The organism is Alkalihalobacterium sp. TH-98 (assembly GCF_057473385.1).
Genome location: NZ_JBYCKM010000017.1, coordinates 1 through 57,671, shown reverse-complemented (window position 1 = coordinate 57,671; position 57,671 = coordinate 1). Strand labels below are relative to the sequence as shown.

The 57,671-nt window shown below is 38.9% G+C and carries 55 protein-coding genes, 1 other RNA gene and 1 riboswitch (1 of these 57 running past the window's edge); of the genes, 7 read left to right on the top strand and 49 right to left on the bottom strand.

Going from position 1 to position 57,671, the window contains the following annotated elements; genetic code table 11:
* The 4 genes from AC2VNP_RS07475 to AC2VNP_RS07460 form a co-directional block, all read right to left on the bottom strand.
* Positions 1 to 45, bottom strand: the start of a protein-coding gene (locus tag AC2VNP_RS07475; RefSeq protein ID WP_486916718.1) for a head maturation protease, ClpP-related. The gene continues 624 nt to the left of window position 1, outside the view; the window shows 45 of its 669 coding nt (coding positions 1-45); it begins with the start codon at positions 43 to 45; its stop codon lies beyond the left edge, outside the window.
* A gap of 16 nt (positions 46 to 61) precedes the next feature.
* On the bottom strand, positions 62 to 346 hold the full coding sequence (locus AC2VNP_RS07470) for a hypothetical protein (RefSeq protein WP_486916717.1): 285 nt from the start codon (positions 344 to 346) through the stop codon (positions 62 to 64).
* A 771-nt stretch (positions 347 to 1,117) separates the two neighbouring features.
* On the bottom strand, positions 1,118 to 3,100 hold the full coding sequence (locus AC2VNP_RS07465) for a VapE domain-containing protein (RefSeq protein WP_486916716.1): 1,983 nt from the start codon (positions 3,098 to 3,100) through the stop codon (positions 1,118 to 1,120).
* Positions 3,091 to 3,381 carry a helix-turn-helix domain-containing protein gene (locus tag AC2VNP_RS07460; protein ID WP_486916715.1) on the bottom strand — a complete coding sequence of 97 codons (291 nt, stop codon included), beginning with the start codon at positions 3,379 to 3,381 and terminating at the stop codon, positions 3,091 to 3,093. Before AC2VNP_RS07460 ends, AC2VNP_RS07465 begins: the two co-directional genes overlap by 10 nt.
* Positions 3,382 to 3,542: 161 nt before the next feature.
* On the opposite strand from AC2VNP_RS07460, the gene AC2VNP_RS07455 reads away from it, so the two are divergent.
* Both AC2VNP_RS07455 and AC2VNP_RS07450 read left to right on the top strand, forming a co-directional pair.
* Positions 3,543 to 3,953: a helix-turn-helix domain-containing protein gene (locus AC2VNP_RS07455; protein ID WP_486916714.1), complete on the top strand. Its 411-nt coding sequence runs from the start codon at positions 3,543 to 3,545 to the stop codon at positions 3,951 to 3,953.
* A gap of 16 nt (positions 3,954 to 3,969) precedes the next feature.
* Positions 3,970 to 5,127, top strand: coding sequence for a tyrosine-type recombinase/integrase (locus AC2VNP_RS07450; protein ID WP_486916713.1), 1,158 nt, complete (start codon positions 3,970 to 3,972; stop codon positions 5,125 to 5,127).
* A gap of 81 nt (positions 5,128 to 5,208) precedes the next feature.
* On the opposite strand, the gene sufB is transcribed toward AC2VNP_RS07450, so the two are convergent.
* The 18 genes from sufB to AC2VNP_RS07360 form a co-directional block, all read right to left on the bottom strand.
* The gene (gene sufB, locus AC2VNP_RS07445; protein WP_486916712.1) at positions 5,209 to 6,606 is read right to left on the bottom strand and encodes a Fe-S cluster assembly protein SufB; all 1,398 of its coding nucleotides are present in this window, start codon (positions 6,604 to 6,606) and stop codon (positions 5,209 to 5,211) included.
* Between the two features lie 12 nt (positions 6,607 to 6,618).
* Entirely contained in the window at positions 6,619 to 7,062 is a 444-nt protein-coding gene (sufU, locus tag AC2VNP_RS07440) for a Fe-S cluster assembly sulfur transfer protein SufU (RefSeq protein WP_486916711.1), read from the bottom strand.
* Positions 7,049 to 8,272: a cysteine desulfurase gene (locus tag AC2VNP_RS07435; protein WP_486916710.1), complete on the bottom strand. Its 1,224-nt coding sequence runs from the start codon at positions 8,270 to 8,272 to the stop codon at positions 7,049 to 7,051. Before AC2VNP_RS07435 ends, sufU begins: the two co-directional genes overlap by 14 nt.
* Positions 8,272 to 9,567, bottom strand: a complete 1,296-nt coding sequence (sufD, locus tag AC2VNP_RS07430; protein WP_486916709.1) for a Fe-S cluster assembly protein SufD — start codon at positions 9,565 to 9,567, stop codon at positions 8,272 to 8,274. The genes AC2VNP_RS07435 and sufD overlap by 1 nt, the downstream gene beginning before the upstream one ends.
* Positions 9,568 to 9,586: 19 nt before the next feature.
* Complete coding sequence (gene sufC, locus AC2VNP_RS07425) at positions 9,587 to 10,366, bottom strand: Fe-S cluster assembly ATPase SufC (protein ID WP_275120834.1); 780 nt, start codon at positions 10,364 to 10,366, stop codon at positions 9,587 to 9,589.
* Between the two features lie 638 nt (positions 10,367 to 11,004).
* Positions 11,005 to 11,148 (bottom strand): YuzK family famiily protein, encoded by a 144-nt coding sequence (locus tag AC2VNP_RS07420; RefSeq protein WP_486916708.1) that lies wholly within the window; start codon positions 11,146 to 11,148, stop codon positions 11,005 to 11,007.
* Positions 11,149 to 11,622: 474 nt separating this feature from the next.
* On the bottom strand, positions 11,623 to 12,018 hold the full coding sequence (locus AC2VNP_RS07415; RefSeq protein WP_275120833.1) for a carboxymuconolactone decarboxylase family protein: 396 nt from the start codon (positions 12,016 to 12,018) through the stop codon (positions 11,623 to 11,625).
* A 240-nt stretch (positions 12,019 to 12,258) separates the two neighbouring features.
* On the bottom strand, positions 12,259 to 13,113 hold the full coding sequence (locus tag AC2VNP_RS07410) for a MetQ/NlpA family ABC transporter substrate-binding protein (RefSeq protein WP_486916707.1): 855 nt from the start codon (positions 13,111 to 13,113) through the stop codon (positions 12,259 to 12,261).
* Positions 13,114 to 13,129: 16 nt separating this feature from the next.
* Positions 13,130 to 13,798, bottom strand: coding sequence for a methionine ABC transporter permease (locus AC2VNP_RS07405; protein ID WP_486916706.1), 669 nt, complete (start codon positions 13,796 to 13,798; stop codon positions 13,130 to 13,132).
* Entirely contained in the window at positions 13,791 to 14,813 is a 1,023-nt protein-coding gene (locus tag AC2VNP_RS07400; protein WP_486916705.1) for a methionine ABC transporter ATP-binding protein, read from the bottom strand. The genes AC2VNP_RS07405 and AC2VNP_RS07400 overlap by 8 nt, the downstream gene beginning before the upstream one ends.
* 194 nt (positions 14,814 to 15,007) lie before the next feature.
* A riboswitch (SAM riboswitch) is annotated at positions 15,008 to 15,125 on the bottom strand.
* Between the two features lie 83 nt (positions 15,126 to 15,208).
* On the bottom strand, positions 15,209 to 16,450 hold the full coding sequence (locus tag AC2VNP_RS07395) for an MFS transporter (protein ID WP_486916704.1): 1,242 nt from the start codon (positions 16,448 to 16,450) through the stop codon (positions 15,209 to 15,211).
* A 366-nt stretch (positions 16,451 to 16,816) separates the two neighbouring features.
* Positions 16,817 to 17,230, bottom strand: coding sequence for a DUF4395 domain-containing protein (locus AC2VNP_RS07390; protein ID WP_486916703.1), 414 nt, complete (start codon positions 17,228 to 17,230; stop codon positions 16,817 to 16,819).
* Between the two features lie 124 nt (positions 17,231 to 17,354).
* Entirely contained in the window at positions 17,355 to 17,600 is a 246-nt protein-coding gene (locus AC2VNP_RS07385) for a YusG family protein (protein ID WP_486916702.1), read from the bottom strand.
* Between the two features lie 258 nt (positions 17,601 to 17,858).
* A complete protein-coding gene (gcvH, locus tag AC2VNP_RS07380; protein ID WP_486916701.1) occupies positions 17,859 to 18,242 on the bottom strand; it encodes a glycine cleavage system protein GcvH in 384 nt (127 codons plus the stop codon).
* 70 nt (positions 18,243 to 18,312) lie between these two features.
* The gene (locus tag AC2VNP_RS07375) at positions 18,313 to 18,672 is read right to left on the bottom strand and encodes an arsenate reductase family protein (RefSeq protein ID WP_486916700.1); all 360 of its coding nucleotides are present in this window, start codon (positions 18,670 to 18,672) and stop codon (positions 18,313 to 18,315) included.
* 309 nt (positions 18,673 to 18,981) lie between these two features.
* Positions 18,982 to 20,766: an acyl-CoA dehydrogenase family protein gene (locus AC2VNP_RS07370; RefSeq protein WP_486916730.1), complete on the bottom strand. Its 1,785-nt coding sequence runs from the start codon at positions 20,764 to 20,766 to the stop codon at positions 18,982 to 18,984.
* Positions 20,767 to 21,053: 287 nt separating this feature from the next.
* A complete protein-coding gene (locus AC2VNP_RS07365; protein ID WP_486916699.1) occupies positions 21,054 to 22,235 on the bottom strand; it encodes an acetyl-CoA C-acetyltransferase in 1,182 nt (393 codons plus the stop codon).
* A 20-nt stretch (positions 22,236 to 22,255) separates the two neighbouring features.
* Entirely contained in the window at positions 22,256 to 24,634 is a 2,379-nt protein-coding gene (locus tag AC2VNP_RS07360) for a 3-hydroxyacyl-CoA dehydrogenase NAD-binding domain-containing protein (protein ID WP_486916698.1), read from the bottom strand.
* A 264-nt stretch (positions 24,635 to 24,898) separates the two neighbouring features.
* Between AC2VNP_RS07360 and AC2VNP_RS07355 the strand changes: the two genes are divergently transcribed.
* From AC2VNP_RS07355 to AC2VNP_RS07345, 3 genes are read left to right on the top strand one after another with little or no spacing between them, the layout of a single operon-like run.
* Positions 24,899 to 25,192, top strand: a complete 294-nt coding sequence (locus AC2VNP_RS07355) for a hypothetical protein (RefSeq protein WP_486916729.1) — start codon at positions 24,899 to 24,901, stop codon at positions 25,190 to 25,192.
* 15 nt (positions 25,193 to 25,207) lie between these two features.
* A complete protein-coding gene (locus AC2VNP_RS07350; RefSeq protein ID WP_486916697.1) occupies positions 25,208 to 25,531 on the top strand; it encodes a spore coat protein in 324 nt (107 codons plus the stop codon).
* Positions 25,532 to 25,585: 54 nt separating this feature from the next.
* Positions 25,586 to 25,801 carry a hypothetical protein gene (locus AC2VNP_RS07345; RefSeq protein ID WP_486916696.1) on the top strand — a complete coding sequence of 72 codons (216 nt, stop codon included), beginning with the start codon at positions 25,586 to 25,588 and terminating at the stop codon, positions 25,799 to 25,801.
* A 181-nt stretch (positions 25,802 to 25,982) separates the two neighbouring features.
* Here the strand turns inward: AC2VNP_RS07345 and AC2VNP_RS07340 are convergent, their stop codons facing one another.
* The 5 genes from AC2VNP_RS07340 to AC2VNP_RS07320 form a co-directional block, all read right to left on the bottom strand.
* The gene (locus AC2VNP_RS07340; protein ID WP_486916695.1) at positions 25,983 to 26,240 is read right to left on the bottom strand and encodes a YusU family protein; all 258 of its coding nucleotides are present in this window, start codon (positions 26,238 to 26,240) and stop codon (positions 25,983 to 25,985) included.
* An 838-nt stretch (positions 26,241 to 27,078) separates the two neighbouring features.
* A complete protein-coding gene (locus AC2VNP_RS07335) occupies positions 27,079 to 29,205 on the bottom strand; it encodes a heavy metal translocating P-type ATPase (protein WP_486916694.1) in 2,127 nt (708 codons plus the stop codon).
* Positions 29,177 to 29,545 carry an ArsR/SmtB family transcription factor gene (locus AC2VNP_RS07330; RefSeq protein ID WP_486916693.1) on the bottom strand — a complete coding sequence of 123 codons (369 nt, stop codon included), beginning with the start codon at positions 29,543 to 29,545 and terminating at the stop codon, positions 29,177 to 29,179. Before AC2VNP_RS07330 ends, AC2VNP_RS07335 begins: the two co-directional genes overlap by 29 nt.
* A 135-nt stretch (positions 29,546 to 29,680) precedes the next feature.
* A complete protein-coding gene (locus AC2VNP_RS07325; RefSeq protein WP_486916692.1) occupies positions 29,681 to 30,736 on the bottom strand; it encodes an HD-GYP domain-containing protein in 1,056 nt (351 codons plus the stop codon).
* 117 nt (positions 30,737 to 30,853) lie between these two features.
* Entirely contained in the window at positions 30,854 to 31,741 is an 888-nt protein-coding gene (locus tag AC2VNP_RS07320) for a LysR family transcriptional regulator (protein WP_486916691.1), read from the bottom strand.
* Positions 31,742 to 31,945: 204 nt separating this feature from the next.
* On the opposite strand from AC2VNP_RS07320, the gene AC2VNP_RS07315 reads away from it, so the two are divergent.
* Positions 31,946 to 33,169: an MFS transporter gene (locus AC2VNP_RS07315; protein ID WP_486916690.1), complete on the top strand. Its 1,224-nt coding sequence runs from the start codon at positions 31,946 to 31,948 to the stop codon at positions 33,167 to 33,169.
* Between the two features lie 4 nt (positions 33,170 to 33,173).
* On the opposite strand, the gene AC2VNP_RS07310 is transcribed toward AC2VNP_RS07315, so the two are convergent.
* The 14 genes from AC2VNP_RS07310 to rpoN all read right to left on the bottom strand — a co-directional run bounded on the left by AC2VNP_RS07310 (position 33,174) and on the right by rpoN (position 48,788).
* Complete coding sequence (locus AC2VNP_RS07310; protein ID WP_486916689.1) at positions 33,174 to 33,962, bottom strand: nuclease-related domain-containing protein; 789 nt, start codon at positions 33,960 to 33,962, stop codon at positions 33,174 to 33,176.
* A gap of 292 nt (positions 33,963 to 34,254) precedes the next feature.
* Positions 34,255 to 34,614, bottom strand: a transfer-messenger RNA (tmRNA) gene (gene ssrA / locus AC2VNP_RS07305).
* Positions 34,615 to 34,866: 252 nt separating this feature from the next.
* Positions 34,867 to 35,334, bottom strand: coding sequence for an SsrA-binding protein SmpB (gene smpB / locus AC2VNP_RS07300; protein WP_486916688.1), 468 nt, complete (start codon positions 35,332 to 35,334; stop codon positions 34,867 to 34,869).
* A 502-nt stretch (positions 35,335 to 35,836) separates the two neighbouring features.
* Complete coding sequence (gene rnr / locus AC2VNP_RS07295) at positions 35,837 to 38,182, bottom strand: ribonuclease R (protein WP_486916687.1); 2,346 nt, start codon at positions 38,180 to 38,182, stop codon at positions 35,837 to 35,839.
* Between the two features lie 25 nt (positions 38,183 to 38,207).
* Positions 38,208 to 38,957 (bottom strand): alpha/beta hydrolase, encoded by a 750-nt coding sequence (locus tag AC2VNP_RS07290; protein WP_486916686.1) that lies wholly within the window; start codon positions 38,955 to 38,957, stop codon positions 38,208 to 38,210.
* Positions 38,958 to 39,304: 347 nt separating this feature from the next.
* The gene (gene secG / locus AC2VNP_RS07285) at positions 39,305 to 39,535 is read right to left on the bottom strand and encodes a preprotein translocase subunit SecG (protein ID WP_418198163.1); all 231 of its coding nucleotides are present in this window, start codon (positions 39,533 to 39,535) and stop codon (positions 39,305 to 39,307) included.
* A gap of 201 nt (positions 39,536 to 39,736) precedes the next feature.
* Positions 39,737 to 41,020, bottom strand: coding sequence for a phosphopyruvate hydratase (eno, locus tag AC2VNP_RS07280; protein WP_486916685.1), 1,284 nt, complete (start codon positions 41,018 to 41,020; stop codon positions 39,737 to 39,739).
* Positions 41,021 to 41,155: 135 nt separating this feature from the next.
* Positions 41,156 to 42,688: a 2,3-bisphosphoglycerate-independent phosphoglycerate mutase gene (gene gpmI / locus AC2VNP_RS07275; protein WP_486916684.1), complete on the bottom strand. Its 1,533-nt coding sequence runs from the start codon at positions 42,686 to 42,688 to the stop codon at positions 41,156 to 41,158.
* Between the two features lies 1 nt (position 42,689).
* Entirely contained in the window at positions 42,690 to 43,442 is a 753-nt protein-coding gene (gene tpiA / locus AC2VNP_RS07270) for a triose-phosphate isomerase (RefSeq protein WP_486916683.1), read from the bottom strand.
* Between the two features lie 20 nt (positions 43,443 to 43,462).
* Positions 43,463 to 44,647 carry a phosphoglycerate kinase gene (locus AC2VNP_RS07265; RefSeq protein ID WP_486916682.1) on the bottom strand — a complete coding sequence of 395 codons (1,185 nt, stop codon included), beginning with the start codon at positions 44,645 to 44,647 and terminating at the stop codon, positions 43,463 to 43,465.
* A 108-nt stretch (positions 44,648 to 44,755) separates the two neighbouring features.
* Positions 44,756 to 45,763, bottom strand: a complete 1,008-nt coding sequence (gene gap / locus AC2VNP_RS07260) for a type I glyceraldehyde-3-phosphate dehydrogenase (RefSeq protein WP_486916681.1) — start codon at positions 45,761 to 45,763, stop codon at positions 44,756 to 44,758.
* Between the two features lie 249 nt (positions 45,764 to 46,012).
* Positions 46,013 to 47,029, bottom strand: coding sequence for a sugar-binding transcriptional regulator (locus AC2VNP_RS07255; protein WP_486916680.1), 1,017 nt, complete (start codon positions 47,027 to 47,029; stop codon positions 46,013 to 46,015).
* 152 nt (positions 47,030 to 47,181) lie between these two features.
* Positions 47,182 to 47,433 (bottom strand): glutaredoxin family protein, encoded by a 252-nt coding sequence (locus AC2VNP_RS07250; protein ID WP_486916679.1) that lies wholly within the window; start codon positions 47,431 to 47,433, stop codon positions 47,182 to 47,184.
* 11 nt (positions 47,434 to 47,444) lie between these two features.
* Complete coding sequence (rpoN, locus tag AC2VNP_RS07245) at positions 47,445 to 48,788, bottom strand: RNA polymerase factor sigma-54 (RefSeq protein ID WP_486916678.1); 1,344 nt, start codon at positions 48,786 to 48,788, stop codon at positions 47,445 to 47,447.
* A gap of 440 nt (positions 48,789 to 49,228) precedes the next feature.
* On the opposite strand from rpoN, the gene clpP reads away from it, so the two are divergent.
* A complete protein-coding gene (gene clpP, locus AC2VNP_RS07240) occupies positions 49,229 to 49,846 on the top strand; it encodes an ATP-dependent Clp endopeptidase proteolytic subunit ClpP (RefSeq protein WP_275118725.1) in 618 nt (205 codons plus the stop codon).
* 611 nt (positions 49,847 to 50,457) lie between these two features.
* Here the strand turns inward: clpP and AC2VNP_RS07235 are convergent.
* The 8 genes from AC2VNP_RS07235 to AC2VNP_RS07200 all read right to left on the bottom strand — a co-directional run.
* Positions 50,458 to 50,715 (bottom strand): HPr family phosphocarrier protein, encoded by a 258-nt coding sequence (locus tag AC2VNP_RS07235; protein WP_275118724.1) that lies wholly within the window; start codon positions 50,713 to 50,715, stop codon positions 50,458 to 50,460.
* 92 nt (positions 50,716 to 50,807) lie between these two features.
* A complete protein-coding gene (gene whiA, locus AC2VNP_RS07230) occupies positions 50,808 to 51,761 on the bottom strand; it encodes a DNA-binding protein WhiA (RefSeq protein ID WP_486916677.1) in 954 nt (317 codons plus the stop codon).
* A 32-nt stretch (positions 51,762 to 51,793) separates the two neighbouring features.
* Positions 51,794 to 52,741 carry a gluconeogenesis factor YvcK family protein gene (locus AC2VNP_RS07225; protein WP_486916676.1) on the bottom strand — a complete coding sequence of 316 codons (948 nt, stop codon included), beginning with the start codon at positions 52,739 to 52,741 and terminating at the stop codon, positions 51,794 to 51,796.
* Positions 52,741 to 53,634: an RNase adapter RapZ gene (gene rapZ / locus AC2VNP_RS07220; RefSeq protein WP_275118721.1), complete on the bottom strand. Its 894-nt coding sequence runs from the start codon at positions 53,632 to 53,634 to the stop codon at positions 52,741 to 52,743. The genes AC2VNP_RS07225 and rapZ overlap by 1 nt, the downstream gene beginning before the upstream one ends.
* 177 nt (positions 53,635 to 53,811) lie before the next feature.
* The gene (locus tag AC2VNP_RS07215) at positions 53,812 to 54,291 is read right to left on the bottom strand and encodes an NUDIX domain-containing protein (protein ID WP_486916675.1); all 480 of its coding nucleotides are present in this window, start codon (positions 54,289 to 54,291) and stop codon (positions 53,812 to 53,814) included.
* Between the two features lie 658 nt (positions 54,292 to 54,949).
* A complete protein-coding gene (gene trxB / locus AC2VNP_RS07210; RefSeq protein ID WP_486916674.1) occupies positions 54,950 to 55,897 on the bottom strand; it encodes a thioredoxin-disulfide reductase in 948 nt (315 codons plus the stop codon).
* A gap of 247 nt (positions 55,898 to 56,144) precedes the next feature.
* Positions 56,145 to 57,185, bottom strand: a complete 1,041-nt coding sequence (locus tag AC2VNP_RS07205) for a tetratricopeptide repeat protein (RefSeq protein ID WP_486916673.1) — start codon at positions 57,183 to 57,185, stop codon at positions 56,145 to 56,147.
* A gap of 67 nt (positions 57,186 to 57,252) precedes the next feature.
* Positions 57,253 to 57,671 (bottom strand): hypothetical protein (locus tag AC2VNP_RS07200; protein WP_486916672.1); only part of this gene is annotated, 419 nt, incomplete at its 5' end.

Here is a 57,671-nt window from a genome sequence, read left to right as displayed (position 1 = left end):
TGAATTGTTAACAATAACACCTTTAACCTCTATTCTCTTTGCCATATCCTCGTCCTCTTTCTTAATAAAATGTGGGAGCGGTTAGCTGTTGTTGTTTCATTACGTCTTTAGCCTCTATTTCCAGTTGACGGTTCTTCAATTGTTCTAATTCAAATAAGGCTTGTTCTTTAGGTGTCATCGATTTGTGTAGTTTATCCGCTTTTTCATCCTTTTCTGCTAAAGCTCTTTTCAAAAACCAATTATCACGATGCGCTTGTACTTTTTCTGGTTTCAACCTCCTATAATCTCTCATGTATTTACGGTAATAAGCTCGTTTAGCTTCTTTGATTAATTCACGTTCATTCATTATAAACACCTCGTTTACCCTTTTATTGTTTATCTTTAATCTTATTATTCCAATATGTTTAATTCATTATTCTTTTAGATATCCTATTAACAAGTGCCTTTGATGTGGGTTTTACTCAATCTTCTATTACTTCCAAACAACAAAGAACCAGTCCCGATTTAAGGACTGGGTTTTAATTAGACTTGCCAATTGTAATAGATATGAAAGCGAAGAACCACAAGCTTTATCAATTTGTACAAAGTCTCCTTTTTTACATGTGTCTACTTGAACGAGCCGTCTACAAATCAAGTTTTATGGGCATAATAATAATGTCGTTTATCACAAGTTCCTTATACACAATCCACCTGAACCCACACGGATATGTGGGTTCTTTTTTTAAGAAAATCTAGAGCTATCCTGATTATACTACTATATACCTAATAGGCACTGAAATAAAAAATGACTAGATATCGTCTTTACACACTTCATAAAATCTAATCACGGTCATCATGTCATGATAAGTGAGTAACATATATATATCCATTTTCTCTAATTATTTTTAAAGTAAATACCTCAATTTTTATGTTCACTTTATTTTTCTTTCTAATATGAACCTTATCTTGGTATCATGGCGAATAAAAAAGAAAAACCCTGATATATCAGAGGTTCAATTCTACGCCATGATGATAGATTTATCATGGTGTAATCATGGCGAAATATATTTCATGTCAGCCATGATACTAAGTTTCGCCATAATATCTACCATGTTAAATAATTTTTAGAGAGCAAAAACTAACCTTTGAATGAAGGATGTATCCCACTTGGTAATGATTTTGAGTAATCATTTATAAATGGTGGAACAGTCCATGCTCTTGGACGGCTTTTATCATGGTACTCACACCCTTTTTTTCTTAATGCCTGTGCTACATTTTTTGATTTAGCTGGCAGTCCTAATACATCACATATTTTCTCAGAGGATACTTTTCTCCATTCTTTTTTATCTACTTCCCAATCAAAATTAAGTTCTACTCTTATTTCAGCTTCGGTTAATGTTTCATAATTATTGTTCTCATCCTTTTGTTGCTCTTTTTCTTCATCAGATAAATGATGAGTTTCGCCGTTAGCTGCTAAATAAGCGATTTCTCCCCAAAATTGTTCCAAATCAATATGATCCAATCGGTCAATTTTTTTACCTGTTTTAATAACGGCATATCGTCTATTACCTGTCTTATCTTTCAAAAAAGTTTCATCATTTACGGTAGCACATAAAATAGTTTGCCTTGGTGCAATTTCTGATAGCCGTTCAAATGGTTTTCGTAGTTCATCCATGCTTTTCGTAATAAATGCTTTTATACGAGCTTGCTCATGCTTCATAGTAGCATCTAATTCTCCTAATTCTACTAGAAAATGACTAATACATTCTAAGACGATATCTTTATTTTCAGGATTTAATTCAAGTCCTTCTTTGAAGTATTCATTAAGGGGGAACAAAGATTTAAACCATGTTGTTTTTCCATTACCTTGTTCACCTTGCAAAACTAAAACAAATTCTTGATTCATTTTTCCATCCGAATTTCCAGCTAGTCGAACAGCTTGAATACACCATTTTACAAAATAAGCCAATGCCAATCTTCGGTCTGTTCTACTGTGCAAAGTATTAAAAACACTCTCAATTCGACTGATTCCATCCCATTTATTTTTTGCTTTCTCTAGAAAATGTGTTATTTTGTTAATAGAATTATTTCTAGCCAAAGTCATTAAATGGTCAATTAACATATTTTTATTGATTTTATAGCCGTGGTTAATAGCAAAATCCATTATTCTAATAGCATGGTAGTCCATGATATAACCACTAAAATCCTTATTGTCAGATGCCATAAAAGAACGTTTTTTTATTACATCATAATAAACTGTAACATTAAGCATATTTAAAATAACTTGAGTGTTTTGCAAACATACAATTTTTTTATTTTGCTCGTTTGTTAAGAAAGCTGGGTTAACTCTATTTGGTTCCCAATCAAATGCTGAATTTGTTAAAGTATCAACATCCTTCTCTGGAAAATCCGTTTTATCTAAAACAAAATATTCATAAATTAATTTCATGGATTTAAAGGCTTCTTCACGAGGAATACCCCAGACATTTAATCTACATGCGAATTTATGCAAAGTATCATTTCTGCTTCCTTTTTCTAATGGAAGCGGAAATTCATAATCATCTTTCTTTTTCATAACTGGATATAAGAAGAAAGGTAGTTCATCAAGTTCTTCATTTTGTGAAAGGATATAACGGTTTTCCGTTTTCTCTGTTGGAAAAACAATATATCCTTTTTCTGTTGTCCTTGTATCAATGACAACACCTAATTGGGTGTAATATTTCGAAATTTGTTTAACTAATTTTGTGGATTCCTCACTTGCTTTAAAAATAAACTGGAACCCCTTTGGAGTCTTTATACAATGATAACGATACCCCTCCTTCCCCAACAATTTATTTAATAACTCTCCTGTTGCTACTTCATCCACATCAACAACAATTCGATTTTTAGGAATGACAATACCAACCCATCCATTTGAAGCTAACCATCTTGAGATATCTAAATCACTTTCAAAATACTCCCACGTTTTTCCCGTTGGTTTTTTAGCGTCATCATATTTTTGACTAAAATTTTTACTTGAGTAACCCCTTAATTTCAAAATCTTAGCTTCTGGTAGAATTTCGTTTACTTTAATAAGAATAGATTTTTCCTGTTCCATCCCTTCTAAGCTTACTAATCCCATTCTATGGTGCCACCTTTTTTTCTAACATCTATTGACCAACGCTTAATATATGCCTCTACTTCTTTACGAGGAAACAACCACTTCTTTCCCACTCGCAAAGCTGGAAAATCAGGATTATATATAAATAATTTTTCTACGGTTGGTCTGCTTAACGAAAGCATTTTACAAAGTTCTTTCATATCCATAAGCAATGTTTGTTGTTCCCATTCTTCTAAGCGTTTTTGAACCTCTTCAAGATAAATTGTTTTTAATTCGTTTTCATTCAAGTTGATGTTCAACATTAGCGAACCCCTTTCTAATTTTATTTACTATTTGCGACCACAACCACACAATAACATTTTTTTAAATTGATTGCAAATGCATAACAAAATTAGTTTACTTTTGCGACCGTTTGGTTTAAAATGAAGTAGAAGTAAAAATACAAAAAGGGAGAGATAACATCGTGAACACTTTCGGGGAAAATTTAAGGAAATTAAGAAAAGAAAAAGGACTTACTGTTAGAAAACTAAGTGAATTATCAGGGGTTGCACACTCGTATCTATCACAAGTTGAAACAGGGAAAAGAGGAGTTCCAAAAGTAGAAACACTTGAAAAGATTGCAGTAGGACTTAATATTCCATCAATTGATTTACTAGTACAAGCAGGATATATTGACCCAGATGATTATATGAAAATGAAAAACGAAAGAGAAGATATTGAGTGGTCACTGGAAGAACAGAAACAAAATAAACAAAAGTCATCCATTGATTTATTACTTGATTCCAAAGACCCACTATTTTATAAAGATAAACTACTGACAAAAGAAGAAAAATCAAAAATTAAAAGCCTTATCGAAATCGTCCTAAAGGATTGAAAGGGGAAAAGGAAAGATGGCAAACATAAGACAATTACCTAGTGGCAAATGGCAAGCACGTGTCCACAAAGACGGAAAATTAGTAAGTGTCGGTACATTCAGAACTTCAAAAGAAGCAAAAATCGAAAGTGCAAAAGTTGAAGAACGTATTTATTACGGTCAAACCTTGAATGATAGAAATATGTTGTTTAAGGAGGTTCTAAACGATTGGTTGGAACACAAAAAAGCCAATGTTAAAGAGTCAACCTTTGTTCAACTTGAAGTGATTATCAGAAATCACATCTTACCCACATTTGGGGATAAAAAAATAATGACGATAAAAAGAACTGAAATAAAAAGGTGGATTGCTACATTTGGAGAAATAAACGAAAACGGCAAAGAAAAATATTCATTTGGTTCGAGGTTGAAATATCTTTCAGTTATGAAAAGTATCCTACATTATGCGGTTTATGAACTTGAGGTACTTGAAAAGAACCCTGCTGATAAATTAAAGGTTCCTGTTAAAGACTCTGTTGCATTAAAAAAGGAAAAAGTGAAATATTTCAGCCTTGAAGAATTAAATCAGTTATTGGATTTCATGAAAACCTATAAACATCAGCGCTTCCCTGATTATCAGCTTTATTATACGCTCATGCTCTTTTTAAGCAAAACTGGTTTGAGGATAAGTGAAGCATTAGCCTTAAGATGGGAAGATATTAATGGCGATAAAATAACGATAGACAAACAAACTAGTCGTGATGATAATAACAATGTCAAATTGACAACATTAAAAAATTCCTCTTCCTATCGCACAATCAAAATAGAACCTGATTTAGTCCGTGAATTAAAGAAGTTCAAAATGAAGCAAAATGAATTACTTTTAGGTAATCCAAGGTTCCGCAAAAATGAAGATAGCATTATCTTTCAAAATTTTAACGGGCATTATTTAACACCTTCTACTATACGAGAAACCATGCAAGATTACTGCAAAAAAGCCGGTGTTGATTATAAAGGCACTCATGGCTTTAGACATACTCATGCAGTTCTGGCACTTGAAGCAGGTGCAAGCCTTAAATATGTATCAAATCGCTTAGGGCATAAAACCATCAAAACAACAGCGGATACTTATCTTGATGTAACTGAAAAAATAGAAGAAGACGAACTTCAAAAGTTCGCCTCCTACACTAAAAGGTAATTTCAACTCAACTTGGCACAAAGTTGGCACGACACCAAATTAGTACCCTATAAAACCCCTAAACCCTTTGATATATAAAGGTTATCCAATACTACCTTCCATCTCGAACTTGATCAGACGGTTCATCTCTACTGCGTATTCCATCGGTAATTCTTTTGTGAATGGCTCGATGAAGCCCATAACAATCATCTCAGTCGCTTCTTCTTCAGAAATACCACGACTCATTAGATAGAACAGCTGATCTTCAGAAACTTTAGATACCGTCGCTTCGTGCTCTAATGTGATGTTGTTGTTTAAGATTTCATTGTAAGGAATTGTATCAGAAGTTGATTGGTTATCCATGATTAACGTGTCACACTCAATTTTCGCTTTTGAGCCTTCTGATTTACGTCCGAAGTGAGCAATCCCACGGTACGTTACTTTACCACCTTGTTTTGAGATCGATTTAGAAACGATAGTCGATGAACAATTTGGTGCTAAGTGATGAATTTTCGCTCCAGCATCTTGGTGCTGACCTTTACCAGCAATCGCAATAGAAAGGATCGTACCTTTTGCTCCTTCACCTTTCATAACAACTGCAGGATATTTCATCGTTAACTTCGAACCAATGTTACCATCAACCCATTCCATCGTAGCGCCTGCATCTGCAACTGCACGCTTTGTAACAAGGTTGAAGATGTTTGGTGCCCAGTTTTGGATCGTCGTATAACGGCAGTAACCGCCTTTATTAACGATAATTTCAACAACCGCACTATGAAGTGAGTTTGTTGAGTAAACTGGCGCAGTACAGCCTTCTACGTAGTGTACGTGGCTGTCTTCGTCTGCGATGATTAACGTACGCTCGAATTGACCCATGTTTTCAGAGTTAATACGGAAGTACGCTTGTAGAGGTGTTTCAACCTTAACGCCTTTTGGTACGTAAATGAAAGATCCACCAGACCACACTGCAGAGTTAAGTGCCGCGAATTTATTATCAGTAGGAGGAATTACTGTACCGAAGTACTCTTTAAAGATATCCTCGTTTTCTCTTAAAGCAGAGTCCGTATCTTTAAAGATAATTCCTTGCTCTTCAAGATCTTCTTGCATGTTGTGATAAACAACCTCAGATTCGTACTGAGCCGATACACCCGCTAAATACTTTTGCTCTGCTTCAGGGATACCTAGTTTATCAAACGTATTTTTAATTTCTTCTGGAACCTCATCCCAAGACTTCTCTGACTTTTCGGACGGCTTTACATAGTACGTAATGTCATCAAAATTTAATTCAGAAAGGTCGCCACCCCATTGCGGCATTGGCATTTTATAAAACTGTTCAAGTGACTTTAAACGAAAATCTAACATCCACTGTGGCTCACTTTTCATTCGAGAAATTTCCTCGACGATTTCACGAGTTAATCCCTTTTTCGAACGGAAAATCGAAACGTCTTTGTCTCTAAAGCCATATTTATATTCACCGATTTCCGGCATCTTCTTAGCCATGAGAAAACCTCCTTATTCGTTTTCGCTTTGAATACCCTTTTCCATCGCTTTCCACGCTAACGTTGCACATTTAATTCGTGCTGGAAACTTTGATACACCTTGTAGTGCTTCAATGTCACCTAAGTCAAACGTCGAGTCATCATAATCTTTACCTTGCATCATATCGGAAAAAATTTGAGACATCTGTAATGCTTCTTCAACAGATAGACCTTTAACAGCCTGTGTCATCATTGATGCAGAAGCAAGACTGATAGAGCAACCTTCACCTACAAATTTAGCAGCTGTGATTTTATCATCTTCTACTTGCATTTGTAATTGAATACGATCCCCACATGTCGGGTTATTCATATTCACCGTTACAGAATCTCCTTCAAACTCTCCACGATTTCGAGGGTTTTTATAATGGTCCATGATCACTTGTCGATATAAAGTATCGAGATTGTTACCTAAAGACATCGCCGAAATACTCCTTTGTTTTTATTAATCCATTGACAAGTGCATCAACATCTTCTTTTGTATTGTATAAATAAAAACTAGCTCTTGCTGTTGCTGTTACGTTCAGCCACTTCATTAATGGCTGAGCACAGTGATGACCTGCACGAACAGCAATGCCTTCAGCATCAAGCACTGTCGCAACATCATGTGGATGAACATCGTCAATGTTGAAAGTAACTACTCCTGCCCGCTTTTTCGGACCGTAAATCGTTAATCCTTCAATTTCAGACATACGCTCCATCGCATATAGCGCGAGTTCATGCTCGTGCGCTAGGATTGCATCCATGCCGACTTCCTCAAGGAAATCGATCGCTGCCCCTAATCCAATGGCACCTGCAATGATTGGTGTTCCACCTTCGAACTTCCAAGGAAGCTCTTTCCATGTTGATTCTTGCAAACCAACAAAGTCAATCATTTCCCCACCAAACTCGATTGGCTCCATTTTTTCTAATAACTTTTTCTTCCCGTAAAGAGCACCAATCCCCGTAGGACCAGCCATCTTATGACCAGAAAAAGCAAAGAAGTCACAATCTAAATCTTGCACGTCGATTTTCATATGAGGTGTACTTTGAGCACCGTCAACAACCATCACAGCACCATGCTTATGAGCAATCGCTGCGATTTCTTTGATTGGGTTAATTGCCCCTAATACGTTAGAAACCTGCATAACCGATACAATTTTTGTTTGTGGAGTTACAGTTTCCTCAACATCCGCTAAATCAATACTCCCATCTTCTTGTAGTGGAATATATTTTAACGTCGCTCCAGTAGCTTTAGCTACTTGTTGCCACGGAATGATATTACTGTGGTGCTCCATCGGTGTAATGACGATTTCATCACCTTCACCGAGGTTGGCACGTCCGTAACTGCTAGCAACTAGATTGAGTGCTGTTGTCGTTCCTCTTGTGAAAATAATTTCTTCTGTTGAGTTGGCATTGATAAACTTACGAACCTTTTCCCTTGCACCTTCATAACCATCAGTTGCAAGTGTACCGAGGGTATGAACCCCACGATGTACATTAGAATTATAGCGACGATAATAATCATCTAAAGCTTCAATGACTTGAATTGGCTTTTGAGACGTTGCCGCACTATCTAAATAAACAAGTGGGTTCCCGTTCACTTCCTGATGTAAGATTGGAAATTGTTTGCGAACCTCTTGAACGTTCATTATTTTACTTTCCTTTCGATAACTTCCGTAAAACGCTCTTTTACAGATTCAACTGGAAGTTGGTTTACAACTGGTGCTAGGAAACCATGAATAATTAAGCGTTCAGCTTCTTTTTGCGTAATTCCACGACTCATTAAATAGAACATTTGTAGTGGATCAATTCTTCCTACAGATGCAGCGTGACCCGCTGTTACATCATCTTCATCAATAAGAAGGATCGGGTTCGCATCTCCACGAGCTTTTTCACTTAACATTAATACACGTTCAGTTTGCTCACCGTTTGATTTTGAAGCTCCATGTTCAATTTTCGTAATTCCGTTAAAGATCGCAGTTGCTTCTTCACGCATTACGCCATGTTTTAATATATATCCTTCAGAATGTTTTCCATGATGGAAAATCTGAGTTGTGAAGTTTTGTTTTTGTGTCCCGCGCCCGATCGTTACAGTTTTGGTATCTGCATAAGAACCTTCACCGATCAGGTGTGTTGTGTTTTCACTTACTGTATTTCCGTCATTCATTTGACCAAGTGCCCAATCTACCCGAGCATCGCGGCCAACATGCGCACGACGAACAACATAAGTTGTTACGTTCTCAGAAAGATTATCAACCGCACCGAATGAAACGCGTGCTCCAGCACCTGCATATACTTCAGCCACGATGTTAGCAACCGTTTCTTCTTTAGGGCCTCCAACATAGTTCTCTACATACGTAACTGAACTATTATCTTCTGCAACTACGATCACGTGGTTGAATAATGCAGCTTCACTTACATTGTAAACGGCTTGAAGAGGAACAGTCACCTCTGTATTTTTTGGTACATAGATAAAAGTACCACCATTCATTAATGCCGCATGAAGAGCAACCAGACGGTTTTCGTCCACATTTACAGCGTCTGCCATAAAGTATTTTTCCACTAATTGTCCATGCTCTTTAAGTGCTGTTGCTAGGTCTGTAAAAATAACACCTTGTTGCTTAACCGCTTCGCTCACTTGAAGACGAGCTGTTGCACCATCTTTTTGAACGACAATGTTTTGTTCATTTGTTGCTTCACCGGCTAAACCTTTAACCTCATCGCTTAACTCTTCAAAAGAAGTTGCTGTTACATCTTGAAGGTGAGCAAATTGAGTGAAGTTCCATTTATCAATCTTTGTTTTATCTGGTTTTGGTAAATCTAATTTTTCTGCTAAGTCAAGCGCTTTTAAGCGAAAATTTAATAGCCATTCAGGTTCGCCGCGCCCTGTAGAAAATTGTTTAACATACTCTTGATCGAACGCAAGCTTCGTTTCCACTGACATATTATCCCTCCTCACTACCTTATGCTTCTACTTTTTCATCTTCAATGCCAAGTTCTTCTTTAATCCAGTCGTAACCTTCTGCTTCTAAACGTTCAGCAAGTTCAGCTCCACCAGATTTTACGATACGGCCTTGCATCATAACGTGAACTTTATCAGGAGTGATGTAGTTCAGTAAGCGTTGGTAGTGAGTAATGATAAGACAGCCAAACTCTTCTCCACGCATTGCATTAACACCTGTAGATACTACTTTAAGAGCATCGATATCTAGACCTGAGTCAATTTCATCTAAAACGGCAATCTTTGGCTCAAGCATCATTAATTGAAGGATCTCATTTCGTTTCTTTTCTCCACCAGAGAAGCCTTCATTTAAGTAACGTTGAGCGAACTCTTGATTCATTTCAAGTAAATCCATTTTCTCATCTAATTTACGGATAAATTTCATTAATGAAATTTCGTCTCCTTCTTCACGGCGAGAGTTGATCGCTGAACGAAGGAAGTCCGCATTTGTAATTCCGCTAATTTCACTTGGATATTGCATTGCTAAAAATAGACCAGCTTGAGCACGCTCATCTACTTCCATTTCTAAAAGGTCTTCACCGTTGAAAGTGACTTTCCCACTAGTGATTTCATATTTAGGGTGACCCATAAGTGCAGACGCTAATGTAGATTTACCTGTACCGTTTGGTCCCATGATCGCGTGGATCTCTCCACCGTTAATTTCTAGGTTGAAATCCTTTAAGATTTCCTTACCTTCTATTGCTACATGAAGATTTTCAATCTTTAAGTATGGTGCTGTCATTCTTTCCTACCTCCAATATTTTATCTTAAGATTACACTGCCCTCTTGACGAAAGAAGTGCTTTTGTTTATTCTCAATTTATTCTCATTACAATCTTATATCAAATCCAAAGTAAGTTCAACTTTTTTAACAACATTTATACACTTATTATATATTTATGTATAGAAAGTATTTTATGACCTTGTCCAACCGTCCAACCTACTAATAGTTTCTCAACTCAGCAACAAAGTCATACAGAGAAACATAGAAGTGCAGGTTTAGTTGTCTGTGGACTTTGTGCCGTCACAGTTCTCGAACAATGGTTAAACTCCTATTGTTTAGAAGACAGACTAACTTTGTATCCCCTATTTTAGAGGACTGAGAGGACCTTATTTTAACCAAACTGACCTAATTAAGAGGTTCAGCGGACTGAGAGGACCCTATTTGCTTAATATCATTAAAAAACACAGCAAAAAGTTCTGAATAAGGGCTTTTGAGTCCGTTACGGTCCCCCAAAGCATGCTTTTTAATGAAATAACGGCCTGTGAGTCCGTTAAGATCGTAAACTTTAAACAAATAGAAAATCTCATGCAAAAAAAACTAAGATAAGAGGCTGACTCATCATAAAAGAGTCAGCCTCTTATTTCTCTTATCTTTATTTTACCGTTGATTGAGCTCAATAGCTAGTTTAATGGAACGTTTATATTCTCTTTCACGCGACTTTTCAACTTCTAAGCGCTTCTCCAGGCTGCGATTGTACTCTTCGTAACCAATTCCGTGGTTCTGTTGCATCGCCTTTTCCATTTCGCCTGTGTAATTCGTGTGAATCGTTTGGATAATAAATCAATCCTTTCTTTTTTATAAGGTAACTGACGGTTTGCAATCAAATAACTTGAATGCTTCAGTTACGCTTACTCTATAAAGAATCATATCATCCTCACGATATCTTCCCAACTGCGGTATAGTGTGAAATTTTCTGACAATGTATCGTTATGCATACTCACCTTTTCTCACATAGCAATGCTATACAATTTAGCTCATATGCTCTTTATAACTCGCAGATTGAAAAAAATGAGAAAATCGCAAGCACCTGTTTAGCGACGTACGGGCTGGAGCCCACCGTATGAAATAAAGGAAACACGGTGAAAGGAAATGAACCGATGTTGACTTATCCAATGAGGTGAGCGAAGTCTCGCTGGGCACTGGAGCTAGATACTTCGAATGTTACCTTCCATGTCTAGTGTGAGAAATTCGAACATAAAGCATAGCGCCGAGTCATTAATGTTTCTTTTGATTACCTGAAGAACCCAGCTCGGAAATAGCTTCTTGAACGAGCGTAACAGCTTGGCTCATTGCTGCACCGCCACCAAATGCCGCAGTAACACCGAGAGCTTCTAAAATTTCGTCTTCACTGCACCCCTCGTCAAGACAGCCTTTTGTATGATAGATAATGCAATACTCATCCTGTGAAACGACACTAATCCCTAATGCGATCAGCTGCTTATCTTTTTTAGATAACTTTCCTTCTTTAAAGCACGCTTCTGTAAACTCATTAAACTTCCCCGCGACATCAGGCATTTTTTGCAAGAATTGTCCTAAGCCTTCTTTATACTCTTGTAAGGCCATTTGAATGACACTGTCTTGCTGATTATCTTGATTTTGGTTTTGTTCCATGTGTATGTACCTCCTTTTTATCTGAACACTTTAACATTCCTATTATTCCTTAGTATTTCCATTTCATGTATAAAACTCCCACGCCATTTTCGTGAAGCTCCAAATTCTTACTCTCCTTGGACTTAGTCATCATTACTCTGTTTGTGCTTAGGCACACACAATTAGTTTTCCTTATATTAAGAACAAAAAAGTGGCATTGGAAAATGAATTCCAACGCCACTCTTGATCATAAAATTTAACTTACTCACTCCACGGAATAACTGCACCGTCATACGTTTGAAGAATGAAGTTTACCACTTCTTCAGAACGTAATACTTCAAATAAAATGTGAAGTTCTGGACGATCTACATCTTCAGAGCGAACAACGATTAAATTTGGTTGAAGTACATCTTGTCCTTCAAAGGCAATACCGTAATTTTCGATATCTACTCCACCTTCAAGAGCATAGTTTGTGTTAATGACAACAGCGTCACCTTCTCCACTTTCAAATGATGGAGCAAGTAATCTTGCTTCAACAAGTGTTGAGAAGTCTAAGTTTTTCGGATTTGACACGATATTTTCACGTTGTGCTAATTGTCCTTCTTCAACGTCTAGCTCAATGACACCTGCGCGCTCAAAGATAGGTAAAATACGACCGTGGTCACTGAAAGAATCACTCATGATGATTTTTGCTCCATCAGGTAGCTCATCTAAGCTACTGAATTCTTTTGAATAAACACCAATAGGTTCAGCATGAATTGGCCCAATGCTTTCAAATTCATAACCAAATTCTTCGATTTGCATTGCTAAATAACCTGGCGTTTGGAAGTAGTTTGCATCTAGCTCGCCTTCATTTAATGCTTGGTTTGGTAAGATATAATCTGTGAATGTTTTAATTTCTAGATCAATCCCTCTTTCAGCTAAGAGTGGAGCAGCAAATTCAAGTACTTCTGTATGTGGAACAGCAGATGCCCCTACAACTAATTTAACATTCTCTTCTTGAGTTGCTTCTTCTCCTGGAGTTTCTTCTGTTTGTGGCTCTTCAGCACCACCACCACATGCTACTAATGATAAAGATATTGCTGCAGCTCCAATTAAACTTAAGAACTTTTTCATTTCTTTTTCCCCCTTATTAACGTTTGTCAGTTTTATATGTGAAATAATCTCCAATCCATTGAATAATGAATACGATCAATAAGATTGTGATTGTTGCCACCATGGTAACAGTTGTATTGTTTCGTTGGAAACCTTCTAAATAGGCAAAGTGACCAAGACCTCCAGCACCGATAACCCCTGCCATCGCTGTGTAACTAACTAAAGCAATTGCGGTTACCGTGATCCCTGAGATTAACGCAGGTAAAGACTCTGGAATTAACACCTTATAAATAATTTGCCAGTTTGTTGCCCCCATCGATTGTGAGGCTTCAATAACACCTTTATCAATTTCTCTTAAGGCGATTTCCACCATACGGGCATAGAAAGGAGCCGCACCAATAATTAAAGCAGGAAGCGCTGCATTTGCTCCTAACATCGTTCCCATTAACATTCTCGTAAATGGGATGAGTAGTACAATTAAAATGATAAAAGGAATAGACCTGAACACATTGACAATCGTACTTACGATTAGATTAGCGGGACGGTTTTCCCACAGGTTTCCTTTACTTGTTAAATATAAGATAAGTCCTAAAACAAGCCCAATGGCGAATGTGGCTACAACGGAAATTGATGTCATATAAATGGTTTCGACCGTTGCTTCCCACAACTTGTCCCATTTCATTTTTGCAAACCATTCATTAAACATGATCGATCACCTCCACTTGTACTCCTTCTTCACGAATGAAAGCAATCGCACGATCAATTTCTACGACATCTCCATCAATCTGGATAAACAGTGTTCCGTATGCCCCTTCTTGCGTCTGCGAAATTTTACCTTGTAGAATATTAACTTCTATATCAAACTTCCGAATAATTTTCGTAATGAGGGGCTTTTCCGTCTCTTCCCCTATAAAACTTAATTGAACGACTTTTCCCGATTCATCTTCAATAATATGAGAGATCGTTTCCTTCGTTTCCTCTGGATCTGTCACCTGTTTTACAAATTGTTTTGTAATTCCAGCTTGCGGGTTTTTAAATACATCCAGAACAGGCCCCATCTCAACAACTTTCCCGGCTTCCATGACAGCGACACGGTGACAAATCTTTCGAATGACATGCATCTCGTGTGTAATCAAAACGATCGTTAAGCCGAGTTTTTTATTAATATCTACGAGTAGTTCTAGGATTGAGTCCGTTGTTTTTGGATCTAATGCTGAAGTCGCTTCATCACAAAGGAGAACTTTCGGATTGTTCGCGAGCGCTCTAGCAATCCCAACCCGTTGCTTCTGCCCGCCACTAAGCTGAGAAGGATACGAACCGCCTCTTCCTTCTAGACCGACGAGTTTAATCAGTTCTTCCACTCGTTTTTGACGCTGTTCTTTCGGTACGCCTGCTATTTCTAATGGGAAGCCTATATTCTCACTTACGGTTCTCGACCACAATAAGTTAAAGTGCTGAAAAATCATACTAATTTCTTGCCGTGCTTTACGTAGAGATTTCCCTTTTAACGAAGACATCTCTTTACCGGCAATAGTAACTGTTCCTTCAGACGGACGCTCAAGGCTATTCAGCATACGAATTAAAGTACTTTTTCCAGCACCACTGTAACCGATGATCCCGAATATTTCTCCGTCTTTAATTTCTAAGTCAACACGGTCGACCGCTGTAACAATTCCATCTTTCGTTTTAAAAAGTTTGCGAATGCCGCTTAAATTTATCATGGTGCCTCCTTTAATCGTTTTTTCTCTCTCGCCATCTTATCTATCTATTTATCTATCTATATTTTTCCTATTGGCTTACTAGTAATAAGGCTTGCAAACTCCTATATAGAGATAGTAGGTAAGTGTTGGTAATAAAAAAAACCTTCCCGTCAACAGATGAACAGAAAGGTTTAGTCACAATGTTAGTGTCCTTTCTCTCATCTTTCAAGGCATTTCACCTTGCAGGATTTAGCACCTTTCTTAACACATTTTCATGTTTTCAAAGGTTGCCGGGTTTCTTCGGGCCAGTCCCTCCACCACTCTGGATAAGAGCTTGAAGCTATTAAATTACTTTACTCAATGAAAGAATAATAACATGTGTCGAAAATTGTTGTCAACAGGTTTTAAATAAATGTTTATTTAACTTTTCTAAATACTAAATAAAAATAAATCGAACCAATTAAATACAAACAACCTGTAATCGTAAAAACGATAGCATAACCGTAATACGCCCCGTACATCATGACAAGCGTCATCGAAACCGGTCCCATGACTGCCCAGCCGAGTTGGAAGACCATTTGCCCTACTGAGTTAGCTAACCCCTTAATTGAGTCATCTACACTTCTCATCATTAATGACATCTGAATAGGGTTTCCGGCATTCATTAGTGCTTGACGGAAAAGGAAACCAATAACTGCCAACCATAAATTTTCTGTATAAGCTGTAAGTAAAAGGAAAGGTAAGGATGCTAACTGTAAAATAACTACCGCACGAACTTCACCAAAACGTTTTACAACGGCAGGACCAATCATAAACGCAACGGCTGTCATCGCTTGACCTAAAGATAAGATAATACCGACAAGTGATTTGCTAATTTCAAAGCGGTCTGTAAAATATATGTTCAAATACGGTATAACAAGACCGGAACCAAAGCCAATAATTAACTGTGCAATGGCAAAAAGAGCGATCATTTTTAGCCCGGACTTTTGTGTTTTAAAAATATTTTTAAATGAACTTGCTGCTGTTTTTTCGGTCTTAAGTTTTCTTTCTTCGTTAATCTTCATAATTGGAATGAGAGATGTAAAGAAAAATATGGACCCCACGAGCAATGTAATTCGTACACTCCACAACGCACTAAACGAAAATAATGCCTGTAAGACATCACTTAACGTACCACCTAATGCATTCCCTATGACATTTGCAACCATGATGAGGGCAAAATTAAAGCTAAATAAATGAACCCTTTGCTTTTCTGTAGAGTTTTCCGCTAAAAGCGGTATAGAAGACACTTGAATAAACGACATAAAAATCCCTGTGGCAAACGCACTAACAAGAAGCAGCGATTCCGCTTCTAATACGGATCGTGTTAACATCGTAACAGAAGCAAAGATTGCCCCAACTAATATAACTTTTTTTCGACCTACTTTATCACTCATAATTCCAGCTGGTAATAAAAAGATTGCTGACGCCATCGCTGTCATTGCAATTACTTTCCCGTTTACCTGGTCGTCATATCCGAGTTCACGTATATAATAGTTGTAAATGATCATGAAAATGCCCATCCCGACATTCACTAAAAAGGATGCGAGTAAAAATAACCGAACATTTTTGTTATAGCTCTTGAGCTGATTACCCCAATCGCCAATAAATTTTGACATGCTACAAACCTTCCCCGAAATTAATTTCGCTACCCTAAATATAATAGTCAATTATTTCGAGTTTGCCTAGAGTTTTGCATCAACTATTTTTTTGTAAAATTACGGTTATGTCCACGGTGCTTTCATATCAAGGGAAACCGTTCGATTTTTTAATGATACGGTGGCTGCGTGAAAGTAATGGAAAAAAAATTTCTCTAGTTCGCATAAACAGCAATGATGTCAGCTTCTCCTAAAGGGAATGAGAGGATCGATATATAGCCATATTGAAGGTTTAGCAGTCCCAACAGTTGACTTTTTTAATAAGATAACTGCGCTGACTAGTTACCTTGCTTATTTAAGCAAAAAAATGAGGGGGCAACAGCCACCTCATTTTTTCATTTCATACTTCATTTTCTTAAATTGAAAATACATAAAACAACCAACGCAAAACCCGAGCAAAGCGACTGAAGCTGCTATAGTAACCATTCCAACGAGAACCCATCCGAACCAATGGCCGGTTGTTAGCAACACAATCAACGCAATGCCTAATAAGCTTGCTGCAATCGTTTGATTGAAACGCTGCAGTTCGGCTGCTTCTGTTTCGTCATTAGAAACATCTTTTATCAGCATTTTCGCCACTTTAAATGTAATGTTTGCCTTAGGACCGAATAATAGCGGTAATAACACGATTAGTAAAGTAAGTGCTAGTAATGATACATTCTGAAGTAAAATTGAAACTATAGTGAGGACAACCATAACATACTGATTGGCTCTAACATAAGACTTTGGAATTTCTTTCATCTTTCCCCTCCTAATTCCGATTAACCTTATTAGTTTAATTTATTTTATGATGAACAGATCGATAAGGCAATAAAAAATTAAGTTTAGAAAGTAAAAAAGCGAGGGAATTTACCCCCGCTCTTTTCTAGCACCACCCTAAGTCACAATCATCCACATACTTCTCTTGTTTCTCTGGATGAGCATTCTCATAACGGTATACTTTATTACTGTCGAACTCAAAGCCTTCAGCCATCTCATACTGATTACCTTGGTTCGTCATAATTATTTTTCCGATACGAGCTTCATCCATGTATAAATTCATTGCACCGTTTTCTAATTTCCCATCCACCTTGCTTGTTACATCCACTTTTTTCATTTGCTTTTCAATCATCAAACAAAACCTCCTTCTTAACTCGGGCGGTTGTTTTTACAATTCCCCAAAAAGCAGTTTTTCAAACCAGCCACAGATGAGTCGCACCTAATTGTAGTCTATCAGTGTGGTTCTTTTATATAACGTAAAAAGAGGCTGACATCAAGGTTTATCCGTTCTTATGAGATATAATCCACATCCTCAATAAGAACTCACCCATGCGATATCAGCCTCTTTAAAATGGCTTATTTAAAAACGAAGGTTAGATTTTAGTTAATCTTAGTCTTCACTAATCATTTCTTGATATTTTTCAGCTGTCATTAACTTATCTAACTCAGACTCATCTGAAAGCTCTACAACGATCATCCAAGCTTTTTCGTATGGAGATTCGTTTACAAGCTCAGGAGCATCGTCTAAATCTTCGTTAATTTCAACAACTTTACCGCTTACTGGTGCATAAAGCTCAGATACTGTCTTAACTGACTCAACGCTACCGAATGCCTCATCCGCTGTAATATCATCCCCCACTTCTGGAAGTTCAACGAATACGATATCGCCAAGCTCAGACTGTGCGAAATCTGTAATCCCTATGTAAGCTTTATTTCCTTCAACTTTTACCCACTCATGCTCTTCTGAATATTTTAACTCTTTTGGTAAGTTCACGTAATTCCCTCCAATAATTTCAGTGTTCACCGTTACTATATAATAAATTAGTAACGATAGACAACCCTAGTTATTTTTCCCAGTTTGCTTCAAAATCTTCCTCTTTAAATCCTACCGTGACTTTTTCTCCATCCGTTACGATCGGGCGTTTAATTAACATCCCATCGGTAGCAAGAATATCTAACAACTCTGCATCCGTTGCTTCCTTAACTTTATCTTTCAGACCGAGTTCACGATATTTTTTACCACTCGTATTAAAAAATTTTTTGATTTCTAATCCACTTTTTTTATAAAGGGACTCTAATTCCTCTCGACTCGGTGGTTGTTCAACGATATGTATAGCTTCATAGTTCACTTCATGGTCATCAAACCATTTTTTTGCTTTTTTACACGTCCCGCAGTTGGGATACCAGTAAAACTGTAAACTCATTTTAATTCTCTCCCTTCCAATTTATCCGCGTTGCAATCATTGGCATAATTGCATACATACTTACTTCTACACTTATTATTCCTCAAATTGCATCAATTAACAACTAAAACCAATGGTACCAGGTACCTTTACCACACTGCAGAAGTAAAGGTACCTGGTACCGGTTACACCGGAATTTTGGTGACACGTCAAAGAAGCCCCATTTTGGGACTTCTTTGATCTTAGTAGAGAGGAGAATGCTTCCTTGTAGAAAGGAGGTTTTATTATATTTTTGGAACTAAAGCTCCAAAATTGAATAACGGATTAAAATTAGATAACGTAGCGCTCTTCAGTTAATACAGCTTCAGCAATTTGACGCTTCTTCGCAATAACATTGATTGGAGTGTGACGAGTTAATTTGCGTAAGATAGAAATCATTGTACGAAGAGTGTCGCCTTCTTGCATAGCTACTAATGACTCTTTAGCATGCGCTTCGATACGGTTGAATGCTTCTTGGCAATATACTTCAGTTAAAAGTACTTTTTGCTCATTTTTATCTAAACCATTACGGTTAATCGCTTTTTCTGTACGAAGGATAACTGATTCCATATTGAATACTTCACTAACGATGTCAGCAACGTTAGAAAGGATTTCTTGCTCGTTTTGAAGCTTCTGTTGATATTTTTGAGCTCCAGTACCAGCAACCATTAAGAAGATTTTCTTCGCCATTTTTAGTAAATACTTTTCTTGCTCTAATGGCTCAGTTCCAACTTCCTCAGGCATCATCATCATTAATTCTTCTTGAAGAGACATTGCTTTCTCAAGTAAAGGAAGCTCGCCTTTCATTGCTTTACGAAGAATTGTAGCTGGAACTAATAAACGGTTGATTTCGTTTGTTCCCTCAAAGATACGGTTGATACGAGAGTCACGGTAGATGCGCTCTACTTCGTACTCAGCCATAAATCCATAACCACCGTGGATTTGAACAGCTTCATCAGCATTGTAGTCTAATTGTTCAGAACCTACAATTTTATTTAAAGAACACTCGATTGCATATTCAGCAATAGCGTCTGCTACTTTACGGCCATCTTTTTGCTCTTCTTCAGTTAAACCACCTAAACGATCTTCGAAAAGTCCGCCTGTACGGTAGATTGAACTCTCAGCAGCATACGTACCTACAGCCATGTTTGCTAATTTTTCTTGAATTAACGTAAATTTAGCAATTGGTTGTTTAAACTGTTTACGCTCATTAGCATATTTAGCAGCAAGCTCAAGTGTTTTTTTACATCCACCGATCGTACCTACTCCAAGCTTGTAACGACCAACGTTTAAGATGTTAAATGCGATAACGTGACCTTTACCAACTTCACCAAGTAAGTTTTCTACTGGTACATGAACATCTTCTAAGATTAATGTACGAGTTGAAGAACCTTTAATACCCATTTTCTTCTCTTCTGGACCTGTTGAAACGCCATCGAACGCTTTTTCAACGATGAATGCAGTGAATTGCTCACCATCGATTTTTGCATATACTACAAATACGTCTGCAAAAGCAGAGTTTGTAATCCATTGTTTTTGACCGTTTAGTACATAGTGAGTTCCTGCTTCGTTTAATACAGCAGTTGTTTTTGCACCTAAAGCATCAGAACCAGAACCAGGCTCAGTAAGTGCATAGGCAGCAATTTTCTCACCTGAAGCTAGAGGTGGAAGGTATTTTGATTTTTGCTCATGGTTACCGAAAAGTACGATTGGTAACGATCCGATACCAACGTGTGCACCGTAACTTAATGAGAATGCACCTGCACCTGCAAATTTTTCAGTAATTACAGAAGAACTAATTTTATCTAGACCAAGTCCGCCGTACTCTTCTGGTACGTCTGCACCTAAAAGACCAAGCTCACCCGCTTGCGTTAATAGACGACGAGAAATTTCAAAGTTGTGGTTTTCAATTTCTTCAAGGTGAGGACGAACTTCACCGTAAACAAACTCTTCAGTCGTCTTACCAATCATAATATGCTCTTCAGAAAAATCCTCTGGAGTAAATACTTGCTCTGCAGAAATATCTTCTAGTAAAAAGCTTCCGCCTTTTAAAACTTCATTTTTTACGTTACTCATCATTCATTCCTCCAATAAGTTATTTGAAACTAAATGATAAACTTTTTAGAGGGGAAGCAGACCAAACTGCTTCCACCTTCTATTTGCTTGTTTAGCTTCAAGCCCTGTTATAATAACCAGGCGCCTTTCGCTTTTCTATTGTCTAGCTGCAGCGGTCAGCGTCTAGTGGACTTCGCTCTCCTCCTTACGATAAGTCAACATCGGTTCGTTGCCTCACCGTGTTTCCTTTATCTCATACGAAGGAGCTCCAGTCCTTACGACGCTAAACGACCGCTTCCGCCTTTCTATTAACCTATTAATTCAAAGACACCTGCAGCTCCCATTCCGCCACCGATACACATTGTAACGACACCGAACTGTTCGCCACGACGTTTCATTTCATTCATAAGTGTTAGTGTAAGTTTTGCACCAGAGCATCCAAGCGGGTGACCTAGAGCAATTGCTCCACCGTTTACGTTTACTTTGTCTAGATCTAAACCTAAGTGACGAACTACTTGTAATGATTGAGAAGCGAATGCCTCATTTAATTCAAATAATCCGATATCAGAAAGGCTTAATCCAGCAATTTCTAGAGCCTTAGGAATAGCTTCAACTGGACCAATTCCCATTATTTCCGGTGCTACACCCGCAACTGCAAATGAACGGAATTTAAGAATTGGAGCAAGACCATTAGCTTCAGCTTCTTCACGGTCCATAACAAGGACACTTGCTGCGCCATCACTCATTTGAGATGAGTTACCTGCAGTAACAGATCCTTTTGGATGGAAGGCAGGGCGTAACTTTCCTAATGTATCGACAGTTGTATCTACACGTACACCTTCATCGACACTGAACGTTACTTGCTTTTCTTTTAATTTATTGTCCGCACCCACTGAACGAAGTGTTACATCCACTGGTACGATTTCATCTTCAAATTTACCTTCTTTAATAGCATTAGCTGCACGGCGGTGACTTTCTACCGCAAACGCATCTTGGTCAGCACGGCTAACTTCAAAACGTTTTGCAACTTCTTCTGCTGTATAACCCATACCCATATAGTACTCAGGCATTTCTTCAACTAATTTAGGGTTAGGGGCAATCACGTGTCCACCCATAGGGATAAGACTCATTGATTCTGCTCCACCTGCGATAATTGACTTAGAGTGTCCAAGCATAATACGCTCAGATGCATAAGCAATACTTTGTAAACCTGAAGAACAATATCGGTTAATTGTAATGGCAGGTACCGTATTTGGTAATCCAGCTAAAGCTGCGATATTACGTGCCATATTCATTCCTTGTTCTGCTTCTGGCATTGAACAACCCATAATTACGTCATCGATTTTACTTGGGTCAAAATCGCCTGCACGCTTTAATGTTTCCTTTATTGTTAACGCACCTAAATCATCCGGTCTCACATTGGCAAGTGTTCCTCTTTTTGCTTTTCCGACTGGTGTTCTAGCACCAGCTACTATTACCGCTTCTCTCAAGTTTCTTCCCTCCATTCATTCTAATTGCGTAATGGTTTCCCTTTAGTTAACATGTATTGCATTCTTTGTTGAGATTTCGGCTCACCAACTAAGCTTAAGAATGCTTCACGCTCTAGGTCTAATAAATATTGCTCATCAACTAAAGTTCCTTTAGGTACACGACCACCAGCAATAACAAATGCTAATTTTTGAGCGATCTTTAGATCATGCTCTGAAATCATACCGCCATATTGCATCGTTTTTGCACCAAGCAATAAAGTAGCATAACCTGTTTCACCGACAACAGGAACTAGTTTACGAGCAGGTGCTGTATATCCTTGTTCAAATAAATGTAAAGCTTCTTGTTTTGCATTATAGATAACATGATCAGCGTTCATTGTTACACCATCACGGTCGCTTAAGAAGCCATTTGCACGTGCTTCATCTGCAGATGTAGATACTTTTGCCATAGCAATCGTCTCAAATGTACGGTTAGCAACAGCTTGTAGATCTGCACCAGGAGTGTGTCCTTCTAAGTTGCGAAGGTAAAGTTCTTTATTACCTCCACCACCTGGGATAAGACCAACACCAACTTCAACTAACCCCATGTATGTTTCTGAAGAAGCTTGAATGCTAGCTGAAGGTAAGCAGATTTCCGCGCCTCCACCAAGACTCATACCAAATGGTGCTGTAACAACTGGTTTAGATGCGTATTTAATTCTTTGCATCGCATTTTGGAACTGACGAATTACCATATCGATCTCAAAGAAATTATCATCTTGAGCTTCCATTAGGATCATCATAAGGTTCGCACCGACACAGAAATTTTTCGCTTGGTTACCAATAACTAAACCTTTATAATTCTTTTCTACTTCGTCAATTGATTTATTAATCATTTGGATTACATCTAACCCAATTGAGTTATTCGGAGAAGTGAATTCTAGACAAGCAATACCATCTCCTAAATCAATTAATGCACCACCAGAGTTTTTAAGGATAATTTTATTATCTTCTTTTAAAGATTTTAAGTTAATTACTTTTTTGTTTTGCTCAATTGCTTTATATTCACCTTCATGGTAGAAGCTCTTATCTGAATAGAAGCTTGTTTTACCTGAAGCAAGCATTTCTTTTACCCAGCTTGGAACTGTAGCACCTTCTGCTTCCATCTTCGCTACTGACTTTTCAACGCCAATGGCATCCCAAAGTTCAAATGGTCCTTGCTCCCAGCCAAAGCCCCACTTCATCGCTTGGTCAACAGAAAGAACATCGTTTGCGATTTCGTAGCACTTCTCTGCAGAATAAATTAATACTGGCTTAATTAAGCTCCAGATTAATTGGCCTGCACGGTCATCTGCATACGCTAATGTTTTAATTTTTGCTGATAAGCCTTTTGCTTGTTTTGCAGCCTCAGTCGAAGCTGTTTTTAATTTTTTACGTGGTCCATACTCAAGTGTATTAGGATCAAGTTCTAAGATCTCTTTTCCTTTTTCACCTTTTTGCTTTAAGAAGAAACCTTGACCTGACTTCGCACCGATCCAGCCTTTTTCAGCCATATCGCGCATAAATGCAGGAGGATCAAATACTTCTTTTTCTTCACCTTCAACTTGATCGTAAACATTTTTTGCAACGTGTAAGAATGTATCTAAACCTACAACATCTAATGTTCTGAAAGTGGCACTGCTAGGTCGTCCAATTAACGGACCTGTTACAGAGTCAACTTCACCTACTGAATATCCACCTTTAAGCATTTCAGAAACTGTTACTAATAATCCATAAGTTCCAATTCGGTTAGCGATGAAGTTTGGCGTATCTTTTGCCTCAACAACACCTTTCCCGAGAACGTTTTCAGCAAACGCTTTCATGAACTCAACAATTTCAGGATTTGTGTCATTAGTTGGGATGATCTCTAATAACTTTAAGTAACGAGGCGGATTAAAGAAGTGTGTTCCCAAGAAATTTGCTTTAAAATCTTCAGAACGTCCTTCTGCCATTGCCTCAACAGAAATCCCTGATGTGTTAGAACTAATGATCGATCCTGGTTTACGGAATTGATCAACTTGAGTAAATACTTTCTTTTTAATATCTAAGTTTTCAACAACAACTTCGATTACCCAATCGACATCTGCAAGTTGTTGCATATCATCTTCAAAGTTACCTACTGAAATTAAATTCTTATTATCTTTCACCGTTAAAGGTGCTGGTTTTTGTTTTAAAAGTTGTTGAACCGCATTTGCACTCAGTCGGTTGCGGACAACTTTATCTTCAAGAGTTAACCCCTTCTTTGCTTCTGCTTCTGTCACTTCACGAGGTACAATATCAAGCAATAGTGTTGGAATACCTACGTTTGCTAATACTGCAGCAATCCCGGAACCCATGACACCCGATCCTAATACAGCTGCTTTACGAATTTGACGAACCATATTTGTCCTCCTTCTCCTGAAACATTTGAATGAATACTCATTCATTTTTCTATTAAAAAAATATTGAATTGCGCAATAATTTTTGTACTACAATAACTATATCGAATTTTGTATGATTTAGCAAGGGCAATTTCTGAAAATTAATAATTATTTTTTGCCATGTTAGCAGCTCCCATGTATCGTTTTAGCATGTTTGTTACACGATAAAGGTGTATCGTAAAGGATACAAAAAACATTGTGGCTTATGAGGGAGGCTACACTATGATGCAGCAACAACAAAATCAACAGCAACAGCAACAAATGCCAATGAACCAGCAACAAGGAGTCATGCCTCAACCCCCAAATGTCGTTACTAGTAAAGACCACCTTTACATTTCAGACATGCTTTCTTGGAACTTACTTGCAATGAAGAAGTGCCACTTTTTTGCTCAACAATGTACAGACCCTGAAGTGAAGGGCGCAATTGAGAAAGCCGGGCAAATGCATAAGCAGCATTATGAGCGAATTTTGCAACATTTTCAAACTCAACAAAATCAAATGAATCAAGCACTTCAATAACAGGAGGGTTTCTGCATGAGCCAACAAACAAAAATCCAAAACCCTGAAACACAAGTTCCTAAAACACCACAAATGTCCGATCGTGACTTTATTAATGATGTACTAGCTACTGAAAAGTATATGACGGCTTCTTATAGTTATGCAATGAATGAGGCAAGTCATGAACAATTATACAAGGATATTAATGCGATTTGTAACGAAACGCAAGATTGTCAGCGTGAATTGTTCAATGTCATGTTTAAAAAAGGTTGGTACAGCTTTGATGCAGCATCACAGCAACAGCTTGATCAAGCTTATCAACAGTTTTCTGGTTACAGCAGTCAGTTCCCTTATAGCTAGGAGTACAGAAAAGCGGAACGTGGCTGTTTAGTGGCTGCACGTTAGAGGCCTGGAATGGGACGAGCCAGCAACTTTGAGGCAGCAACAGGTGAACGTCGCTTAGGGTATACATGTTGTTTACTGGTACTAAGCGAAGCAACAGCTAGCAAGGATCACCGGGAGCTAGACAATGTAACCATAAGCATCCGTTTAGCCAAGACTGGATTTAATTCAACGAAAGAAGAGGTAATCACCACTGTGATTACCTCTTCTCTGTTTTTAGCGGACTGAAAAGCCCTTATTTATGAGAAATCAGTGATTTTTCGGATGTAAGCGGACTCAGATACCCTTATTTCGCTTATTTCGCTTAATCATAGCGCATCTGAAGTCATTTTAGCTAAATAGCGGCCTCTCAGTCCGCTAAAGTTTAAAAATCGATGTTTTTAACTACAATAAGGTCCTCTCAGTCCTCTCAGGATTTCGGACTATTATTTTTTCTGTGTTCTTGGTTTAATGCTTGGATCTCCGTAACAAGCTCCTTCATCTTTTCCTTCGCATCAGGATACTGCTCATTCCAATGCTTTGCAAGTGGCGGCATACTCTTTGAGATATGGGTATACAACGCCCAAGCCTGCACTTTTTCTTTTAAAGCTTCATTCTCAACACCGAGTAATAGCTCAGTGTATTTCTCTAATAAACCATCTAATTGTCCCTTCAGCTTTTCGTCCACGTTTTCACCTCATTATAATATAAGTCAATTTCTCACTATACCTAGTATAACGAAGTATGAGGTAGTTATAAAAATAATCCGCCATTTTATTCGAAAGAATGTTTTTAAGACTAGATAAAATGCGTAGCTATTGGTTGTCAGTATTAATGGTGGATCACTGGTCACTAACTTTTTGTGGATGGATTCATTTTATTTGTAGCCTTAGTTACCTCTTTCTGCTTTGCTAATTGACTTCGGGATCTATTCACTTCTTTTAGTGACCGCCTCCTGCTCCTTTCCCATGCGGCAGGCTCTATTCGCTCTTTTTAGTGACCACTTCCTGCTCTTTTTCCACGCGACAGGCTCTATTCGCTTCTTTTAGTTACCGCTTCCTGCTCTTTTTCCACGCGACAGGCTCTATTCGCTCTTTTTAGTGACCACTTCCTGCGCTTTTTCCACGCGACAGGCTCTATTCGCTCCTTTTAGTTACCGCTTCCTGCTCTTTTTCCACGCGACAGGTTCTATTCGCTCCTTTTAGTTACCGCTTCCTGCTCTTTTTCCACGCGACAGGCTCTATTCGCTCCTTTTAGTTACCGCTTCCTGCCTATTTTCCACGCGACAGGCTCCATTCAATCCTTTTAGTGACCGCTGCTTGCTGCTCTTTTTCCACGCTACAGGCTCCATTCGCTCTTATTAGTTACCGTCTCCTGCTTCTATCCTATGCGACAGGCTCTATTCGCTCTTTTTAGTGACCACTTCCTGCTTTGCTCCAAGGCTATAGGCACTATAACTTCCTGTTCCTTCTTCAACCGGCTCCAATTATGTGATTTAGAGTGTTAATGCCTTTCTCTCCCGCGCATTATTCCTCATCCTTTACTCGCAACAAACGCAAACCGTTCAAGGTAACAAGCAATGTTGCTCCCATATCAGCAAATATCGCAATCCAAAGTGTTAACCAGCCAGGAATGACGAGTAATAACGCCAGTGCTTTTAACCCAAGGGCAAAGGCAATGTTTTGCTTGATAATCGTTAACGTTTTCCGGCTTAATCGAATCGCGAAAGGAAGTTTCCTTAAATCATCACCCATTAAGGCGATATCTGCTGTTTCTAGCGCCGCATCGGTTCCAGCGCCACCCATGGCAATTCCTATGTCGGCTGTTGCGAGTGCCGGAGCATCGTTCACACCATCACCAACCATCACAACCTGCCCGCTTTCCTTCATCTGTTTAACATATTTTAATTTTTCATCTGGTAAAAGCTGCGCCTTCACTTGGGCAATTCCAAGTTCATTCCCTATCGCTTTCGCCGTTTCTTCATTATCCCCCGTGAGCATGATCGTATTTTTAACACCCAACTGTTTTAAACGACGAACCGCAGTAGAACTTGATGTACGAATACGATCCGACACAGCAATATAGCCAACAAGCTCGTTTTCCTTGCCGACTAAAATCACCGTCTTCCCTTGTTTTTGTAGGGAATGCACCTCGTTAGGGACGTTTATTATTAGCTCTTTAAAAAAGGTCGGACTGCCAACATAATAACTTTCTTTATTAATTAATCCTGTAATTCCTTTCCCAGTAATGGAACGGAAATTAACGACTTCTTGCTTTGAAGCTTCAATTCCCTCTATTGAAGCTCGTTGCATAACGGCAGAAGCTAGCGGATGCGCTGAACTTTTTTCTAAATAAGCGCCAATCTTTAAAACTTCCTGCTCCGTATATGGGTGAACAGCAACAACATCCGTTACTTCTGGAACACCGTTTGTTAACGTTCCCGTTTTATCAAAAGCGATCGTTTGAATAGAACCAAGCTGTTCTAAATAAACACCGCCTTTAATGAGAACTCCATTTCTCGCACTATTCCCTATGGCTGTTACGATCGAAACCGGGGTAGAAATGACAAGTGCACACGGACAACCGACAACTAAAACGGCTAACCCTTGATAAACCCATACTGACCAATCTGCACTAAAAAATAGAGGCGGAACTGTAGCCACTCCTAGGGCAACCAGCATAATGAGCGGCGTGTAATACTTCGCAAACCGATCGACAAATGCTTGCGAAGGGGCACGCTCAGCTTGCGCTTCTTCAACAAGCTCAATAATTTTAGAAAGCGTCGTATCTTCGACTCTTTTTGTCACTTTTATTTCCAGCAAACCTTCTTCGTTTAGTGTTCCGGCATAGACTTCATCGTTCGTCCTCTTGGCAACAGGTATCGATTCACCTGTAATAGCTGCTTGATTTACTGTAGAAACCCCATGCTGAACAGTTCCATCCATCGGAATTTTCTGCCCTGGCTTCACGATCATAACATCGCCAATTTCGATTTCATCGACAGGCAATTCAACCATGTCTCCTAGTCTAATGACAGTTGCTGTGCGGGGAGCCAGATCCATTAATGATCGGATCGACTGTCTCGCCTTATCCATAGAAAATCGTTCAAGTGCTTCACTAATGGCGAATAAAAAGACCACCGTGGCTCCTTCTCCCCACTCTCCAATGAGAGCAGCACCAATAATCGCAATCGTCATAAGCGTTTTCATATCAAAGCGAAGTTTGGTTAAGTTCTTTAAGCCTTGCCAAAACAGTTGGTGTCCGCCGATCACCATAGCTGCCGCAAAAATACCTATCGTTAACCCATCACTTTCTCCTTTTTGTAAAACAAGTGCCCAACCGATAATAAGAAGAAGGCCGGAAATGACGGTTTGAATAAAATGTTGTTGCTTCCAAAAAGGCTTTTGTTCTAACTGTCGTTCTTTTTCTGGGTACACTTTTAAATTTTCAAAGGCACCGGCTTTTTCCAAATCTTCAATAGAAACTTCTCCATACACTTTTAGTTTAGAAGCTCCAAAGTTCACTTTTGCATCCGATACTTGCGGGAGCTCCTTTACATTTTTCTCGAAGACACCTGCACAATTGGCACACGTAAATCCTTGGATCCGGTATGTTTTTTCTGTATCATTCATGTCCTTTCCCCTCTTTCCCATGTTCTAAGCCATTTAGAATTAACTGTTTTACATGGTCATCGTCAAGAGAATAAAAAACGAGCTTTCCTTCTTTACGAAACTTGGCTAACCCTATATTTTTAAGTAATCTCAAATGATGAGAAGCTGTAGCTGTCGACGATCCGATAATCGTTGCAATGTCACAAACACACAACTCTTCTTCTGAAGCTAAAAGAAAGGCAATTTTTAATCTCGTTTCATCCGCTAGTGCTTTAAAGATTTTCGCTGTAACATCAAAATGCTCTTCTTTCATTAATGTTGTTAAACGATCCACTTTTACCGAGTCATATTGAAAAACTTCACATTGATCTCCTTTTGCCATAACCAATCACCTCTCATTATTCAAACAATAGTTTGAATGTATATACTCCTATCATACCGCTGAACATTCAAACGTTCAAATGAATATTTGATTGTTGAATGCAAAAAAACACAGGAGCTTTTCCTGTGCTTAATTTTATGCTATATCAATCTGTTTGGTGAATGATACAAATGAGACAATATACCGTTGTGAATACCTTAAATCAATTAGTTCACCTGCGATGTTAATCACAGGATTGATTGGATCATCCTGATGAATAAATACGATCTCACCGATTGAATGATCATCTAAATATACTTGGTTACCAATTGACATCTCCATTATTCGTTGAATGAATAAATAAGTCATTTTAGGATCTAACTTTCCAAACGCCTCACTCTTCATTTGCTTTAACACTTCATACAATGCTACCTGACCTCGATACACACGGTCCGATGTCATCGCATGAAAGATATCAGCGATCGCAATAATTTTTGAATAGCGATGAATTTCATTCGCTGCTCTTCCATACGGATAACCTTTTCCGTCTTCACGTTCATGGTGCTCTAATGCCATTAAACAAATCTCATCACTAAAGTGGCCGCACTTTTTTAAAATATCATACCCATAAACCGGATGTTTTTTAATGGTTTCATATTCTTGATTTGTTAGTGGTCCTTCTTTTAATAAAACATCATCAGGAATTTCTAACTTCCCTATATCATGTAAAAGGCCGCCAAGTGAGATTGTATTTATCTCTTCTTGATTGTATCCAATCCATTTAGCTAACAGTGAAGCTAACACGGAAACTCCGATATTATGTCGGTACGTATAATCATCCTTGTTTAGAATTCCATTCATCAATGTTGATAAATTATAATTTAATGAGATTTGTTCAACGACAGGTATTACTTTCTCTTCCACTTCAAGAAGAACAGTGTCGTTATCTTTAACTTTTGAAAAAATTTCTCGTATTTCACCAACTGTATTGTTAAGTAAAAGCTCTTGTTGAAAAGGTGCAAGTAGAGTTGGTCCTATAACAGGCACAAAATTCAACTTATAATTATTTATATTAATACCCATATCGAGTAAACGCCGGACGTGTTGTTCGTTCAAAACCGCTCCTTCGTTAAGGAGTAACGTTCCTCGTTCATTATGAATATCGTTTTTAAGACGGCACCCGACAAAACGAAAGGCATGGTCCTCATTCATCGTAATCCCCCATTTAACCTATTCCTAGCGGTCAATATAAATGTAAAATTCTGATTATTACATAAATGATACACTTGTACTAAAAATTTGTAAATGAAACTCCTATACAGTCCGGACTTATTTACCAATAACTTTAAATTGTTCGCTTACAAAATATTGGAATTGTTGAACAACTAATGGCATATACCTATTTTCTACCCATGCCATACCAATAGAACGAGTGCAATCATGATCCAATACTTCTATCTTTGAAACTTCTGTTTCATCGAGCCCTTTTCTTTCGGGAATTAAACTAACTCCTAAACCTGCTGAAACTAATCCGTTAACTGTTGAAACCTCTTGTCCTTCAAACTTAATATTTGGTGTAAACCCTGCATCTCGACACAATTGATCGGTTATTGTTCGTAACCCGACCCCTTCTTTAAAACCGATAAACGGTTCATCCGCGATTTCCTCTAATTTGATCCCTTTTCTACCTGACAATCGGTGAGACTTAGGTACGATGATATATAATTGTTCGCTAAACAACTTCTCCCAATGAAAGCCAGCCGTTTGAACAGGCGCCGACGTTAAACATAAATCAACCTCTCCTGTGGTGAGTTGTTCAATTAACACGTCCGCTGTACTTTGAAAAAGTTGAAATTTTACATGAGGAAATGATCTTCGGTATTGTCCGATCAAATCAGGCACGAGATGAGACCCTAGTGTGTGTAAAAAAGAAAGAGCAATCTGACCATGGTCAGGGTGAACGATATCGGTCAGTTCTTGCTTTCCATCTTCAATTAACTGAAGTGCTTCATTTACTCTCGATAAAAACATTTTTCCGTACCTGTTAAGTTTGACCGTTCTCCCACTACGCTCAAAAAGAGGCACACCTAAATCTTTTTCTAATCTCGCAATCGATCGACTCAATGCAGGTTGTGAAATAAAAAGTTCTTCAGCCGCCCGGGTAAAATGCTCGACTTGAGCAACCTTTTGAAAATATTCTAATTGCTGCCACTCCATATTATGACCAGCTTTCTATAAGGGTTTTAGTTGTAATTTGCTAGATTGGTGAAGCATGTACGATTTTTGAAACTTATAATAATCTTTAATTGAGTCCCTTCTATTACATTTTTGCATCAATTTTATGAAAATTATAAATTGGAAGTTATCAGTTGTCAAAAGTATGATTGAGAGTACATAGCAAAAAAAGGGGTAGGAAATTCATTGACTCACACTCACATTACAAAAGATCATTCAAGCTACTATAAAACGATAATTGCCTTGTTTTCAGGAAGCTTTGTCAGCTTTATGATTTTATACTCGATGCAGACACTAATACCTGTTTTTTCGAAAGAATTCGAGGTTACACCTGCGGTTGCCAGCCTTGCCCTGTCAATTACGACAGGATTTCTAGCCGTGACGATGTTAGTAACTGCCATTGTTTCCGATTCAACCGGACGCAAACGAATGATGACATGGGCATTACTTCTCTCATCACTACTTTGTATATTAACTGCTTTTAGCTCTAATTTTACAAGTCTCTTAGCAATCCGAGCATTACAAGGGATTGCACTTGCAGGTTTTCCTGGGATTGCGATGACGTATGTAAGTGAAGAGTTCCACCCGAAGACACTCGGTGTGGTCATGGGCATTTACGTTAGCGGTACTACTCTGGGCGGCTTGTCTGGGCGACTGATTACCGGGGTTTTAACCGACTGGTTTTCGTGGCAGGTCGCCGTCGGTACCATCGGTGGAGTAAGTGTATTGTTAAGTATTTTATTTTGGACGATGTTACCTGTCGACATCCATTCAACGCGAAGTAAATATACGATAAAAAAACTAATCCCATCTTTGATGTCCCAATTAAAAGACCGTAAATTACTAGCACTCTTTATCATTTCTTTTGTCTTAATGGGAGGCTTTGTTACAGTCTATAACTACATCAGTTTTGTTTTAATGGCAGCTCCTTATTATTTAAGTCAAACGTTGATTGGGCTCGTTTTTCTTATTTATTTAGTAGGAACTTTTAGTTCAACGTATATGGGAAAAGTAAGCGACCAGTTCGGCAAGCAACAATTGCTACCGGTAACGATTGTTATTATGCTCATTGGTGCAGTATTGACGTTAAGCTCCAACCTTTGGCTCATTTTGCTTGCGCTCGCCATTTTTACTTTCGGATTTTTTGGCAGTCATTCAATTGCAAGTAGCATGGTCGGTCAATTGGCTACAAATTATAAATCTCAAGCAGCATCTCTTTATTTGCTTTGTTATTACCTCGGATCCAGTCTTATTGGAACGAGCACTGGTGTGGTCTGGGTCAACTTCTCGTGGACTGGGATCGTGCTAACGGTTTGCGGACTTATTTTAATTGCCCTGCTGATGGTTGTTTGGATTCGAGTGGAGTTACAGCGGGATGTGCGCTTGGAGGATGAGAGTCAGGTGGTTTGAGGGTTTAATGTAATAACAATCGTATCATAGGGATATGTAAGCATTCTGGGCAGTGTACTCCCTTTTTTATATTTTCGCACTTAATATCAAACTGGGAAAAAATATCTTTTTCCAGCGGAACATGCTTTTTAATTAGTGTTGTTGCCATTTTTTTCATTTCTTTTAAAGTGAGAACTTCCATTGTAAAGGATTGTTCTATTTGATTGATTTTATCCGGAAGGGCTTGGGCATGAAGAACATCTTGATTGGGGGCTTGTCTAATTATTGTAGAGGGACTACTAATAACAACTAGCGTTCGAACAGGTACTGAAGAGGGAAATTTGTGTTTTTTTAACCAGTTTTCAAGTTGTAACTTTTGTCTCTTAACTTGTAATAACGGGTCAGGAAAAGCCTCTTCTCTATCCTTAACTTTTCGAATTAACTGCTGATGAGTTTTATCGAAAAATAATGACCCTGTAATATTTTTAACTTCCAGTATAAGGATAAATCTTGGTGATAAAATCAGTATATCCATTTGAAAATAACTTGTACCACTAGACAATAGTCTCAGACCGTGAAGAAAGTGAAATTGATCTGCAGGAAACGATAGATAGTAATCAATTGACTTCTCACCTTTAAATCCAGCAACAGCTTTAGCTAGCTCCTTTTCTATTTGTGGCCTTTTCGGATGATTAGCAGCAAGGCGTCTTAGTAAAGCCTCTAGTTTTTGAATATTTATTGGAATTTTATGTTCTTTTTTAATCAATATGCTCACTCTCCTTATCATTTCGAGGAGAATTTCTTCATAAAGCATCAAATTACCTCTTTTAAATCATTAAATCTATGTAAAATTTACGTTAGTTACTTTGAATCAGTGCTGCTAATTTCAATATATCGGCGCAAATTTCGATATATCGGCGTAACTTTTAATATATCGGCGCAATTTCAAATATATCGGCGCAATTTCAAATATATCAGCGTAATTTCAAATATATCGGCGTAACTTCAAATATATTGGCGAAGCTCCAATTCAAGCCTATTATTTATGCCTCAATCTGAAAAGATACAAAAAGACCACCTAACACGGTGGTCTTTTTCACGGTATTTGGTGGAGACGGCGGGAATCGAACCCGCGTCCAAGAATGTCGACACTTAAGCTTCTACGAGTGTAGTTACTGAATTAGCATTTCGCACTTACGTCGGCCCAGTAACAGGCTTCGATAAGGCTAGTCTGATTGTTCTCTTCCTTCGTCCTCAGACGGAGGACAGCCGGCGTAGCCCACTTAGAGTGAGTCCCAGTCCCTACCACATGGGCGATGGAGGGTGGAACCGCAAAGCGCTATTAAGCTGCTACTGCGAAGTTATTGTTAGTTTTGCCAGTTATAGGCGTTGGCGTTTTAACGAGGCCGACCCCCTCGACTCGCAACTTAAGCTCAACCCACCCCTGTCGAATCCAAAACGTCCCCAGATTATAAATAGCATTTGCGACTTATTCAGACGCAACTGCTGAAACAGAAGTAAGCTACTGAGCTAGTTGTAATCCAGAAGCGATCATTTCGCCGTCTGGAATTACATTATAGCATATCTAGAGCACTTTTCAAATGACAAATACTGTAAGTTAAAAACAAAGCAATATTAGTACCTGACATTGCATTATATCCATTATCTAATGAAAAGAGCATAACAATTAAAAGTAATTGCCTACAAGCAGCAACGTATTAAACTCGCTGCTTGTCACGGAAGGCACGTTCAATTTCACGCTTTGCATCTTTCTTTTTCAAGTCCTCACGCTTATCAAACTTCTTCTTACCTTTCGCAAGACCGATTAATACTTTAGCAAATCCATTTTTAATATACACTTTCAATGGAACGATTGCATAGCCTTGTTCCTTTGAAGCGCCTATCAGTTGGTTAATTTGCTTTTTATGAAGCAATAATTTTCTTGTTCTCAGTGGATCATGGTTATAGCGATTTCCTTGTTCATATGGACTGATGTGCGCATTCCATAAGTAGATTTCACCATTTTGTATCTTAGCAAACGCATCTTTAATATTCATTTTACCGGCACGGATTGACTTAATCTCCGTTCCTTGCAGTACCATCCCCGCTTCAAATGTTTCTTCAATATGATAGTCGTGGGATGCTTTCTTATTTTGAGCAATGACATTACTGTCTTTTTTCGCCATTTCTCATACACCTACCATTTTTTGACGTCGTTGTCCTATTATAACAAAACATAGGAAAAATTCATAGAGAAGGTAAGTAAACAAAGTACTCTTAGTCGTCGGCAGGTGCATGATCGCTAGGTACGTAATCCTATAAGAAGTACCACTAAAATTTTACTTGTTTGTTCTAGGTTCTATTAAAGCCAATGGTGTGGATCAAATTTTTAGCGGACTCACAGGACCTTATTTGATGAAATATTGTTAATTTGGATAACTAAGAGGACTCACAGGCCCTTATTCTCGGTTTTCACAGTCGTTTTTAGGCAATTTAGAGTAAATAAGGGCCTCTCAGTCCTCTAAATTGAAAAAAGCAGCAATTTCACTAAAATAAGGGCTTCTCAGTCCTCTAAAAAAGAAGTTAGCCTCGCCACTATGATTTGAAAACTCATTCCTTGCACATTCATGAGAAATCAACCTAAAAGACGGCAAACAAAAGTGCCGTCTTTCTGATTTTTAAATAGAATTAACGCTTTTTCTTTTTCCCTTTATTGCGCTTACTTCTCGGTGCATTTTCATAAAAGCCTTTTTTCTTCTTCCGTTTGCCTTTATTTTTCTTGTCATTGTCTCCAGCAGCGCTTGGACCACCGTCTTTTCCGCCACCAGCTCTCTTACCACCGCCGCGTTTCGGACCAACGATGACTTTAGGAGATGCATTACGCTCACGTTTCTTCGCTGGTTCTTTCATGCCGACGATTTCAAAGTCAATCGAAGACTCATCAACGTTTACATTAATACAACGAACTTCAAGCTCATCACCAATACGGAACACATTGCCCGTACGCTCACCAATCATTGCATATGAACGCTCGTCATAGCTATAATAGTCATCTGTTAAATAACTAACATGGACGAGACCTTCAATCGTGTTTTCTAACTCGACAAAGATACCAAAATTGGTTACACCACTAATGATACCCGTAAATGTTTCGCCAATTTTATCTTCCATAAACTGTGCTTTTTTCACTTCGTCCGTTTCGCGCTCAGCATCTACTGCACGGCGCTCCATTTCCGATGAGTGCTTCGCAATTTCATCTAGGCGGTGTTTCCAATGACTTTGCGTTTTTTCGTCTGTTTTTCCTTCGATTAAATACGTACGAATTAGACGGTGAACGATTAAGTCAGGGTAACGGCGGATTGGCGACGTAAAGTGTGTGTAAAACTCAGTCGACAAACCAAAGTGACCTAAGCTTTCCGGATCATATTTCGCTTGTTGCATCGAACGAAGCATAACCGTACTAATGACTGTCTCTTCTGGCTCACCACGAACCGCTTCAAGCAGTTGTTGTAAGGCACGCGGGTGAATCGAATTTGCTGTTCCACGTACAACGTATCCAAAGTTCGTAATAAATTCTAAGAACTTATTAAGCTTTTCTTCTTTAGGGTCATCGTGAATACGATAAATAAACGGTACTTTCAGCCAGTGGAAATGTTCCGCAATCGTTTCATTCGCTGCCAGCATGAACTCTTCAATCAAGCGCTCGGCTACTGAACGCTCACGGATTACAACATCCGTCGGTTTTCCTTCTTCGTCAACTAATACTTTCGCTTCTTTAAAATCAAAGTCAATCGCACCGCGTTCAAAACGTTTTTTACGTAAGATATCGGCTAACTCACCCATTTGTTTGAAAAATGGAATAAGCGGTTCAAAGCGTTGTAAAACCTCTTCGTCTTCATCTTGTAAAATTTTGCGGACTTCTGTATAGGTCATTCGTTCAGTCGTTCTGATCACACTTTGAAAAATATCGTGACCAACGACTTGTCCGTCTGGTGTAATTTCCATTTCACACGATAACGTTAAGCGGTCCACTTTCGGATTTAAACTACAAATCCCATTCGATAGACGGTGGGGAATCATCGGGATTACGCGATCTACTAAGTACACACTCGTCCCACGCTCTTCTGCTTCAATATCGATCGGTGAACCTTCTTTCACATAATAACTAACGTCGGCGATATGAACACCGAGTATATAGTTCCCGTTTTCAAGACGTTCCACATTTACAGCGTCATCTAAGTCTTTCGCGTCGGCACCGTCGATCGTAACAATCGTTTTATCACGAAGATCGCGACGGTTTTTAATTTCTTCTGGATCAATTTCATCAGGTACATTTTCTGCTTGATCCAGAACATCTGGCGGAAATTCCTGAGGTAATCCGTGCTTATGAATGATTGATAAAATATCAATTCCCGGGTCATTTTTGTGCCCTAAAATTTCGGTTACTTCCCCTTCTGCACTATTACGTCCTTCAGGGTATTTCGTCAGTTTTACGACAACTTTATGGCCTTCTGCCGCGCCTTTAGAAGCTGTTTTCGGAATAAAAATGTCATTTGGGATCCGCTTATCATCAGCCACAACCATTCCATATTGTTCATGGTCCATGTATGTACCAACGATCTGTTGGAGACCACGCTCAATAATTCGAATGACACTACCTTCAGGGCGTGTTCCTGTGGACTTTGGATGCAGGCGAACAAGAACGATATCCCCGTTCATCGCACCTCCTAAATCACTTTGAGACACGTAAACGTCCGTTTCTCCTTGCACCTCTGGAATAATAAAAGCAAAGCCTTTTGCATTTCCTTGAACTTTCCCTTTAATTAAATTCATTCGTTCAGGCACACCGAATCGGTTGCTGCGTGTACGAACAATGAGTCCTTGCTCTTCCATTTCGTTTAAAATTTTTACAAACTCCTTAAATTCACTCGAATCGGTTAATCCAAATGCTTCTTCTAGCTCGGTAACAGTCAATGGCTTGTACGCCTCTTCCCTCATAAAAGCTAGAAGATGTTGAATTTTTTCTTCACTCATTTTTTTACACTCTCCTTTCTATTCTTTACGTAGTAGACCAACTTAAAGTTTCTAAAAATTGATATACGTCTTCATGTAACTGCTCTTTTTCTTTGTCAAGCGTAATCACATGGCCCGAATTTTCGTACCACTTGATGTCTTTTTCATCACTTTCTACTTCGTTATATATAATATTTGCGCTTTCAATATCAATCATTTCATCATGACGGGCCTGTACAACCATAACCGGTGAATAGATATGGTCTAAGTGCTCTCTCACATCGTTTATAAGTTGTTGCAATGCATTTAATGTTTGCATCGGTGTTTTTTTAAATTCGATAATTTCTTGTTCAATCTGTTCTTCGCTTTTTCTTTCACGACGCTTATATTCTTTTGCATATTCGACAACACCTGCATACATCGACTCTTGCGTCTTCGGATTCATCGGCGCACACATCGGTACAACTCCCTTTACCGGTAAAGTGTAGCCGATTCTTAGCGAAAATACACCTCCGAGCGAAAGTCCACATACGGCGATCTCTTCATGACCGCGGTCTTTTAAAAAATTGTAACCTGCTTCAACATCCTTCCACCAATCATCAGGGCCCGTGTGAACAAGTTCTTCAGGTGGTACACCATGTCCTTTGTATAAAGGCGCATGGCATGTATAGCCTCGCTCTTGTAAATGCCTACCGAGCATTCTAACGTCAGCAGTATTTCCTGTAAAACCGTGCAGTAACAACACTGCACGCTTTCCGCCTTCAAAAGTAAATGGTTTTGGAGCTACTATCTTCATACGACCGAACCTACCTTTTCATTTCACAGACCTCAATATAGTGTTTAGTTTCACCTGAATTTGCGTTCTCTATGAGAAGAACTGCAGAAACCATTTCTTCTATGTATTGGTCTGATTTTCCAGTTTGTAATTTGATAAAGAAAACTCGCCGATTGGCGAGCCTAAGGGGTGAAGACAGAGGCGTAGTTGCTCTTATACTTGATACTTTTAAATTTTCACCCTCGTCGAGAATCATCTATGCAAAAACTTTATACATTCCTAATGTGTAAAGAAAACTCGCCGATTGGCGAGCTTTTTTCTGAGATATAAAGAAAAGCAGTGAAGATCGCTTCAGCTGCTTTCGTTTTTTACATAAAATATGCTACAGCAATTGTTAAGACAAAGAACAACACCGCTAGAACAACTGTTGCACGTGCAAGAACTGCATCTATACCACGAGCTTTTTGTTTACCAAGTAATTGTTCTGCTCCACCAGAAATCGCCCCTGCTAGACCTGCACTTTTACCAGCTTGTAATAAAACGACAGCAATTAGTGCAATTGACACAATAATTAATAAAACGAACATTAACATTTGCATTGATTGATCCACCTCCAGGCACAGTATGCGCTTATACTAATGTATCACAAATTGCTGTCCTTTAGCAATACGTATTGGAGGTACAAACCTGTTTATTCCGTATAGAATTACAAGTATCCGTAAAATGTTAAGCAAGAAATCTTCCCGATAAAAAAAGAGGCCGCAGCTAGAACACCCAGCCAAACAGCCTCTTTTCGCATATTATTTGGTTAAGTTATAAAATGCTTTTTTACCGTCGTATTTCGCGACGTTTGCTAAGTCGTCTTCAATGCGAAGAAGTTGGTTGTACTTCGCAACACGGTCTGTACGTGAAGGAGCACCTGTTTTGATTTGTCCAGCGTTTGTCGCTACTGCGATATCAGCGATTGTGCTGTCTTCTGTTTCACCCGAACGGTGAGAGATAACTGCTGTGTAGCCCGCACGTTTAGCCATTTCGATTGCATCGAATGTTTCTGTTAATGTACCGATTTGGTTCACTTTGATTAGGATAGAGTTACCTACACCTTTTTCAATACCTTCAGAAAGCTTTTCTGTGTTTGTAACGAATAGATCGTCACCTACTAATTGAACTTTAGTTCCAAGCTCGTCCGTTAACTTTTTCCATCCGTCCCAGTCGTTTTCGTCTAAACCGTCTTCGATTGAGATGATTGGGTATTTTGCTACTAGATCGCTGTAAAACTCAATCATTTCTTCAGATGTTTTTACAACACCTTCACCTTCAAGGTGGTATTTACCGTCTCTATATAGCTCAGAAGCTGCAACGTCAAGTGCTAGAACGATCTCTTCACCTGGCTTGTATCCAGCTTTTTCAATCGCTTCGATGATTGTTTGAAGCGCTTCTTCGTTTGAAGATAAGTTTGGAGCAAATCCACCCTCATCACCTACAGCTGTGTTAAGACCTTTTGCTTTTAATACAGATTTTAAGTTATGGAAAATTTCTGTACCCATGCGAAGACCGTCTTTGAACGTTTCAGCACCTACAGGCATAACCATGAATTCTTGGATATCTACGTTGTTATCTGCATGCTCTCCACCGTTTAAGATGTTCATCATTGGTACTGGTAAAGTTTTTCCGTTGAAGCCGCCTAAGTACATGTATAATGGCATACCAAGAGCTTCGGCAGCCGCACGAGCAACAGCCATAGATACACCTAAGATCGCGTTAGCACCTAATTTACCTTTGTTGCTTGAACCGTCAAGTTCGATCATGTATTCGTCAATTCCAAGTTGATCTAATGCATCCCAACCGATTAGTTCTGGAGCGATTTCTTCGTTTACGTGCTCAACTGCTTTTTGAACCCCTTTACCCATGAAGCGGTCTCCGCCGTCACGAAGTTCTACAGCTTCATATTCACCTGTAGATGCACCACTTGGTACGAGCGCACGGCCCATTGCACCTGATTCTAAATATACCTCTACTTCAACTGTTGGATTTCCACGAGAGTCAAGAACTTCGCGTGCATAAACATCAGTAATTGTTGTCATTATAAGTCATCTCCCTTTTTTCATAAAAATGCTAAGTATAATCATTCGTATCCATTTATAGGATGTCGTTATTGCCTATCACTCATTCGTGATTATAATTTAAATTCCTTTAACGACACAAAAAATTAACAAAATTTACTTAATTAATGTTTTTCCTGTCATTTCTTTCGGTTGGTCGCCACCAAGTAAGTGTAAAAGAGTTGGAGAAAGATCGGCTAAAATCCCATCTTCTCTTAATTCCACACTTTCTTTTGTAACGATGACTGGAACCGGATTTGTTGTGTGAGCAGTCATTGGAGTGCCTTCTAAAGTGATGACTTCATCGGCATTTCCGTGGTCTGCCGTGATGATTGCATGGCCGCCTTTTGCAATGATCGCATCGACTATTTTTCCTAAACACTCATCCACAGCTTCAATTGCCTTTACCGTTGGATCTAACATCCCTGAGTGCCCAACCATATCTGGGTTGGCAAAGTTTAAAATGATCGCATCATGCTTATCCGCTTCGATCTCTTTTAACAGGGCATCAGTTACTTCATAAGCACTCATCTCTGGCTTTAAATCATATGTAGCCACTTTTGGCGAGTCGATTAATATACGTTCTTCACCAGAAAACGGCTCTTCTCTACCACCACTGAAAAAGAACGTGACGTGAGGATATTTTTCCGTTTCCGCAATTCGAAGCTGTTTATAGCCTTGTTGCGAGAGAACTTCTCCTAGTGTGTTATCTAGATTCGTTGGCTGGAACGCCACAAAGCCTTGAACGGTCTCGCTAAAATGTGTTAAGCACACGTAGTGTAAGTTTCTCGGAAATGCCTCACCACGGTCAAACCCTCTAAAATCTTCGTTCGTAAACACTTGGGACATTTGGATCGCACGGTCTGGACGGAAGTTAAAGAAGATAATCGCATCGTCATTTTTGATTGTTCCAACCGGTTGATCGTTTTCATCTTTAACGACAGACGGAAGAACAAATTCATCATGAATTTCGTTCTTATAAGAGTCTTCTAGCACTTCAAGCGCATTTTGATAAGATGGTCCTTCACCATAAACCATTGCTCGGTACGACTTTTCTACACGTTCCCAGCGTTGATCGCGGTCCATCGCGTAATATCTACCGTGAATGGTCGCAATTTTTCCAACACCTAAATCTTCCGTTTTATCGATAAGTGCTCGAATGTAGACTTCTGCTGTAGTTGGCCCAACATCACGACCATCTAAAAATCCATGAATGTATACTTTGTCTAGCCCTTTCGATTTAGCCATCTCCAGTAAGGCGAACAAATGATCAATGTGACTATGAACGCCACCATCCGAAAGAAGTCCGTAAATATGTAAGCTGCTATTTTTTTCTTTCACATGATCCATGGCCTTGTTGAACGTTTCGTTTTTATAAAAGTCACCTTCCCGGATGGACAGGTTGACTCTCGTTAAGCTTTGGTAAACGACTCTCCCAGCTCCAATGTTTAAGTGACCCACTTCCGAGTTCCCCATTTGTCCTTCTGGTAAACCAACCGCTTCACCTGAGGCTTTTAATTGTGCATGAGGATAGGTGTTCCAATAGCGGTCAAAGTTTGGCTTTTTTGCGTGGGTAACCGCATTCCCCTTTGTTTCATCTCTTAAGGCAAATCCATCAAGGATTATCATTGCCACTGGTTTCTTACTCATTTTACTTTGCCTCCAAAAGCTGTAAAAATGAATCAGCTTCTAAACTTGCACCACCGACTAAAGCCCCGTCGATGTCACTCTGACCAAGATACTCAGCGATGTTTGCGGGTTTTACACTTCCACCGTATTGAATGCGAACGGCATCTGCCACTTCTTGTGAGTACATGTCTGCCACAACTGTACGGATGTGTGCGCATGTTTCATTCGCTTCTTGAGCAGAAGAAGATTTCCCTGTACCGATTGCCCAAATTGGCTCGTAGGCAATAACAAGTTGTTTGACTTGGTCTGCTGTAAGTCCTTCAAGACCTTTTCTCACTTGATCACCAACAAGTTCATTCGTTTGACCTGCTTCGCGCTGCTCTAACGTTTCGCCGCAGCACATAATTGGGATCAGGCGGTGTGCGAAAGCTGCTTTTACTTTTTTATTGACTGTTTGATCCGTTTCATTGAACATTTCACGACGCTCCGAGTGACCAATAATCACATAGCTTGCGCCGATGTCAGCTAGAGCGACCGGACTAATTTCACCCGTAAATGCACCACTTTCTTCAAAGTGCATATTTTGTGCCCCAACTTTTAATTCTGTTCCTTCTACACTTTTCACTAATGCATCAAGGAATAAGGCAGGAGAACAAACCACTGAGTCGACTAGTTCACTTGTTGGAATCGCTCCTTTGACTTGATCCACAAACTGAAGTGCTTCACCAAGTGTTTTGTTCATTTTCCAGTTTCCAGCAATGATAGGTTTACGCAATTATGAACATCCTCTCTTGATTACTTATCGTTTAAAGCTACTACTCCCGGGAGGTATTTACCTTCCATAAATTCTAAAGATGCGCCTCCACCTGTCGAGATGTGGCTCATGCTTTCAGCTAATTCAAATTTCTCTACTGCCGCTGCAGAGTCTCCACCGCCAATAACAGTGAACGTATCGTTAGCATCCGCAAGTGCAACAGCTACAGATTTTGTTCCGTTAGCAAATGCTTCCCATTCGAATACACCCATCGGTCCATTCCAAATAACAAGCTTAGAATCTAGAATTACATTACGGTATGTATCAACCGTTTTCGGTCCGATATCAAGTCCTTGCCAGTCCGCTGGGATTTGATCAATATCCACAACTTGTGTCGTTGCATCTTTTGAAAATTCGTTAGCGACAACAACATCTTCTGGCATATATAATTTAACGCCTTTTTGTTCTGCTTTTTCGATAAAGCCTTTAGCTAAATCAATTTTATCTGCTTCTAATAAAGATTGACCGATTTCATAGCCTTTTGCTTTAACAAACGTATATGCTAGTCCGCCACCGATAATTAAGTTGTCTACTTTTTCAAGTAGATTTTCGATGACCCCAATTTTATCTTTAACTTTTGCCCCACCGATGATCGCTGTAAATGGACGCTCTGGGTTAGATAATGCTTTCCCTAACACTTCAAGCTCTTTTTCCATTAAAAAGCCTGCAACCGCTGGGATGTGGTGAGCAATCCCTTCTGTCGATGCGTGCGCGCGGTGGGCAGCACCGAATGCATCGTTTACATACAGGTCAGCTAATGCTGAAAATTGCTGTGCTAATTCAGGAGCATTTTTCTCTTCACCTGGATAGAAGCGAACGTTTTCTAAAAGAAGAACATCACCATTTTGCATGGACGAGATGGCTTGATCGACTTCAGCCCCAAATGCTTCGTCTGTTTTTGTCACTTCTTTTTCTAATAAATCACTTAGACGTTTCGCTACTGCATCTAGACGAAGCTCTTCAACGACTTGCCCTTTTGGACGACCAAGGTGACTCGCAAGGATAACTTTTGCTCCTTGTTCCACTAGGTGCTGAATCGTTGGCAGCGCAGCACGAATTCTCGTGTCATCTGATACTTCCCCATTGTTCATTGGGACATTAAAATCGACACGGCAAAAAACTTTCTTTCCTGTTAATTCAACATCGCGAATTGACTTCTTATTCACTTAGTGAACCCCCTCATTTGAACTCAACATTTAGAAAGATTTTAGAAAAAGGGAGAAAAAACGTATGGTGCATTTCTCCTCCCTTTCCAAAACTTTCACTATAAACGATTATAGTCCTTGCTTTGCCATATATTCAACTAAATCTACAACTCTGTGCGAATATCCTGCTTCGTTATCGTACCAAGAGATTACTTTTACCATGTTACCTTCCATAACCATTGTTGAAAGAGCATCGATAGTAGAAGAATCTGGGTTTCCGTTATAGTCACCAGAAACTAGCGGCTCTTCAGAGTAACCAAGAATTCCTTTTAATGGACCTTCTGCAGCTTCTTTAAAAGCGTTGTTTACATCTTCAGCTGTCACTTCTTTATCAAGCTCGACAACTAAGTCAACTAATGAAACGTTTGGAGTTGGAACACGCATCGCTCCACCGTTTAATTTCCCTTTTAGCTCTGGTAAAACAAGCGCTACTGCTTTCGCTGCACCAGTAGTTGTTGGGATGATGTTTTCAGCTGCTGCACGTGCACGACGGTAGTCTTTGTGCGGTAAGTCAAGGATTTGTTGGTCGTTCGTGTAAGAGTGAACAGTTGTCATCATACCGCGACGAATTCCAAATTGATCATTTAATACTTTAGCAAACGGTGCTAAACAGTTTGTTGTACATGATGCATTTGAAATAACGTGGTGGCTTGCTGCATCATATTGCTCGTGGTTTACACCCATTACTACAGTGATATCTTCGTTGTTTGCTGGTGCTGAGATGATTACTTTCTTAGCTCCTGCTTCAATATGCTTTGCAGCATCTTCACGGTTAGTGAAGCGTCCAGTTGATTCAACTACTACTTCTACACCAAGATTACCCCATCCTAATTGAGCTGGGTCACGCTCCGCGATAACTTTAATCTCTTGTCCGTTTACAACTAGGCTGTCTTCGTTAACTGATACTTCTGCATCAAGTTTCCCGTGTACTGAGTCATATTTTAAAAGATGAGCTAACATGTTAGCATCTGTTAAGTCGTTAATTGCAACTACCTCTACGTTAGGGTTTTTAAGTGCTGCGCGAAATACAAGTCTTCCGATACGTCCAAATCCATTAATTCCAATTTTAGTTGCCATTTTCAATTTCCTCCTTAGTATATAAAACGTAAACGATGAGCATCTGGCAATTGCTTTAGTTAAGTAAAGGTGCCTGGCACCATTTTTTGAAAATGGTGCCTTCAATTAGTCATTTGTGCATGCTTGTTCATCGTTTTTTATGAAAAGGGCGAGCCCTTTTTTTAAAATTTAGGTATTTCTGTCTAGCAATACGCGTTGGCTTTTACGCAGTAAAGCGCAATAGGTGCCTGGCACCGCAAAGCACAAAGGTTAGTTGAGCATTTGTCTGGCTGCTCCTTCATCGGTGATCAGTATGCTGCTTTTTCGGTTTTTTAAGTAAGCGGCAATCGCAACGCTTTTCGAAGCGCCGCCTGCAATGGCGATGACTTGCTTTTCTTCGTTTAAGTGCTCGAGTTGAAGTCCGATTGTACGCTCCCTGTGAATAATATCTCCTAAATGATCAAAATAATAACCAAAAGCTTCAGCAACTGCCTCGTGGTTCACAAGCTTTTGTAGAAACTCTTCTGACGCCCCGCGTCGTTTGGCCATCGTTTTAGCTTCTCCAATTCCATGAATAACTACAGTGGCGCTCGTAATGTTGTGTAGAACACTTTGAACAGACGGTTCTGAGATTAAAGAAGAATACGTTTCTTCACTTAGTTGATCAGGGACATGTAATAATCGATACGAAGCGCCTGTTTGTCTTGCCATTTCAGCACAAATCGTATTTGCCTGATTTTCAACTTCTTCTCCAATTCCACCTCTTGCAGGTACAAACAACAAATCATCTCTCTGAAAATCTGAACCCATCATTTCAGCAACAGCTGCAACGGTTGTACCACCTGTAATCGCTACTGTCGCCTGATTGGCTACATGTTGCTTTAAGTAGTGGACACAAGCACGCCCCATTTCTTTCTTTACCCAATCATATTGATCACTATCACCCGGAACGACAATGACGTTTTTTAATTGGTATTCATGTGCAAGTTGTTTTTCAAGAGCTTTCAAACCTAATAACTCTTTCATCATGCCTTCGAGTTCCAGTAATAAATTCTTACCGTCTTTCGTTAAACTCATTCCTGCACTTGCTACATGAACTAGGCGTTGGTCTTTTAGGAAAGTAACTTCACTGCGTAAAATTCTTTCACTAATGTCCATACTAGAAGAGAGACTTCTTCGTCCAATCGGTTCCATCAAACGAATGTATTGGAGTATTCTATAACGCTTCAACAAAACCTCAAGTAGATCAGGAACGAGCTTTTGTTGAATGTCAAAAAGATTTCTCATCCTTTTTCTCCTTCTATTGTTATACATCCCCTTTTATAGGGTCATTATATGTCCCTGTGTGACAAAATGTGTCCCATCTAGCGTAAAAAAAAAGACCAATTCCTTCAACATACTCATTGTAACAAGGAATTGATCCAAACTTCAAGTAGATTTTATCGACAAACTGAAAGTAAACGTTTTCTTATTTTTTCTTCTGTCACAATTCCGTAATCAATTTCTTCATCGTCAATTGAAACCACTGGAATCATCACTTGGTATTTTTCTAACAATTCGTCGTCTTTATAAATATCAACCATTTCAATATCAAAGGGGATATCTTCTTGAATGATTTTTAAAACCGCTAACCCGTTGTCACATAGGGAACAATTTTCTTTTGTATAAAACGTTACTTTTAGCTTACCCATAACTACCTCCACTATTCAAATCGTTTCCGTTTAGAAGAAGACGGGATCTTCATCTCATCTCGATACTTTGCAACAGCTCTTCTCGAAAGCTCAATTTCATGCTGTGTTTTTAAAGCATCAACAATTTTTTGATCAGATAAAGGCTTTCGTTTATCTTCCTTCTCAATTAACGATTTTATCACTTCTTTTGCATAAGAGGTAGAAGTTTCCCCTGCATTCCCATTCGTAAGGGCGGTTGTAAAAAAGTACTTCAATTCAAAAAGACCACGCGGCGACTGCATATATTTATTCGTCGTCACACGACTTACCGTAGACTCGTGCACGTCAATTTCTTCTGCAATTTGCTTTAACGTTAATGGCCGTAACGCCTCTGCTCCTTTATAGAAAAATTCTTTTTGGTGACGGACAATCGCATCCGTTACCTGATAAAGAGTCACTTGACGTTGTTTAATATTTTTTAATAGCCATTTCACTTGATCATATTTTTTGCGGACATATTCATTGGCGTCTGAACTTTTATCATGTAATAGTGATTGATACTGTTTATTTAACTGAATTTTTGGAAGCAAGTCATCATGAACTTGGACAACGAGTTCACCTTCTAGTTCTTCTACCGTAACATCCGGCTGAACATACCTCGGCAGATCATCTGAATAATTAACACCCGGTCTCGGCTGCAGTGTTTGTATCAAATCATACACTTGTTGAATTTCTTGAAGGGTCACAGATAATTCCTTCGATAACTCCTTCCAACGCCTTTCTGCTAACATTAGCATATAATTCTCGACAATCATTTCCGCAAGAATGTTTCGATCCTTTCTCTTGGCTAGTTGAAGTAAAAGGCACTCTTGAAGATTTCTCGCTCCTACACCGGTCGGTTCCATATTTTGCAGTACCATAAGGACATCTTCCCCATCTTCTTCAGATATCCCTAACTCTTCTACCATTTTCTCAACCGGTTCACTTAAATACCCATCACCATTGACATGAAGAATGAAATAACAAAGAATTTCATAGCTTTGTTCATCTAAATTAAGAAATTTAGCCTGATACAGCAAGTGGTCTTGTAGGTTATATCGATCACTGCTAACGAAATCAAGAGGAGAAACTTCTTGCTCCCGATACCCACTCTCCCATTGTCGCTCATCTAGATCTTCTCTTTGCTTTTCCCTCTTTAAAAGCTCAACCTGAAAATGATCTTCTAGCTCTATCAGCGGATTTTCTAACGCCTGTTCTTGTATATATTGAGTCAACTCTGTCGTTGAATATTGCAGGAGTGAGATCGCTTGCCGAAGTTCTTTGGTCATATATAATCCTGTAGTCTGTTGTTGAAAAAGACCAACATCCATTCTCATAACAACTCTCCCCTTGATCGTTTAATCTTCGGACTATCCGTCTGACTACAGCATCTATTTTCAATAGTAATCAAACGAGATAACATTTCTTCCATAAATTTGTAAGCGCTTTCTTAACCACGTACACAATAAAACCTGACATCTTTCAACTATTTTATAGTCTCTTACTATAGTTTATGAACAGTTTTCATTTCTGTAAAGAGAAAATGTTAACCAATCTGTAAAATAAAGTTTGATTTTTTTTATTTTCGGCTATGATGAAAGAGGGATGAAAGTAAAAAAGGCGAAATAGTATTATATAGAGGGTAGTTATCATTTGACCTTTATTGACCTTTTGAGTAAGATATACATAAGAACATTAGATCTTCGCATATGTTTACAAGAAAGCAATATTCATTGAACACCATTACTTAAAAGCAAGATAACTACTTCGAATTTATATGAAAACTAAGGAGGATATGAATATGAATTTAATTCCTACAGTTATTGAACAAACAAATCGTGGTGAACGTGCCTATGACATTTACTCACGTCTATTAAAAGATCGTATCATTATGCTAGGAAGCGCAATTGATGATAACGTGGCAAACTCTATCGTAGCACAATTACTTTTCTTACAAGCAGAAGATCCAGAAAAAGATATTTCACTATACATTAACAGCCCCGGTGGTTCGATTACAGCAGGTATGGCGATTTACGATACAATGAATTATATTAAACCACAAGTATCTACGATTTGTATCGGTATGGCTGCATCAATGGGTGCTTTCTTACTTGCAGCTGGTGAAAAAGGAAAGCGTTATGCACTTCCTAATAGTGAAGTCATGATTCACCAACCACTTGGAGGAACACAAGGTCAAGCATCTGACATCCAAATTCACGCAAAACGTATTATCCAAATGCGTGAGCACTTAAATCAAATCTTATCAGAACGTACGGGTCAACCGTTAGAAGTGATCGAAAGAGATACAGACCGTGACAACTTCATGACTGCTGAAAAAGCAAAAGAATACGGTCTAATTGACAACGTAATTTCATCAACATCTACTGAAAAGTAATCAATTGATCGAAACAAAATCCCCTAGCGAGTTAAGGCTAGGGGATTTTCTGTTGTTGTTAGAAGCAACGGATTAAGTGTTAGCTGTGGTGTTGGTGCATCTACTTTTATATGGAGTTCTCACACTTTTATGTAGTGAGCTCCATGTTTTGGTGGAACTACTTCACTTATCGGCGTAATCTCCATTATATCGGCGGAACTACTTCACTTATCGCCGCATTTCCATTATATCGGCGCAACTTCCATTAGTCGGCGGAACTACTTCACTTATCGCCGCAACTTCCATTAGTTCGGCGGAACTATTTCATTTATCGGTGCAACTTCCATTAGTTCGGCGAAACCACTTCACTTATCGCCGCATTTCCATTATATCGGCGGAACTACTTCACTTATCGCCGCAACTTCCATTAGTTCGGCGGACTACTCACTTATCGGCGCAACTATTTCATTTATCGGCGCATTTCCATTATATCGGCGGAACTACTATAGATGCTCGTAGCTATCTGTAATTGCGCACATTGCAAGCGAAATCAACAATGTCAAACACCAAGCCAAACGCTTCACAATTAAAAAAACCTGAGCTGGACTAGTTGTCGTCGCTCAGATTTTGAATTATTCTTCGTTTGAAATAAAAGCTTCTAGTGCTTCAATTGCTTCTTCTTCGTCCTTACCGTCAACGATCACATTGACCATAACACCTTTACCGATCGCAAGGCTCATGATCCCCATAATACTCTTCGCATTTACTTTTTTATTGTCTTTTTCAATAAAAATATCTGAAGAATAACGGTTAGCCTCTTGAACAAATAGTGCTGCTGGTCGAGCTTGAAGACCTGTTTTTAACTTCACTTCTAATTGTTTTTGGATCAAGCGAACTACCTCCTTATTTTTCACTAAATAAAATATGTCTTTTCCTATGATTTGTTTCGGTTCGTTCATCCAAAAAGACAATAACATTCATCTTAAAATCCTGTTAACTGTTCACCTGAACGAAGCCGTTCCGCTAAGTCATCTATTTTACGAAGGCGATGATTGACTCCAGATTTACTAACTTTTCCGGTAGACACCATCTCTCCTAGCTCTTTCAAGGTCACATCCTGGTGCTTCACTCGAAGCTCAGCAATTTCCCTCAGCTTGCCTGGCAAATTCACTAAACCGATTTCACGATCAACCAAGCGAATATTTTCCACCTGTCGTAAAGCAGCTCCTACCGTTTTATTCAAGTTCGCTGTTTCACAATTGACAAGACGGTTTACAGAGTTCCTCATATCTTTCATGATGCGGACATCTTCGAAATAGAGTAACGCTTGGTGGGCTCCGATAATATTTAGAAACTCGGTAATCTTTTCACTTTCTTTTATATAGGTTATGAATCCTTTCTTACGTTCTAATGTTTTCGCATTTAAATCAAAAGAATTCATTAACTCACATAAAGATTGATTATGCTCTTCATACAGTGAAAAGATTTCTAAATGATAAGAAGACGTTTCAGGATGGTTAATTGAACCTCCCGCTAGAAAAGCTCCCCTTAAGTATCCACGACGGCAACAATGTTTCTGAACGATCGCAGAAGAGATTGTACGGATAAAAGTAAATCCTTCCCCTATAATACCTAAATTCTCAAGAGTTTGCCTCGCTTCTTGTGAAATTCTCACTAAATAGACATTATTTTTTTTCAAACGCATCTTTTTTCGAACAAGTAACTCCATATGAGTTTGCGGAAATAACCTCTTTACTAGTGTATAGATTCTTCTCGCAATTGCGGCATTCTCTGTCGTAATATCTAACATCATTTTTTGATTGCTAAATGCAAGAGAGCCGTTCATTCGAATAAGAGCCGTTAATTCAGCTTTCGCACAACAGTCATCTATCTCTAATTGAGTGAGTTCTTTTTTAGTAGTTGCAGCAAATGACAACAGTCTCACCCCCATATTTCTAGCCGTTTACACTATGTTAGCTGTAGGATCATTTGAGCTACTTTATTGGCATCATGCCTGATTAGTTTGTCTTTATATTGTAAAAATGACTCGTTAACTATACGAATTCCATAGGATTTGAGTTGCATCTGATCAAATTCCACAGGTTCAGCTCCCTCTTCTGCATAGCGGGAGATGATATCTGGTGGTATCAGTTGTTGGTTAACAACGATGTAGTCTAAAAGCTGATTGCCGCAATGGTCCACAATCGCTTTAACATGATCCGATGCGCGGTACCGGTCGGTTTCACCCGGTTGAGTCATGACATTACAAATATAGATTTTCTTCGCTGCTGCTTTTTTGACTTCTTCCGTAATACCAGGAACAAGTAAATTAGGGAGAACACTCGTATACAGGCTCCCAGGTCCAATTACAATACTATCAGCTTGCTGTATCGCCTCAATGCTTTCTTTTAATGGCGACACGTTAGCAGGTGTCACATAGACTTGTTTAATTTGTTTACCGACCTGAGGAATTTTAGACTCCCCAGTGACAATCGTACCATCAATCATTTTAGCATGAAGGACAATACTTTGATTCGCAGCAGGATACACTTTTCCCCTTACATTTAAAACTTTACTAAGCTCACTAATCCCTCTTGCAAAATCGCCCGTCAGCGACGTCATCCCCGCAAGAAGTAAGTTCCCTAAAGAATGCCCGCTTAGACCGTCTCCATTTTGAAAACGGTGTTGAAATAACTGCTCTACTAACGGTTCTACCTCAGCCAAAGCGACGAGTACATTCCTGACATCTCCTGGTGGTGGGATATGCAATTCTTTTCGTAACCGTCCTGAACTTCCCCCATCATCAGCTACCGTTACGATTGCTGTAATATCCACCGGAAATGTTTTTAACCCCCGTAAAAGAACCGATAAACCGGTTCCTCCCCCGATGACAACAACCTTTTTTTTCTTTTCCACTAGTGTCTGTCCTTTCCTTTTTCAATATCTCGATGACTCACATGGACGACATACTCTTTTGAAAAATATTCCCCAAAATACTCAGCCAAGGTTACCGAGCGATGCTTCCCGCCTGTACAACCAATACCAACAACAAGTTGGCTTTTTCCTTCACGCTTATATTGCGGAAGCATATAAACAAGCAGGTCACGAAGTTTCTCAATAAATTGCTGTGTTTCTGACCATTTTAAGACATACGAAGATACTTCTTCATCAAGTCCAGTCTTTGGACGCATATGGTCAATATAGTGTGGATTCGGTAAAAATCGAACGTCAAATACGAGATCCGCGTCAATCGGTATCCCATATTTAAATCCAAACGACATGAGGTTTACAGAGAATAGCGGTTGTTCTTCAGTAGAGAATCGCTGGCTGATCTTTTCACGCAATTGGATCGGCTTTAAATCCGTTGTGTCAATAATCTGTTGCGCTCTTCCTTTTAATTCCTCGAGCATTTCACGTTCAGCTTTGATGCCCTCGAGCGGCAGGCCCTTTGGTGCCAACGGATGAGAGCGACGTGTTTCTTTATAACGCTGGACTAATTTAGCATCTTTTGCATCTAAAAATAAAACTTGCGGATTTAAATGAAGATTTGACGAGTTTCCTAATTTATCAATGACTTCGAAGAAATGATCAAAAAACTCACGACCTCTAAGGTCAATAACTAAAGCGACTTTATTCATCTTACCGCCTGAGCTTTCAATGAGATCAATAAACTTCGGAATCAGGGCTGGAGGTAAATTATCTACACAAAAATATCCTAAATCTTCAAAGCTTTGAACAGCTACTGTTTTTCCTGCCCCAGACATTCCTGTAATAATGACAATTTGAATATCTTCCTTTTGTTCTGTCATCTTTATCACCTTACTTCATTTTATTGAAATTTCTAAGAAAAGTGCAAGGTGCCTGCTTATCGGCGACAAACACTTGAAGGCCAGTAATAAGTGTCTTGTTCTTTAGACACGCTTAATGGACCAAAGCGACCTCGAGCCGATGGCACCTGGAACTAGACAAGGAAAAGTAAGAAACAATTACTTTTCCTGCTGATTCGGTTCTAAGCGGTATGAAAGAAGTTGGAAATCAGGTGTATAGTGGAACGTACCGTAAAGAGGCTCATCATTGTATAACAGATGCTCGTAAATGAATCGATCGCCTGCAGCCATCGGCAGTTCTTTCACTTCATCTATACGCTTCCACTCTAATTTTCCTTCAGGAGACTGTTCGAGTGGAACCCCAGTAAATTGATCGGCTTTAAACGTGAATAACATCCATTCCGATTGAATGGCATCGCCGTCTTTTATGACAATCGTAAAAATACCATTAATTTTTGGATTAATGACAGTAAGTCCCGTTTCTTCACGATATTCTCGTTTTACTGCTTCTAGTACGGACTCACCTATCTCCATTTTCCCGCCCGGTACAACCCACCAGCCCCGGCGAGGTTTCTGTAACATTAAAATCGATCCGTCTTTCACAACAATACAATTCGTAACTCTCTGCACACGACTCACCTCACGTTCTCATGACCTAAGTATACTATCAAACAGTTGTAGTCACAACGGTAAGCTCCCTACCAGATAGATGGTAATACATACTGAAATAATCAAATTTTGTCGGATCCATTCAGATGGATGTGGTATTGGAATTTTCGTTGAATGATGTGTTTCTTTCGGATGAAGGAATTTTCTAAGATGAAGGATTTCTACGTTTTTAGTATTTTAGATTTAACTCAAATAAACTATCGTCATAAAATGAAACTTTTTCAGCGGGAGTTGTAGCGCCAGTTAAACGGGATCATTAAATCACGTTAATGCCAGATACATAGCGCTCGTTTCAAGATACGAGGTGTTGTTTTGCTATAGTAATTATATTCCTCGATCTCATGTTGTAATCCGAAGCACTGCATTTTTTTCAATCGTAAGATCTTGATTAATAAAAACAGTTCTATCATAAAAAAAAAAGCGCACGAACAAATTTATGTCCGTGCTTCAAAGTAATATATAAAAAAGGGGGTCAATTACTTACTCTTATAGTAACCTTTTTATGTTTCATGACTGTTACAAAAGAGTTAAGACACAGTTACGTTTTGTAAAGATTTTTTGTCAATTATTGTCGATGTGTAAATTCCAAACCAATCTTTACTCGTTTTCCCCTTCATTAGACTTGCTATTACTTTGCTTTCGCTTTTTCAGCTAATGTTTCAATGTAATGTTGAGCGCTTTGAGCAGCAATACTTCCATCCCCTGTTGCTGTAACAATTTGTCGAAGAGTCTTTTCCCGAATATCACCAGCTGCAAAGATGCCTGGTACTTTCGTTTCCATTTCATCGTTTGTTACAACATAACCGTCTTCATTTGTAATCCCCAAATTTAGAACCGAAGCATTTAGCGGCAGCATGCCAATGTAAATAAAGACACCGTCTGTATTAAATTCACGTTCTTCACCTGTTTCCGTGCTGACAAGAGTGACACTGCCCACTTTTCCTTCTGCTTCATTAATTTCTTTGACCGTATGGTTCCAAATGAATTCAACCTTTTCGTTATCGAAAGCACGCTGTTGAAGAATTTTTTGTGCTCTTAATTCGTCGCGACGGTGTACGACCGTTACTTTTGTAGCAAAGCGAGTTAAATAAACCGCTTCTTCTACAGCAGAGTCTCCGCCGCCGACAACTACAAGTTCTTTTCCTTTAAAGAACGCACCGTCACAAACCGCACAATAAGAAACCCCGCGGCCACTTAATTCTTTTTCTCCTGGTACACCTATCTTTTTATACTCGGCACCTGTTGCTACGATAACCGCTTTTGCTTTAAACTCTTTGCTTCCAGCTTTAACAATTTTATAATCTTCGCCGTCAATAATTTCTTTAATATCACCATAGGCATATTCAGCACCGAATTTTTTGGCGTGCTCGAACATTTTGTTTGAAAGATCAGGACCAAGAATATGGTCAAATCCAGGATAGTTCTCTACGTCTTCTGTATTCGCCATTTGGCCTCCAGGAACGCCTCTTTCAACCATGACCGTGCTTAAATTCGCGCGTGATGTGTAAACCGCAGCTGTCATCCCCGCAGGACCGGCTCCAGCAATAATCACATCATAAATTTTCTCTTCACTCATCTATCTCACTCCTTCTGGTTACTAGCTAAGGGCTTTTGATCGTTATCTTTACTATTCCCCAATTAGTATTCCACTTATCTTCTCTGTCTATCGTAGTTATATCTTTTTCAGAAGTCCAATAAATTGCTTGATTATTTCATCTCTATTTTTAATACAAGCCATTTGCGACTGCTGGTCCGTCGAACGTCCATCTGGTTAAGCTGTTTTATTGGTTTTAGAAAACGAGTAATTTATACCCTTAGGTGTATTAATTATACCGAACATTCTCGTTGTTAAGCAAACCGTTTGCTTCATCCGCTAGAAATTTTTCAGCTTTTTGGTCACCGAGTCTTGCGGCTTTCCGCAAATTGATATAAGCCCGTTCCTTCTCTTCACAATGATAGGCAGCCACAGCATAACAACGTAGGAAGTCTGTAGTTTCATGATAATTGTCTTTTTTTAATAAACGAAGCTTTAAGAAACTCTCTTTAAAAAGCTCTATTTTACATAAGGTTTCTGCTAGTAAAAAGCGTTGTTCGATATCGATGGGGCTAATCTTTGTTAACCATGACGCGAACTCATAGGCCTTTTCTTTTTCACCCATCTCGAAGTAAAAGCTCGTTAAGTGACAATACGCTGTGAAGTTACCCGGGTCATTTTCTAACACTTCAAACGTTCGCTCAAGTGCTTCTTGATGCTGTCCTTGTAAAAAGAGTGCTTTTGCTAATTGATTATGAGCCGACCATAAATTAGGACGATTTTCAATCATTTGTTTAAATTGTTCAATCGCCAACTCATAATGACCACGCGCGATGTGAGCGACCGCATTTTCATGACGAATAATAAGTAATTCCTCTTCGTCTAACTTATTTTCGAACGAGTTCTCATCTTTCTCTAAACATAAAAGATCAATTAAAGACATACAGTCATCTAAAAACTCTTGATCTTCATTTTTCTCAATATATTCAAAAGCCAATTCCTCTGCTTTTTCAAATAAACCGAGGTGTGCATAATTATTGGCCATAAAAAAATAACATTCATACATCGTCGGATCCAAATCTGAGATAACGTAATGTAAAATTTCATTTGAACGTTCGTACTCACCTTTATCTGCTAAAATCGCTGATAGCTGACAATGGTAGACAGGATCATCCTTTTTCAATTCAATAGCTTTTTCAAGGTAATATATCGCCCGATCCATATTATTTTTACGATAAAATGAAATACCTTTTTGATAAAAATAATCTCCATTTTGAATAAAAGGTATTACTTTCCCCAACTTAATCGCGTTATTTGCTTTAAAAGTCATGTATACAGTTTTCCTCCAAAGTAATAATTCAGCTATTGCAAGTATACTATATTTCTATTTAATTTTATTAGTGAAATTTCGACAAAGTTGATTCTGAAGGGCTGAGCTTATGTGTTTGTTGAGATGATGGGTGGTTAGCTTGAATGGAATTATTAGTTTTTTTTACTGGAGTGGGTTTCGCACGATGCTGTTTCTTAATAGTGGGCTTGATGTGTGAGTCTTTTACTTTTGTGACCCGGCGCATCATATTATTGGAGATTTCGGGTTCATATCTCGCTTTTGTGATCCACTTTTCCCTGTTACTTGAGATTTCGGGCTTCAATCTGGCTTTTGCTTCCCGTTTTTTTCCTTTACTTGAGATTTCGGGCTTCAATACGGCTTTTGCTTTTCGTTTTTTTCCGTTACTTGAGATTTCGGGCTTCAATACGGCTTTTGCTTCCCGCTTTTTTCCGTTACTTGTGATTTCGGGCTTCAATCTGGCTTTTG

Excerpts from the sequence above, each read along its gene's own strand:
- AC2VNP_RS07470 (WP_486916717.1), bottom strand. The coding sequence starts at position 346 with ATGAATGAACGTGAATTAATCAAAGAAGCTAAACGAGCTTATTACCGT.
- AC2VNP_RS07465 (WP_486916716.1), bottom strand. The coding sequence starts at position 3,100 with ATGGGATTAGTAAGCTTAGAAGGGATGGAACAGGAAAAATCTATTCTT.
- AC2VNP_RS07460 (WP_486916715.1), bottom strand. The coding sequence starts at position 3,381 with ATGTTGAACATCAACTTGAATGAAAACGAATTAAAAACAATTTATCTT.
- AC2VNP_RS07450 (WP_486916713.1), top strand. The coding sequence starts at position 3,970 with ATGGCAAACATAAGACAATTACCTAGTGGCAAATGGCAAGCACGTGTC.
- sufB (WP_486916712.1), bottom strand. The coding sequence starts at position 6,606 with ATGGCTAAGAAGATGCCGGAAATCGGTGAATATAAATATGGCTTTAGA.
- sufU (WP_486916711.1), bottom strand. The coding sequence starts at position 7,062 with ATGTCTTTAGGTAACAATCTCGATACTTTATATCGACAAGTGATCATG.
- AC2VNP_RS07435 (WP_486916710.1), bottom strand. The coding sequence starts at position 8,272 with ATGAACGTTCAAGAGGTTCGCAAACAATTTCCAATCTTACATCAGGAA.
- sufD (WP_486916709.1), bottom strand. The coding sequence starts at position 9,567 with ATGTCAGTGGAAACGAAGCTTGCGTTCGATCAAGAGTATGTTAAACAA.
- sufC (WP_275120834.1), bottom strand. The coding sequence starts at position 10,366 with ATGACAGCACCATACTTAAAGATTGAAAATCTTCATGTAGCAATAGAA.
- AC2VNP_RS07420 (WP_486916708.1), bottom strand. The coding sequence starts at position 11,148 with ATGGAAAAGGCGATGCAACAGAACCACGGAATTGGTTACGAAGAGTAC.
- AC2VNP_RS07415 (WP_275120833.1), bottom strand. The coding sequence starts at position 12,018 with ATGGAACAAAACCAAAATCAAGATAATCAGCAAGACAGTGTCATTCAA.
- AC2VNP_RS07410 (WP_486916707.1), bottom strand. The coding sequence starts at position 13,113 with ATGAAAAAGTTCTTAAGTTTAATTGGAGCTGCAGCAATATCTTTATCA.
- AC2VNP_RS07405 (WP_486916706.1), bottom strand. The coding sequence starts at position 13,798 with ATGTTTAATGAATGGTTTGCAAAAATGAAATGGGACAAGTTGTGGGAA.
- AC2VNP_RS07400 (WP_486916705.1), bottom strand. The coding sequence starts at position 14,813 with ATGATAAATTTAAGCGGCATTCGCAAACTTTTTAAAACGAAAGATGGA.
- AC2VNP_RS07395 (WP_486916704.1), bottom strand. The coding sequence starts at position 16,450 with ATGTCAAAATTTATTGGCGATTGGGGTAATCAGCTCAAGAGCTATAAC.
- AC2VNP_RS07390 (WP_486916703.1), bottom strand. The coding sequence starts at position 17,230 with ATGAAAGAAATTCCAAAGTCTTATGTTAGAGCCAATCAGTATGTTATG.
- AC2VNP_RS07385 (WP_486916702.1), bottom strand. The coding sequence starts at position 17,600 with ATGATTGAAAAGCAAATGAAAAAAGTGGATGTAACAAGCAAGGTGGAT.
- AC2VNP_RS07375 (WP_486916700.1), bottom strand. The coding sequence starts at position 18,672 with ATGAGTTTACAGTTTTACTGGTATCCCAACTGCGGGACGTGTAAAAAA.
- AC2VNP_RS07370 (WP_486916730.1), bottom strand. The coding sequence starts at position 20,766 with ATGAGTAACGTAAAAAATGAAGTTTTAAAAGGCGGAAGCTTTTTACTA.
- AC2VNP_RS07360 (WP_486916698.1), bottom strand. The coding sequence starts at position 24,634 with ATGGTTCGTCAAATTCGTAAAGCAGCTGTATTAGGATCGGGTGTCATG.
- AC2VNP_RS07355 (WP_486916729.1), top strand. The coding sequence starts at position 24,899 with ATGCAGCAACAACAAAATCAACAGCAACAGCAACAAATGCCAATGAAC.
- AC2VNP_RS07350 (WP_486916697.1), top strand. The coding sequence starts at position 25,208 with ATGAGCCAACAAACAAAAATCCAAAACCCTGAAACACAAGTTCCTAAA.
- AC2VNP_RS07345 (WP_486916696.1), top strand. The coding sequence starts at position 25,586 with ATGGGACGAGCCAGCAACTTTGAGGCAGCAACAGGTGAACGTCGCTTA.
- AC2VNP_RS07335 (WP_486916694.1), bottom strand. The coding sequence starts at position 29,205 with ATGGGAAAGAGGGGAAAGGACATGAATGATACAGAAAAAACATACCGG.
- AC2VNP_RS07330 (WP_486916693.1), bottom strand. The coding sequence starts at position 29,545 with ATGGCAAAAGGAGATCAATGTGAAGTTTTTCAATATGACTCGGTAAAA.
- AC2VNP_RS07325 (WP_486916692.1), bottom strand. The coding sequence starts at position 30,736 with ATGAATGAGGACCATGCCTTTCGTTTTGTCGGGTGCCGTCTTAAAAAC.
- AC2VNP_RS07320 (WP_486916691.1), bottom strand. The coding sequence starts at position 31,741 with ATGGAGTGGCAGCAATTAGAATATTTTCAAAAGGTTGCTCAAGTCGAG.
- AC2VNP_RS07310 (WP_486916689.1), bottom strand. The coding sequence starts at position 33,962 with ATGCTTTATGAAGAAATTCTCCTCGAAATGATAAGGAGAGTGAGCATA.
- smpB (WP_486916688.1), bottom strand. The coding sequence starts at position 35,334 with ATGGCGAAAAAAGACAGTAATGTCATTGCTCAAAATAAGAAAGCATCC.
- rnr (WP_486916687.1), bottom strand. The coding sequence starts at position 38,182 with ATGAGTGAAGAAAAAATTCAACATCTTCTAGCTTTTATGAGGGAAGAG.
- AC2VNP_RS07290 (WP_486916686.1), bottom strand. The coding sequence starts at position 38,957 with ATGAAGATAGTAGCTCCAAAACCATTTACTTTTGAAGGCGGAAAGCGT.
- secG (WP_418198163.1), bottom strand. The coding sequence starts at position 39,535 with ATGCAAATGTTAATGTTCGTTTTATTAATTATTGTGTCAATTGCACTA.
- eno (WP_486916685.1), bottom strand. The coding sequence starts at position 41,020 with ATGACAACAATTACTGATGTTTATGCACGCGAAGTTCTTGACTCTCGT.
- gpmI (WP_486916684.1), bottom strand. The coding sequence starts at position 42,688 with ATGAGTAAGAAACCAGTGGCAATGATAATCCTTGATGGATTTGCCTTA.
- gap (WP_486916681.1), bottom strand. The coding sequence starts at position 45,763 with ATGGCAACTAAAATTGGAATTAATGGATTTGGACGTATCGGAAGACTT.
- AC2VNP_RS07255 (WP_486916680.1), bottom strand. The coding sequence starts at position 47,029 with ATGAGAAATCTTTTTGACATTCAACAAAAGCTCGTTCCTGATCTACTT.
- AC2VNP_RS07250 (WP_486916679.1), bottom strand. The coding sequence starts at position 47,433 with ATGGGTAAGCTAAAAGTAACGTTTTATACAAAAGAAAATTGTTCCCTA.
- rpoN (WP_486916678.1), bottom strand. The coding sequence starts at position 48,788 with ATGAGAATGGATGTTGGTCTTTTTCAACAACAGACTACAGGATTATAT.
- clpP (WP_275118725.1), top strand. The coding sequence starts at position 49,229 with ATGAAAACTAAGGAGGATATGAATATGAATTTAATTCCTACAGTTATT.
- rapZ (WP_275118721.1), bottom strand. The coding sequence starts at position 53,634 with ATGACAGAACAAAAGGAAGATATTCAAATTGTCATTATTACAGGAATG.
- trxB (WP_486916674.1), bottom strand. The coding sequence starts at position 55,897 with ATGAGTGAAGAGAAAATTTATGATGTGATTATTGCTGGAGCCGGTCCT.
- AC2VNP_RS07205 (WP_486916673.1), bottom strand. The coding sequence starts at position 57,185 with ATGACTTTTAAAGCAAATAACGCGATTAAGTTGGGGAAAGTAATACCT.